The sequence below is a fragment of the Olleya aquimaris genome, from assembly GCF_003259525.1.
Taxonomy (GTDB): Bacteria; Bacteroidota; Bacteroidia; order Flavobacteriales; family Flavobacteriaceae; genus Olleya; species Olleya aquimaris.
The window spans coordinates 62,672-120,342 of record NZ_QLLO01000008.1 but is presented as its reverse complement, the minus strand read 5'-3'; the positions used below and the strand labels follow the sequence as shown (position 1 = coordinate 120,342).

At 33.0% G+C, this 57,671-nt stretch carries 59 protein-coding genes (1 of these 59 cut by a window edge); 35 read left to right on the top strand and 24 right to left on the bottom strand.

The features are described from left to right. Positions 1-40: 40 nt before the first annotated feature. The 6 genes from LY08_RS11430 to htpG form a co-directional block, all read right to left on the bottom strand. A complete protein-coding gene (locus LY08_RS11430) occupies positions 41-1,369 on the bottom strand; it encodes an LTA synthase family protein (protein WP_111660578.1) in 1,329 nt (442 codons plus the stop codon). A 61-nt stretch (positions 1,370-1,430) separates the two neighbouring features. Continuing rightward, on the bottom strand, positions 1,431-2,042 hold the full coding sequence (locus LY08_RS11425; protein ID WP_111660577.1) for a YkgJ family cysteine cluster protein: 612 nt from the start codon (positions 2,040-2,042) through the stop codon (positions 1,431-1,433). 113 nt (positions 2,043-2,155) lie between these two features. Beyond that, complete coding sequence (locus tag LY08_RS11420) at positions 2,156-2,743, bottom strand: hypothetical protein (protein WP_111660576.1); 588 nt, start codon at positions 2,741-2,743, stop codon at positions 2,156-2,158. 57 nt (positions 2,744-2,800) lie between these two features. Further along, a complete protein-coding gene (locus LY08_RS11415; protein WP_111660575.1) occupies positions 2,801-3,040 on the bottom strand; it encodes a hypothetical protein in 240 nt (79 codons plus the stop codon). Positions 3,041-3,096: 56 nt separating this feature from the next. Continuing rightward, positions 3,097-3,540, bottom strand: coding sequence for a hypothetical protein (locus LY08_RS11410; protein WP_111660574.1), 444 nt, complete (start codon positions 3,538-3,540; stop codon positions 3,097-3,099). Positions 3,541-3,745: 205 nt separating this feature from the next. Next, positions 3,746-5,656 (bottom strand): molecular chaperone HtpG, encoded by a 1,911-nt coding sequence (gene htpG, locus LY08_RS11405; RefSeq protein WP_111660573.1) that lies wholly within the window; start codon positions 5,654-5,656, stop codon positions 3,746-3,748. A 432-nt stretch (positions 5,657-6,088) separates the two neighbouring features. Between htpG and LY08_RS11400 the strand changes: the two genes are divergently transcribed. Next, complete coding sequence (locus LY08_RS11400; protein WP_111660572.1) at positions 6,089-7,099, top strand: 3-oxoacyl-ACP synthase III family protein; 1,011 nt, start codon at positions 6,089-6,091, stop codon at positions 7,097-7,099. 438 nt (positions 7,100-7,537) lie between these two features. Here LY08_RS11400 and LY08_RS11395 read toward each other — a convergent pair whose 3' ends face one another. Further along, a complete protein-coding gene (locus LY08_RS11395; RefSeq protein WP_111660597.1) occupies positions 7,538-10,015 on the bottom strand; it encodes an outer membrane beta-barrel family protein in 2,478 nt (825 codons plus the stop codon). A gap of 111 nt (positions 10,016-10,126) precedes the next feature. On the opposite strand from LY08_RS11395, the gene LY08_RS11390 reads away from it, so the two are divergent. Next, positions 10,127-10,489, top strand: a complete 363-nt coding sequence (locus LY08_RS11390; protein WP_111660571.1) for a CoA-binding protein — start codon at positions 10,127-10,129, stop codon at positions 10,487-10,489. Here the strand turns inward: LY08_RS11390 and LY08_RS11385 are convergent. Beyond that, the gene (locus LY08_RS11385) at positions 10,476-11,954 is read right to left on the bottom strand and encodes a sodium:solute symporter (protein ID WP_111660570.1); all 1,479 of its coding nucleotides are present in this window, start codon (positions 11,952-11,954) and stop codon (positions 10,476-10,478) included. The two genes, LY08_RS11390 and LY08_RS11385, sit on opposite strands and share 14 nt — an antisense overlap. A 144-nt stretch (positions 11,955-12,098) precedes the next feature. On the opposite strand from LY08_RS11385, the gene recR reads away from it, so the two are divergent. The 3 genes from recR (at position 12,099) to LY08_RS11370 (ending at position 15,232) form a co-directional block, all read left to right on the top strand. Next, positions 12,099-12,716, top strand: a complete 618-nt coding sequence (recR, locus tag LY08_RS11380; protein WP_111660569.1) for a recombination mediator RecR — start codon at positions 12,099-12,101, stop codon at positions 12,714-12,716. Between the two features lie 10 nt (positions 12,717-12,726). Continuing rightward, positions 12,727-13,824 carry a glycosyltransferase family 2 protein gene (locus tag LY08_RS11375; protein WP_111660568.1) on the top strand — a complete coding sequence of 366 codons (1,098 nt, stop codon included), beginning with the start codon at positions 12,727-12,729 and terminating at the stop codon, positions 13,822-13,824. Positions 13,825-13,918: 94 nt separating this feature from the next. Beyond that, positions 13,919-15,232 carry a dihydrolipoamide acetyltransferase family protein gene (locus tag LY08_RS11370; protein ID WP_111660567.1) on the top strand — a complete coding sequence of 438 codons (1,314 nt, stop codon included), beginning with the start codon at positions 13,919-13,921 and terminating at the stop codon, positions 15,230-15,232. A gap of 73 nt (positions 15,233-15,305) precedes the next feature. Here the strand turns inward: LY08_RS11370 and LY08_RS11365 are convergent, their stop codons facing one another. Next, positions 15,306-15,683, bottom strand: a complete 378-nt coding sequence (locus tag LY08_RS11365) for a DUF2200 domain-containing protein (RefSeq protein WP_111660566.1) — start codon at positions 15,681-15,683, stop codon at positions 15,306-15,308. Between the two features lie 53 nt (positions 15,684-15,736). Further along, a complete protein-coding gene (locus LY08_RS11360) occupies positions 15,737-16,375 on the bottom strand; it encodes a glutaredoxin family protein (RefSeq protein WP_111660565.1) in 639 nt (212 codons plus the stop codon). A 72-nt stretch (positions 16,376-16,447) separates the two neighbouring features. Here LY08_RS11360 and LY08_RS11355 point away from each other — a divergent pair, with 72 nt between their 5' ends. The 10 genes from LY08_RS11355 to LY08_RS11310 all read left to right on the top strand — a co-directional run bounded on the left by LY08_RS11355 (position 16,448) and on the right by LY08_RS11310 (position 23,593). Next, the gene (locus LY08_RS11355) at positions 16,448-17,224 is read left to right on the top strand and encodes a 3'-5' exonuclease (RefSeq protein WP_111660564.1); all 777 of its coding nucleotides are present in this window, start codon (positions 16,448-16,450) and stop codon (positions 17,222-17,224) included. Positions 17,225-17,341: 117 nt separating this feature from the next. Further along, positions 17,342-17,953 carry a fumarylacetoacetate hydrolase family protein gene (locus LY08_RS11350; RefSeq protein ID WP_111660563.1) on the top strand — a complete coding sequence of 204 codons (612 nt, stop codon included), beginning with the start codon at positions 17,342-17,344 and terminating at the stop codon, positions 17,951-17,953. Between the two features lie 3 nt (positions 17,954-17,956). Beyond that, positions 17,957-18,298, top strand: a complete 342-nt coding sequence (locus tag LY08_RS11345) for an Hpt domain-containing protein (RefSeq protein ID WP_111660562.1) — start codon at positions 17,957-17,959, stop codon at positions 18,296-18,298. Further along, positions 18,298-19,548, top strand: a complete 1,251-nt coding sequence (locus tag LY08_RS11340) for a competence/damage-inducible protein A (RefSeq protein WP_111660561.1) — start codon at positions 18,298-18,300, stop codon at positions 19,546-19,548. Before LY08_RS11345 ends, LY08_RS11340 begins: the two co-directional genes overlap by 1 nt. A gap of 81 nt (positions 19,549-19,629) precedes the next feature. After that, positions 19,630-19,866, top strand: a complete 237-nt coding sequence (rpmB, locus tag LY08_RS11335; RefSeq protein WP_111660560.1) for a 50S ribosomal protein L28 — start codon at positions 19,630-19,632, stop codon at positions 19,864-19,866. Between the two features lie 27 nt (positions 19,867-19,893). Then, positions 19,894-20,076 carry a 50S ribosomal protein L33 gene (gene rpmG, locus LY08_RS11330; RefSeq protein ID WP_092131049.1) on the top strand — a complete coding sequence of 61 codons (183 nt, stop codon included), beginning with the start codon at positions 19,894-19,896 and terminating at the stop codon, positions 20,074-20,076. 34 nt (positions 20,077-20,110) lie between these two features. Beyond that, entirely contained in the window at positions 20,111-20,263 is a 153-nt protein-coding gene (locus tag LY08_RS11325; RefSeq protein WP_111660559.1) for a DUF4295 domain-containing protein, read from the top strand. Positions 20,264-20,431: 168 nt separating this feature from the next. After that, positions 20,432-21,406 (top strand): signal recognition particle-docking protein FtsY, encoded by a 975-nt coding sequence (gene ftsY / locus LY08_RS11320; protein WP_111660558.1) that lies wholly within the window; start codon positions 20,432-20,434, stop codon positions 21,404-21,406. A 75-nt stretch (positions 21,407-21,481) separates the two neighbouring features. Further along, complete coding sequence (locus tag LY08_RS11315; RefSeq protein ID WP_111660557.1) at positions 21,482-21,910, top strand: SRPBCC family protein; 429 nt, start codon at positions 21,482-21,484, stop codon at positions 21,908-21,910. 33 nt (positions 21,911-21,943) lie between these two features. Next, positions 21,944-23,593 carry an amidase family protein gene (locus LY08_RS11310; protein WP_111660556.1) on the top strand — a complete coding sequence of 550 codons (1,650 nt, stop codon included), beginning with the start codon at positions 21,944-21,946 and terminating at the stop codon, positions 23,591-23,593. On the opposite strand, the gene LY08_RS11305 is transcribed toward LY08_RS11310, so the two are convergent. After that, complete coding sequence (locus tag LY08_RS11305) at positions 23,590-24,666, bottom strand: serine hydrolase domain-containing protein (RefSeq protein WP_111660555.1); 1,077 nt, start codon at positions 24,664-24,666, stop codon at positions 23,590-23,592. The two genes, LY08_RS11310 and LY08_RS11305, sit on opposite strands and share 4 nt — an antisense overlap. A gap of 129 nt (positions 24,667-24,795) precedes the next feature. Here LY08_RS11305 and rimO point away from each other — a divergent pair, with 129 nt between their 5' ends. Next, positions 24,796-26,100, top strand: coding sequence for a 30S ribosomal protein S12 methylthiotransferase RimO (rimO, locus tag LY08_RS11300; protein ID WP_111660554.1), 1,305 nt, complete (start codon positions 24,796-24,798; stop codon positions 26,098-26,100). Between the two features lie 17 nt (positions 26,101-26,117). On the opposite strand, the gene LY08_RS11295 is transcribed toward rimO, so the two are convergent. Beyond that, complete coding sequence (locus tag LY08_RS11295) at positions 26,118-26,753, bottom strand: transglutaminase-like domain-containing protein (RefSeq protein WP_111660553.1); 636 nt, start codon at positions 26,751-26,753, stop codon at positions 26,118-26,120. A gap of 190 nt (positions 26,754-26,943) precedes the next feature. Here LY08_RS11295 and LY08_RS11290 point away from each other — a divergent pair, with 190 nt between their 5' ends. Further along, a complete protein-coding gene (locus LY08_RS11290) occupies positions 26,944-27,438 on the top strand; it encodes a DUF4878 domain-containing protein (protein WP_111660552.1) in 495 nt (164 codons plus the stop codon). After that, entirely contained in the window at positions 27,439-28,095 is a 657-nt protein-coding gene (locus LY08_RS11285) for a YiiX/YebB-like N1pC/P60 family cysteine hydrolase (RefSeq protein ID WP_111660551.1), read from the top strand. A 2-nt stretch (positions 28,096-28,097) separates the two neighbouring features. Here the strand turns inward: LY08_RS11285 and LY08_RS11280 are convergent, their stop codons facing one another. After that, complete coding sequence (locus LY08_RS11280; protein WP_111660550.1) at positions 28,098-29,354, bottom strand: carboxypeptidase-like regulatory domain-containing protein; 1,257 nt, start codon at positions 29,352-29,354, stop codon at positions 28,098-28,100. Between the two features lie 132 nt (positions 29,355-29,486). Here LY08_RS11280 and bshC point away from each other — a divergent pair, with 132 nt between their 5' ends. From bshC to LY08_RS11255, 5 genes are all read left to right on the top strand, one after another. After that, entirely contained in the window at positions 29,487-31,088 is a 1,602-nt protein-coding gene (gene bshC, locus LY08_RS11275) for a bacillithiol biosynthesis cysteine-adding enzyme BshC (protein ID WP_111660549.1), read from the top strand. A 90-nt stretch (positions 31,089-31,178) separates the two neighbouring features. Then, a complete protein-coding gene (gene guaA, locus LY08_RS11270) occupies positions 31,179-32,714 on the top strand; it encodes a glutamine-hydrolyzing GMP synthase (RefSeq protein ID WP_111660548.1) in 1,536 nt (511 codons plus the stop codon). A gap of 109 nt (positions 32,715-32,823) precedes the next feature. Beyond that, positions 32,824-34,770 carry a LysM peptidoglycan-binding domain-containing protein gene (locus LY08_RS11265; RefSeq protein WP_111660547.1) on the top strand — a complete coding sequence of 649 codons (1,947 nt, stop codon included), beginning with the start codon at positions 32,824-32,826 and terminating at the stop codon, positions 34,768-34,770. Between the two features lie 38 nt (positions 34,771-34,808). After that, a complete protein-coding gene (locus LY08_RS11260; protein WP_111660546.1) occupies positions 34,809-35,351 on the top strand; it encodes a DUF922 domain-containing protein in 543 nt (180 codons plus the stop codon). Beyond that, on the top strand, positions 35,351-35,584 hold the full coding sequence (locus LY08_RS11255) for a DUF3820 family protein (RefSeq protein WP_262510027.1): 234 nt from the start codon (positions 35,351-35,353) through the stop codon (positions 35,582-35,584). The genes LY08_RS11260 and LY08_RS11255 overlap by 1 nt, the downstream gene beginning before the upstream one ends. Positions 35,585-35,639: 55 nt before the next feature. Here LY08_RS11255 and LY08_RS11250 read toward each other — a convergent pair whose 3' ends face one another. Next, the gene (locus LY08_RS11250) at positions 35,640-36,047 is read right to left on the bottom strand and encodes a nuclear transport factor 2 family protein (RefSeq protein ID WP_158526735.1); all 408 of its coding nucleotides are present in this window, start codon (positions 36,045-36,047) and stop codon (positions 35,640-35,642) included. 260 nt (positions 36,048-36,307) lie between these two features. On the opposite strand from LY08_RS11250, the gene LY08_RS11245 reads away from it, so the two are divergent. The 3 genes from LY08_RS11245 (at position 36,308) to LY08_RS11235 (ending at position 40,740) form a co-directional block, all read left to right on the top strand. Beyond that, positions 36,308-37,924, top strand: coding sequence for a CTP synthase (locus LY08_RS11245; protein WP_111660543.1), 1,617 nt, complete (start codon positions 36,308-36,310; stop codon positions 37,922-37,924). Positions 37,925-38,008: 84 nt separating this feature from the next. After that, positions 38,009-39,916, top strand: a complete 1,908-nt coding sequence (gene yidC / locus LY08_RS11240) for a membrane protein insertase YidC (RefSeq protein WP_111660542.1) — start codon at positions 38,009-38,011, stop codon at positions 39,914-39,916. Positions 39,917-40,053: 137 nt separating this feature from the next. Continuing rightward, complete coding sequence (locus LY08_RS11235) at positions 40,054-40,740, top strand: toxin-antitoxin system YwqK family antitoxin (protein ID WP_111660541.1); 687 nt, start codon at positions 40,054-40,056, stop codon at positions 40,738-40,740. 149 nt (positions 40,741-40,889) lie between these two features. Here LY08_RS11235 and LY08_RS11230 read toward each other — a convergent pair whose 3' ends face one another. Then, entirely contained in the window at positions 40,890-41,867 is a 978-nt protein-coding gene (locus LY08_RS11230) for a fasciclin domain-containing protein (RefSeq protein ID WP_111660540.1), read from the bottom strand. 179 nt (positions 41,868-42,046) lie between these two features. Between LY08_RS11230 and mnmA the strand changes: the two genes are divergently transcribed. From mnmA to LY08_RS11195, 7 genes are all read left to right on the top strand, one after another. Then, a complete protein-coding gene (gene mnmA / locus LY08_RS11225; protein WP_111660539.1) occupies positions 42,047-43,237 on the top strand; it encodes a tRNA 2-thiouridine(34) synthase MnmA in 1,191 nt (396 codons plus the stop codon). 25 nt (positions 43,238-43,262) lie between these two features. Continuing rightward, positions 43,263-44,894, top strand: a complete 1,632-nt coding sequence (locus LY08_RS11220) for a S8 family serine peptidase (protein ID WP_111660538.1) — start codon at positions 43,263-43,265, stop codon at positions 44,892-44,894. Positions 44,895-44,990: 96 nt separating this feature from the next. Further along, a complete protein-coding gene (locus LY08_RS11215) occupies positions 44,991-45,932 on the top strand; it encodes an NAD(P)H-dependent flavin oxidoreductase (protein ID WP_111660537.1) in 942 nt (313 codons plus the stop codon). A 57-nt stretch (positions 45,933-45,989) separates the two neighbouring features. Then, on the top strand, positions 45,990-47,366 hold the full coding sequence (locus LY08_RS11210) for an MATE family efflux transporter (protein WP_111660536.1): 1,377 nt from the start codon (positions 45,990-45,992) through the stop codon (positions 47,364-47,366). 62 nt (positions 47,367-47,428) lie between these two features. Further along, positions 47,429-47,782, top strand: a complete 354-nt coding sequence (locus LY08_RS11205; protein WP_111660535.1) for a four helix bundle protein — start codon at positions 47,429-47,431, stop codon at positions 47,780-47,782. A gap of 32 nt (positions 47,783-47,814) precedes the next feature. After that, complete coding sequence (locus tag LY08_RS11200; RefSeq protein WP_111660534.1) at positions 47,815-48,042, top strand: hypothetical protein; 228 nt, start codon at positions 47,815-47,817, stop codon at positions 48,040-48,042. Between the two features lie 4 nt (positions 48,043-48,046). Continuing rightward, the gene (locus tag LY08_RS11195) at positions 48,047-48,622 is read left to right on the top strand and encodes a phosphatase PAP2 family protein (protein WP_111660533.1); all 576 of its coding nucleotides are present in this window, start codon (positions 48,047-48,049) and stop codon (positions 48,620-48,622) included. 1 nt (position 48,623) lies between these two features. On the opposite strand, the gene LY08_RS11190 is transcribed toward LY08_RS11195, so the two are convergent. The 3 genes from LY08_RS11190 to LY08_RS11180 are packed head-to-tail and all read right to left on the bottom strand — an operon-like array spanning position 48,624 to position 51,587. Next, the gene (locus LY08_RS11190; RefSeq protein ID WP_111660532.1) at positions 48,624-50,258 is read right to left on the bottom strand and encodes an ArnT family glycosyltransferase; all 1,635 of its coding nucleotides are present in this window, start codon (positions 50,256-50,258) and stop codon (positions 48,624-48,626) included. Next, on the bottom strand, positions 50,251-50,874 hold the full coding sequence (locus LY08_RS11185; protein WP_111660531.1) for a lipid-A-disaccharide synthase N-terminal domain-containing protein: 624 nt from the start codon (positions 50,872-50,874) through the stop codon (positions 50,251-50,253). The genes LY08_RS11190 and LY08_RS11185 overlap by 8 nt, the downstream gene beginning before the upstream one ends. Beyond that, complete coding sequence (locus LY08_RS11180) at positions 50,874-51,587, bottom strand: glycosyltransferase family 2 protein (RefSeq protein WP_111660530.1); 714 nt, start codon at positions 51,585-51,587, stop codon at positions 50,874-50,876. Before LY08_RS11180 ends, LY08_RS11185 begins: the two co-directional genes overlap by 1 nt. Positions 51,588-51,681: 94 nt before the next feature. Between LY08_RS11180 and LY08_RS11175 the strand changes: the two genes are divergently transcribed. Next, positions 51,682-52,623, top strand: a complete 942-nt coding sequence (locus LY08_RS11175; RefSeq protein ID WP_111660529.1) for an NAD-dependent epimerase/dehydratase family protein — start codon at positions 51,682-51,684, stop codon at positions 52,621-52,623. 24 nt (positions 52,624-52,647) lie between these two features. On the opposite strand, the gene LY08_RS11170 is transcribed toward LY08_RS11175, so the two are convergent. From LY08_RS11170 to LY08_RS11145, 6 genes are all read right to left on the bottom strand, one after another. Beyond that, entirely contained in the window at positions 52,648-53,172 is a 525-nt protein-coding gene (locus LY08_RS11170; RefSeq protein WP_111660596.1) for a hypothetical protein, read from the bottom strand. Then, positions 53,132-53,653 (bottom strand): DUF2947 family protein, encoded by a 522-nt coding sequence (locus tag LY08_RS11165; RefSeq protein ID WP_111660528.1) that lies wholly within the window; start codon positions 53,651-53,653, stop codon positions 53,132-53,134. Before LY08_RS11165 ends, LY08_RS11170 begins: the two co-directional genes overlap by 41 nt. Before the next feature lie 157 nt (positions 53,654-53,810). Further along, positions 53,811-54,212, bottom strand: a complete 402-nt coding sequence (locus LY08_RS11160) for a hypothetical protein (RefSeq protein ID WP_111660527.1) — start codon at positions 54,210-54,212, stop codon at positions 53,811-53,813. A gap of 161 nt (positions 54,213-54,373) precedes the next feature. Beyond that, the gene (locus LY08_RS11155; protein ID WP_111660526.1) at positions 54,374-55,369 is read right to left on the bottom strand and encodes a hypothetical protein; all 996 of its coding nucleotides are present in this window, start codon (positions 55,367-55,369) and stop codon (positions 54,374-54,376) included. Positions 55,370-55,502: 133 nt separating this feature from the next. Next, positions 55,503-56,576, bottom strand: coding sequence for a methylmalonyl Co-A mutase-associated GTPase MeaB (meaB, locus tag LY08_RS11150; protein WP_394341195.1), 1,074 nt, complete (start codon positions 56,574-56,576; stop codon positions 55,503-55,505). 65 nt (positions 56,577-56,641) lie between these two features. Then, the gene (locus tag LY08_RS11145; RefSeq protein ID WP_111660524.1) at positions 56,642-57,202 is read right to left on the bottom strand and encodes a DUF2911 domain-containing protein; all 561 of its coding nucleotides are present in this window, start codon (positions 57,200-57,202) and stop codon (positions 56,642-56,644) included. A gap of 341 nt (positions 57,203-57,543) precedes the next feature. Between LY08_RS11145 and LY08_RS11140 the strand changes: the two genes are divergently transcribed. Next, positions 57,544-57,671: the 5' end (the start) of an RNA polymerase sigma factor gene (locus tag LY08_RS11140; RefSeq protein ID WP_111660523.1), read on the top strand. 430 nt of this gene lie beyond the right edge of the window; only the first 128 of its 558 coding nucleotides appear in the window; its start codon is at positions 57,544-57,546; the stop codon falls past the right edge of the window.

Below are 57,671 nucleotides of genomic sequence, written 5' to 3'. Positions count from 1 at the left end.
AACCATACTGTTTGGTGAGCGAAGTTGGCTTTTTAATGAGTTATTGTTTTTTAAAATACCAAAACGGAATGGTTTGATGCCAATTATACTTAATACTATCCTTGTGTTTATATGCTCTATAAATTCTTAAATTATGTTTTCCATCAGTTATAGAATCTAAGCTAATAACGGTTTCAAAACCATTTTGACTATTGTTGTGTTCTGTGAAAATAAACTCTAAATTTTTATATTCAATACTATCAATTTTAAACTTATACATTTCAGATAGCGTGCGCATGTATACGGTTTTTAGACTATCTTTTTTTCTAAAACTTAAAAAATCATCAGAAAACACAATGCCAGACTTATATCCTCTAATGTCTTTGTCTGGTTTTAATGCGTGATTGAAATTAAAAATCGCATCTTCTATAGTTTCGGAAAAAGCTATAAATACGGGTAAATAGCGGGTTTCAATGATTTTTGAAGGAATGGATGCATTTCTAATAAACATACCTTTTTCTGTTATGTTTTCATCATAATTAAATTTATTAGCAGTAAAGGTGTTAGAGGTGTCTGATGACGAAAAATAGTTTGATCTATTAAAACTAAAAGAAGTAATTCCAATAAGTATGAAATAAACTGGGACTAGTAATATACTTAGACGTTTTCCGAATCTATTATCAATAAAATTATGAACTAAAGGACGATACAAAAACGATAAGGTTAAATAACTAAACGCCCAATAAAACGGAAAGTAAATTTTGGCTAACCATTTATTCTTTTTTAAATAGCCTTGAGTTACAAAGTCTATAAACGTAAATAACATTCCAAAAAGCACAAAAAATAACAAGATAAGTCCTATTACAAAAAAGACGATAGGTCTGTCTTTATAATCGTTTAGTAAAAAATAGGAGATTGCGACTATAGCACCAAAAGTTACAAATATGGATAAGATGTAAAAAATAAGTAAAAATGAAATAGCAAAAAGCACGCTACAATAATCTTCTAAGCGTGAAATGTATTTGTCAAACGATCCTATTTTACGACGTAAATAACGGTCAAATTTTGGTCTGTAATTTAAGGCTTTGTAGTCTATATCTCCAGACACATACCGTAAACCTAAAGCGCCAATCCACAAACCTCTTAAAACCACGTGTAATAACAAGGTAAACATTAAAATGGTACAGGAGGTTAGTGCAATAAATAATAGAATAATTACTGCAATGTTTTTTTCGTTTTCAGCAATGTTTAAAAAGACTATTAAAGGTTCAAAAACTTGAGATAATCCGTAAATGGAAAACCCAGAAATAATTAATTCTAATTGCCAGCTTTCTTGTTGTAGTTTATCCAACCAAAGTTTAAAAGCTTTGGTTCTGTAATTATTTCTCATAAAAATAATGTGGTTGGTTGAAGTAAAGATAAATTAAATATTGAAACTTTATTTATTACACTTATGCAATATTAACCAATCCACTTGGGAAAGGTCTATATGCATAATAGTGCAGGACTTCTTCTATTGCTAATTTTAAAGCTTTATTTATTGGGACTATAACATTGCCCATTGTAAAATCTATTTGTGACAATTGCATGTAATAATCTGTAAACATTGGCACATTTAGACCTTGGTTTATTGCTACTTGAGTGTCTTGATATGATTGTTTTTGGTGGTCTTTAATAATTTTGCAAGTCACTAACCGTTTTTGTCCATATTTATCGTTTGATGCAGCATAGCCAAACAGTCTGCATATTAAACCACGGTATTTGTAATTATTACAGCGTCCTAAAGTACTATCTATAATATTTAACGGACTGTAAATATGGCAAATGGAAGTTGTGGTTTTAGTGTTTAATAGCATTAATGTGTCTTCTGCTTTTCCGTTTAAAAACAAATAGAAAGCGTAAGGTAAAAATTCTAAAGGTGAAGCTTCAATGCTTGGGTTAGTACAACAATTCCCGCAACCTGTTAAGCAATGTAAAGTAGTCTTTTCCTGAAACTGAGCAATCTCTGCATCTAATTTATCAAATAATGATTCCACCAATTTTACGCGACGTTCTATGGACATGACCTTTTTTGTTTAAGGTACGTTATATAAATGCCAATAACTGCTTAAACTGAGAATATAAAAAAACCACTTTTAAACAAAAGTGGCTTTGTGAAGTTAATTATATTATTGAGTTAATAAACTTTAAAACCTAATGCAATATAGGGTTGTCCAATATTGGCTACAGGTCCACCAGCACCATAAAACACAGAGCCTGAAAACACAACGTTACCTTGAGTAACTGGATATGGTACATCTGTAAAGTCCGATTTTCTTAAAATACGTCCTACAGTTTGATTAAGTGCAGTATAACCAGGTAAAATAGTACGTTTTACGGTAATATAGTCTCCAGCATTAACTACAACAGGAGTTATTAATTGGTAATCTAATCCACTTTGAGAAAAAGTGTGCGTCCCTAAATAGCTGCCACCACTAGTATTATTAATTACTTCCATGTCATAGCCTCCAGTATAGGTGCTTGGGTTTTGGTAGCCAATGGTACAAATTTCACCAGAAGCGTTAATTTGTAATTCGTATTCATGGGTTTCTAGATCCATCCACTCTGCTAAATCATCATACCCATTTGCAGTACTAAATGCGGTTGTAATGGCTGCATTAACATAGTTGCTGTCACAGACATTGTTGGTGTTATCATCATCGTTATCGCAGTTAAAATAGAGTAGAGAGAGTAATGTTAGTAAGGTGAATTTTAACGTTTTCATAGTTGTAGCTGTTGTTTGTTTAGGTTAAGGTACTAAAAAAAATAGATGCTGAGGTGTTTATTCAGGTTGTTTGTCCTCTTCTTCTACAACATCAGCATCTTCCCAAGGATCTGATTGATTTGAACTAGAAAAAGCAAATGCAGCTAGACCAATACCAAGTATTCCAACACTAGCTCCTGCCAATACTGATAATAATGCTGAGTTTGTCTTTGTATAAACAGACATAAAGGTTTTAAAAGCAAAATACACACCTGATCCTAAAATACCAATCGCTAAAATCCCTCTAAAAAGCCCCATGATTTGTGTGTTTTGTTTTATATAAAGTGATAACTAATAAATGATGTATAGCTAGTTTAGTTTTCTAAATCTAAATAGTATGCTTTAGCTGACTCTTCAATTTCCTCATCTATGTTACTGTCATATTTAAAGCTATGAATTCTCCATTGGTTTTCTGGTTTATAAAACTGAAATGTAAATCGGATGGGTTGCCTATCATATTTCACTAAATAACTCATTAATATAAAGCTATCCGAAAGCTTTTTTTCTACAATTAATTCATAACCATAATATTGTCCGACAAAATCCTCATTTAAAGCACTTAGTTGTTGTTTTAGTTTTGTTATGGCATCTGTAGCTCGTGCCATCCATTTATTAGTTGAGTAAAGATTATCAATTGCTTTAGAAGCACCATCATTTTTATATTCATTAAAAAAATTAGTAACTATTTCTTCTGGTTTATTTTGGCCAAAAGTTATCAGTGAAAAAGAAAATAAAATTAGTGTTACAAATGTTTTCATCGGTTTTTTTGTTTTTAATATGTTACTATGTTTAGATATGTAAGATAATCAATTGGATATAATTAGTCATCTAATGCAAGGTAGAAGAATTTTCTTTCAAATAAAATACGTAGTTCTACGTATTTTAAGTAATAAAAAAACCACCTACAAGAGGTGGTTTTTTAATTTCCGCGACAGCGAAAAATTATTTTGATTCTGAGATTTCTTATTTAATCATATCGTAGCTACGCTTAATAAATTCGCTTAACTCTTTTCCTTTTAATAAGCCTTGAGATAAACGTGCTAAGTCTAAACTTTGATTAATTAAACGCTCTTGTTTTTTTCTGGTTTTGGTGTTTAAAATCTCATGTACTAGCTCAGAGTTTGTATTAACCACTAAGTTGTACATTTCTGGCATACTGCCAAACATGTTCATGCCACCACCACCTGTAGCTTGCATCTCTTTCATACGACGCATAAACTCAGGTTGAGTAATCATAAATGGGGTTGCATTGCTATCCATAGCTTCTAATTGTACCATAAATTTTTCTGAAGGTACAACGTCTTTTAACAACTCGTCCAATGCTTTGGTTTGGTCTTCGTCTAATTTAGAAATTGCTGTGTCTTCCTTTTGGATTAACTTATCAATATGGTCTGCATCTACACGTGCAAAGCTAATTTTGTCTTTGGTAGTTTCTAGCTTTTGCATAAAGTGAGATACGATTGGGCTATCTAATAATAACACCTCGTAACCTTTGTCTTTAGCAGCTTCAATATAGCTGTGCTGCTCGTCTTTATTGCTTGCATATAAGATAACTAGTTTGTCATCTTTATCGGTTTGATTTGCTTTTATTTTGTTATATAATTCTTCGTACGTGTAATATTTATCATCCACTGTTGGGAATAAAGCAAATGCTTCAGCTTTTTCGAAGAATTTATCGTCGGATAGCATTCCGTATTCAATAACAATTTTTATGTCATTCCATTTAGCTTCAAAATCTTCACGATTATTATTAAACAACGATTTTAATTTATCGGCTACTTTACGCGAGATGTACGAGCTTATTTTTTTAACAGCTCCATCTGCTTGTAAATAACTACGTGAGACGTTTAATGGAATATCAGGACTGTCAATCACACCACGTAACATCGTTAAAAATTCAGGTACAATTCCTTCGACGTTATCTGTAACAAATACTTGGTTTTGATAGAGTTGAATTTTGTCTTTTTGCATCGCTAAATCCTGAGTCATCTTAGGGAAATACAAGATTCCTGTTAAGTTAAACGGATAGTCCACATTTAAATGAATGTGAAATAGCGGATCTTCAAATTGTGTTGGGTATAACTCGCGATAAAAAGACTTATAGTCTTCATCCTCTAAGTCTGTTGGTTGTTTGGTCCAAGCAGGATTAGGGTTGTTTATAATGTTATCTACGGTTATTTTTTTCTGTGGTTCTGTAGTGTCTTTACCGTCTTTATCTTTTGTTGTTTTAGGTGTGTGGTCTGGATCGTTAATTTCTTTTGTTCCAAACTTTATTGGTATTGGCATAAACTTGTTATACTTACGTAGCAAGCTGCTAATACGCGCCTCTTCTAAAAACTCTGTCGAGTCTTCTGCAATATGTAATATTATTTCTGTACCTCTGTCTGTTTTGTCATGAGGCTCTAAAGTAAATTCTGGAGAACCATCACAAGTCCAATGTGCAGCAGGCTGGTCTTTATGTGATTTGGTAATGATTTCTACTTTATCTGCAACCATAAAAGCCGAGTAGAACCCAAGACCAAAATGTCCTATAATACCAGAATCTTTAGCGCTATCTTTGTATTGGTCTAAAAACTCTTCAGCACCAGAAAAAGCGACTTGGTTGATGTATTTTTCAACCTCTTCTGCAGTCATCCCTAAACCTTGATCAATAATGTGAAGTTTTTTTCCTTCTTTATCAATTTTAACTTCAATGATAGGGTTTCCATAATCCGATTTAGTTTCGCCAATGCTAGCTAAATGCTTAAGTTTTAGCGTTGCATCGGTTGCATTACTAATTAGCTCACGTAAAAAGATTTCGTGATCGCTATACAAGAATTTTTTAATGAGTGGGAAAATGTTTTCTACTGAAACGTTAATATTTCCTTTTGCCATAATGTAATTGTTTTTTATTGTTTGTGTCACATAAAGCCAAGTTGAATTTTTTTCATTTTCTAACCCTAAAACGCTTTACCTGACAATAATTTAATACTGTTAAATTCTGTTTTACTAATAGTCAACAAAAATGCCAATTATGGTTAAGTGACAAACTGACACCTTAGTACAAATAGGTTGATATCTATTGTTTTTTACAAGTGCGTTAATTTTGTTATATTTGGATTAAGTTTATTATTATAAACGTTTAAATAATGCTTATTGATAATTTAAGCTAGAAAACACACTTTTTTTAAAGTGTGTTTTTTTTTACAACTAACTATTACATAAAATAGAATATCATTATTTATGAAATCCTTATTTTTGAAAGCTTTTAAATGCGGTATTAATTATTTACCTTTATTAAAGCGCTAATATTAAAACAATAAGTAAATGTACAATTCAAAAATTATAGGTTTAGGTAAATACGTTCCAGATAATGTGGTGACAAATGATGATTTATCCAAACTAATGGATACTAATGATGCCTGGATAACAGAACGAACTGGAATTAAAGAAAGACGTTGGGTTAAAGAAGGAAGTGGTGATACCACAGCGACTATGGGAGTAAAAGCTGCCAAACAAGCTATAGAACGCGCTGGAATAGATAAAGATGATATAGATTTTATCATTTTTGCAACCTTAAGTCCAGATATGTATTTTCCTGGTCCAGGTGTACAAGTACAACATGCTTTAGATATTAAAACGGTAGGTGCATTAGATGTACGTAACCAATGTTCTGGGTTTGTATATGCTATTTCTGTTGCAGATAATTTTATTAAAACTGGTATGTATAAAAATGTATTGGTTATTGGTAGCGAGCTGCATTCTCATGGATTAGATAAAACCACCAGAGGACGTGGTGTGTCTGTTATTTTTGGTGACGGAGCAGGAGCAGCAGTGTTAACCAGAGAAGAAGATACTACTAAAGGAATTTTATCCACACACTTACATAGCCAAGGTGAACATGCAGAAGAACTAGTTGTTAAAGCGCCTGGTATGGGAACCCGTTGGGTTACAGATATTATTTCTGAAAACGATCCAAATGACGAGAGTTACTTCCCATACATGAATGGACAATTTGTATTTAAAAATGCAGTTGTGCGTTTTAGTGAAGTCATTATGGAAGGTTTGGCTAAAAATAACCTAGGTAAAGATCAAATTGATATGTTAATTCCGCATCAAGCTAACTTACGAATCGCACAATTTATACAGAAAAAATTTGGGCTGAGTGACGACCAAGTATTTAATAATATCATGAAATACGGAAACACTACTGCAGCTTCTATACCTATTGCTTTAACCGAAGCTTGGGAAGAAGGAAAAATTAAAGCAGGAGATAATGTAGTATTAGCTGCTTTTGGAAGTGGTTTTACTTGGGGAAGTGTGATAATGAAGTGGTAACCTATTCCTGCGTAGGCTGGAATCTTATAATAAAAGTAAGATTTTAAATTGAATTTTATTAACATCAATAGATTGCCACGTCCTACGTCCTCGCAATGACAAAACACACAAAAGCCCAAAACAACCGTTTTGGGCTTTTAATAAACTAACCATTTAAACTAAACTTTATAAATTCGTTGGTTTTTTGTGAAGACTAATTCAAATAAAATAAAAAACGATTTATTGTTTGTTTAATAGTAAGACGCCTAAAAACAGATTTTATTACGCTGATTTTCAATATTTAACGAGAATTTAACACAGTAAAGGTGTTAAACAAAAAATTGTGTTAAACAAAAACCCAAAGTCGATCAGGCTTTGGGTTTTCTTATTTAGCAACCAAACATTTACACTAACCATCAACTGTATGGATGGTCACTAAATACCTTCTAGAAGTATTTTTTATATAAATCCTCCACTACCTGAAGATTCATTATCATCACGTTGTTTACGTTGTAAAGCTCTGTATTTTCCACCACCAAAACGGTAGGATAGTGCAATGTTCCAGGTATTGCTTTCCCAATTAAATTGACCCACAGAAGGGTAAGGTGTGTCTGACTCAAATTCAAAACGCATGGTGTTAAAAATATCGTTATAATTAAAGCTTATAGTAGCTTTGTTTTCTTCTAAGAAACTATATCGTATCCCTGTATTAACAAAATACATTGGTTTTCTTAAAAACTGAACACCTTGTTCTTCGCCTCTATACATAGCAAATACTGAAAAACTTAATTGTTTGGTAGCTTTAAAGTTGTTAAACATTCTAAAGTTCCAAACTAGGTTTTCTACTTCTGTAGTTTGCGTTTTTATGTCATTTACTGTTGCAGAATTTAAATCTGGATTATCAATAAACTCTGTGATACCTGTTTGAGATTGAGAATACAAGTCAAAACTAGTATTAAAATTCCACCATTTTGTAGGTCTGTAATTACTTGATAATTCTAAGCCAAAAGCAGAAGTATTGTCAAAATTATCGTAGGATAGTATTGAATTTCCTGCAGATATATCTGTTCTGTCAATATATACAAAGCGACTAATATTATCTTCAATAACTCTATAAAAAACACCTGCAGTTATGCTTCCTTTATTTAGTTGTCTTGTGTAATTTGCTTCAGCAGAATTAGTAAATTGTGGCTGTAGCTGTGTGTTACCAAAAGATGAAACTCTTGGTGTGCTCCATTCTCTAATTGGGTTAACTTGTTGTAATCCTGGTCTGTCTACACGTCTGCTTAAACTAACTTGATAAGAGTTTTTTTCTGAAGCTGTATAGGTTATAAACGCCGAAGGATAAACTTGAAAGTAATTGTTTGTAAAAGGGATAACTTCTGAAGTGCCATCTGCAAAACTATTAAAAGCAGTAGCCTCAACATCTACTTGTTCTGCTCTAGCACCTACTTGGTAACTCCACTTATCGTTAATGGTTTTTCCAAAGGTGATGTATGCCGAATAAATATCTCTTTTATAATCAAAAGCAGTGCTTGGTGTAGGTATGATATTTCCATTACTAGAAAACGTTTGTCCAGTAGAATTATACCCTAAATCGGTGTTAAATAATCTTGCTTCTGCACCAAATTCTAATTTAGTTTTTTCGTTGATGGGTTTGACGTAATCAATATTAATGGTTGTTTGTTCTCTTTTAGTGTCAACATTGTCTTGATAATCTTCAGGAAAAGTAAAATTGATATAGTTGAAATTTGCAATTTCATTTTGCGAAAAGTCGTTGTAATCAAATTCAATATCTAAAGTTTCGTCTTCATTATCAAATTCATGTTTATATACCAGATTATATTGGCCTGATGTGTTGTCTGAAATATTATCAAAAATTTGTGATTGTACATTTTGGTTTGGATAAAATAGAAATGTTTTTCCTTGACCTTTTCCATCATAAATATTTTGATTAGTAAAAAAGGACAGCGTGTTTTTTTCATCTAAATAATAATCGACACCAATTTTATATAAATGTGATTTGTTGTTGTTGAAAAATTGGAAATCTTGTGACGAATTATCGTTGAATTGGTTGATGAAACCAAAGTTATCATACTTACCTATATTATTACCATAGTTCCCATAAAAGTTGAATTTTCCATTCCTGTAATTTAGGTCTATAGAGCTGTTAAACTTAGCGTAAACTTCTTTTGTTAGGCCTAAGTTTAAGTTTCCGTTAAATCCTAATTGCGTGTTTTTATGAAGTTTGATATTTATAATCCCACTCATACCTTCTGGATTATATTTAGCCGAAGGGTTAGTAATTAACTCAATACTTTTAATAGAGGTCGAAGGGATTTGCTTTAATAATTGGGCAATGGGTACGTTAGATAGTTTACCATCTACCATAACACGTACATTTTCATTTCCGCGCAAGCTAATATTACCCGTTTGCTGATCGACATTTACAGAAGGGATATTATTCATAATATCACTAGCTGTAGGTCCTGCGGTTTGTAAATCTTTTCCAACGGTAATCACTTTTCTGTCTACTTTTTGTTGAATGGTTGAGGTTTCTGCTACAATAGTGACTTCATCTAAACTAGTAGAAGCTTCCTCAAGATTTATGGTTCCTAAATCTATTGTTCTATTGCTTTTAGAAATAACAATAGTTTTTGTTTGCGGTAAAAATCCTAAGTATTCTATGCTAACAATACTAGAGCCTGCAGGAATTTGATTCACTTCAAATTGTCCATTATCGTTTGTAATTCCTCCAGTAATCAGCTTATTGTTGGTGTCTTTAACAATAATATTTACATAAGGTAAGGGTTGGTTAAGTGTTGCGTCTAATACATTACCAGTAATAGTTCCAATTTTGGGCAATGCTTCAGTGCTGTCTTGTGCTTGTATGCTAAAGGCTACCAATAGCAGTACGATGGTGAGTAGTTTTTTCATGTTTGTTGATTGATTTTTTAATTTGATTGATGAAATGTGGTTATAATCTAAAGACGCTTTTTTTGTCAAGCTGTTACTGTATATTTACAAATTATAAAAATTTTAACATTTATGAGTAAGAAAACATTGGTGATAGGTGCCTCTACAAAACCAGATAGATATAGTAATATGGCTATTAGAAAACTGGTTAAATACAACCACGACACTGTTGCGTTTGGGATGAAATCTGGAGAAGTAGCAGGTGTACAAATAGATACTGAACTAGTGGATTATAAAGACATCGATACGGTTACCTTATATCTTAACCCAACTAGGCAACAAGAGTATTACAATTACATAGTAAGCTTAAACCCTAAGCGCGTAATTTTTAATCCAGGAACAGAAAACCCTGAGTTTTATACAATCTTAAAAGCACATAACATTGCTTATGAGATTGCTTGTACGTTGGTATTATTATCTATTAATCAGTTTTAGTTTTTCTGCTAATTACCCATAGACCAATACAGGTAATTAACCCATTTAATGGTAATATTTCCCAATGGAACGCGTATTTTCCAATAAAACTATCTGGGAAGTTGGCTGGCAACTCTGTAATAAAATAAGTAATAATTATGGAGGCTAATCCTATAACCCAAGCCCAGTTATCTTTAATTTGACGTTTGGTTAGTATTCCAAAAGCAAACAAGCCTAATAATGGTCCATAGGTGAAGGTGGCAAATTTAAACAAGTTGTTAACCACACTACCTTCTAATTCATTAAAAACAATAACCACAACAATTAACAATAAGGACACACCAATATGTACTTTTTTACGTAGTGGTTTTTGTTGGGCTTCAGGCAGTTTTTCAATGTTTAAAAAATCTATTGAAAAAGAAGTGGTTAAGGACGTTAATGCACTATCTGCACTACTGTAAGCAGCTGCTATTAATCCTATTAAAAAAGTAATTTGTAACCCTAGTCCCAAGCCTTGATTCATAGCTATTTCTGGGAATAATAAATCGGTTCTAACTTTTTCATCTACAACAGGAATGTTGACACCAAATTGTTCAGCATAGATAAATAAAAGTGCACCAAGAGATAAAAAGATAACATTAACAAACACTAATAAAACGGACATGCTAAACATGTTTTTCTTAGCATCTTGAGGATTTTTACAGGTTAGGTTTTTTTGCATCATATCTTGATCTAAACCTGTCATGGCTATGGTTATAAAGATTCCACCTATAAAATATTTCCAGAAGTAAACATTGCTGTTAACATCCTCAAAAAAGAAGAGTTTACTTTTAGCTTTAAACGCGTCCTGATTAAAAATGTCTGTCACAGACCAATCCAATTTATTGACAATTAAAACAATTGCAACTATTACAGATGTTAGCATGGCTAAAGTCTGTAAGGTATCCGTCCAAACTATGGTTTTAATTCCACCACGATTAGTATATAACCAGATTAATGCTATAGAAATTACAACCGTAATCCAAAACGGAACACCAAGTGTTTCAAACACAATATATTGCATGGCTAAAGCCACTAAGAACAACCTAAATGCAGCACCTGTAACACGCGATAATAAAAAGAAAAAAGCACCTGTTTTATAACTAACGGTTCCAAAACGTTGTTCTAAATATTGGTAAATAGAAGTTACGTTTAACCTGTAGTATAAGGGTAATAGGACTAGCAAAACCACCAAATACCCAACAAAAAAACCAAAAACTCCTTGCATATAGGCAAACTGCTGACCTTCTATCAAACCAGGAACAGAGATAAAGGTCACACCAGACAAAGAAGCGCCAATCATTCCAAATGCAACTACATACCAAGGCGACTGTTTTTTAGCCTTAAAAAATACGTCGTTAGAGTCGTCTTTACCAGTAAAATAAGAGATTAGTATAAGCACACCAAAGTAGGCAGCAATCAATAAAAGTATTTGTATTGAAGTCATAGAGTTAGTTTATGCAGCCAAAATACGAAAAATAGTATTCAGTGAGCAGTAATCAGTTAGCAGTGTTAACGGTCTAGCATTTGGGTAATTAGAAAACATTTTTTTTATTCGCAAATTAGTGTCTAAAGTAGTAATTTCGCAGATATGGAATTTTCATCAAAACTTCTTGAAAATGCAGTTAACGAAATCTCGCAATTACCAGGTATAGGTAAGCGTACTGCATTACGTTTGGCGTTACATTTGTTACGTCAACCCAAAGAGCATACGCACAATTTAAGTCACGCATTGCTTAATATGGTTAACGATTTAAAATTCTGTACGTCTTGCCATAATATTAGCGATAACGATTTATGTGATATTTGCACCAACCCGTTACGTAAAGACGATGTGATATGTGTTGTAGAAGATGTTAGAGATGTTATGGCTATTGAAAATACTGCATCACATAAAGGCTTGTACCATGTGTTGGGCGGAAAAATTTCGCCAATGGATGGCATTGGTCCACACGATTTAAATATTACTAGCTTAGTTCAAAAAGTGCAAACTGGACAAGTTAAAGAGCTGATTTTTGCACTAAGCCCAACCATGGAAGGGGATACAACTAACTTCTATATTTACAAGCAAATCAAAGATTTTGAAGTGCAAACTTCTACCATAGCTAAAGGGATTTCTGTAGGTGACGAGCTAGAATATGCAGACGAAATTACCTTAGGGCGAAGTATTTTAAACAGAATTCCGTTTGAGTCTTCACTAAAACTATAAGTGGTTTAAAATGAAGCTGTCCATTATTATATTAAACTACAACGTACGCTACTTTTTAGAGTTGTGTTTGCAAAGCGTGGAAGCTGCCATTACAAATCTAGAGGCAGAAATTATTGTGGTGGACAACAACTCGCACGATGATAGTTGTCAAATGGTTAAGCAAAAATTCCCTAATGTAATACTTATAGAAAACAAAGATAATTTAGGCTTTTCTAAAGGCAATAACATAGGCGTACAACATGCAAAAGGCGAGTATTTATGTATCCTAAATCCAGATACAGTTGTCCCTGAAGACTGCTTTGAGGAGTTATTTGAATTTTCAAAAATTAAAAACGATTTAGGTTTATTTGCTTGCAAATTAATTGATGGTACAGGTGTTTTTCTACCAGAAAGTAAACGTCATATACCAACACCAACTGTTGCCATTAAAAAAATATTAGGTTTTGATACTTCGTATTATGCTTCGAAAATAAAAGAAAATTCTACTGGAATTGTACCTGTTTTAGTGGGTGCGTTTATGATGGTAAAACGTGATGTTTACAATCAAGTTGGAGGATTTGATGAAGATTATTTTATGTATGGAGAAGACATAGATTTGTCCTACAAAGTGCAGCAAGCAGGTTTTGATAATATGTACTATGGACCAGTTCAGGTCATTCATTTTAAAGGCGAAAGCACATTAAAAGATGCTAACTACGCCAAACGGTTTTATGGAGCCATGCAGATTTTTTACAAAAAACATTTTAAACGCAATCTTATATTTGATGCTTTAGTATGGCTAGGTATTAAGTTAGTGAAGCACTCTAAAAATAACGCTTTCGCGGAAAGTAAGCCAGTAAAAAACTATGTATTAGTGTCAGATAGAAACTATACAGAATTAGAAAATATAATTTCAAGGTCTATAAAGATGGTTTCAGAAATATCTGATTTTGAATCCAATACACGGGTTGTTTTAGATGCTAATTATTTAAGCTTTAAAACTATTATTGAAACCCTATCAAATTCAGAAAAAAATAAAAATATAAGCTACAGAATTATTCCAAAAAACTCTAATTTTATGCTTGGAAGTGATTCGTCAAAAAGTAGAGGCGAAGTCCTTCACTTTTAAAAGCTTGCAAATTGATAAATAATAATCAGTAAAATGTTCTATTTTTTATTAATTTTGCAATTCAATACAACAAAAAGACTATTAGATTATTAATATGGCAAGATTTGAACTTAAATTACCAAAAATGGGAGAAAGCGTTGCGGAAGCAACCATTACCTCTTGGTTAAAAGAAGTTGGAGATACAATTGAAATGGATGAAGCAGTGTTAGAAATTGCAACAGACAAAGTAGATAGTGAGGTCCCAAGTGAAGTAGATGGCGTTTTAGTAGAAAAACTATTTAACGTGGATGATGTGGTACAAGTTGGTCAAACCATAGCTGTTATTGAAACAGAAGGTGAGAATGATGTTACAACAGAAGCTCCAAAAGTAGAGGCTACTCCAGAAGCAACTCCAGTTGCAGTACTGGAGGTTGCAAAAACAGTAGAAGCTGCACAGGACACTGCTGCGCCAATTACATCTAACGGAGATCGCTTTTATTCGCCTTTAGTAAAAAACATGGCGAAAGCCGAAGGGATTTCGCAATCAGAATTAGATGCTATTCCTGGAACTGGGAAAGATAATCGTGTGACTAAAAACGACATGATTGCTTATCTAGAAAATAGAGGTAAACAACCTGCAAAAGCTGAAACTAAACCAACCTCTGCACCAGTTGCAACAAAGCAAGAGGCTAAAACAGAAGTGCCTGTACAAGCAGCAGCAGGAGATGAGATTATAGAAATGACCAGAATGGGCAAATTAATTGCACATCATATGGTAGAATCTGTACAAACCAGTGCACACGTTCAAAGTTTTATTGAAGCCGATGTGACTAACATTTGGAATTGGAGAAAGAAAGTAAAAGATGGATTTATGAAACGTGAAGGCGAAAACTTAACCTTTACACCAATCTTTATGGAAGCTATTGCAAAGTCATTACGTGACTATCCAATGATGAATATTTCTGTACAAGGCGATAAAATTATTAAAAAGAAAAACATCAACCTTGGTATGGCAGCAGCTTTACCAGATGGTAACTTAATAGTTCCAGTTATAAAAAATGCAGACCAACTAAATTTGGTTGGTATGACAAAGCAAGTTAATGACTTAGCTGGTCGTGCAAGAGATGGTAAATTAGCACCAGACGACATACAAGGTGGTACATACACAGTAACAAACGTAGGTACTTTTGGAAGTATTATGGGTACGCCAATAATTAACCAACCACAAGTTGGTATTTTAGCTTTAGGTGCCATACGTAAAGTGCCAGCAGTTATCGAAACACCAGATGGAGATTTTATAGGCATCCGTTATAAAATGTTCTTGTCACACAGTTACGACCATAGAGTAGTTAATGGTGCTTTAGGTGGACAATTTGTAAAAGCTGTTAAAGATTATTTAGAAGCTTGGGATGTGAATCGTGAGATTTAGATAACTTCCTGCGTAGGCAGGAATCTTATATAAAAATTAAAAAAGCACAATTTTAAAATTGTGCTTTTTAGTTTTATTTTTTTTCTGAACGTAAAATTTTCTCCATTTTACGACCTCTTGCTAATTCATCTATTAGTTTTTCCATGCGTCTACATTGTTTGTATACTTCAAATTCATCATCTATTTCTTCAATTCTATATCCACAGATAACTCCTTTAATCAAGTGTGCATTAGGGTGTATCTTTGCTTTTTTAAAAAATGTTCTGTATGTTGCTTTTTCTTCAATCAGTGTTTGTAAAGAGTTTTGGTCAAAACCAGTAAACCATCTAAGTACTTGGTCAAGTTCTTCTTTGGTTCTGCCATTTTTTTCTAATCTATTTAGGTATAGTGGGTAAATTGTAGCGAATATCATATTGGCTACTTGTTCGTTTTTTTCAGCTGTAACTTTCATGTTATTTAATCAATCGTTAATTATGTTTTATAAAAATCCTATGCCACTTAAAGTTAATTAAACCCATCCCTCAACGCTTGAATAAAATCTTCCAAACTTTTAATATCGTTATACAATTGGTCTTCAATTTTTAAAATTGGGATGTGGTTAAAGTCGCTTTTAGGCTTAATGGTTTTAAGCTCTTTAATAATCTTGTTATAATTGGTGGTGTCTTGGTCCAAATTATACTCGGTGTAACTTATCTTGTTTTTAGTTAATATATGTTTGGCATCTGGGCAAATACTACAATCGTCTTTGGTGTAAAGCGTGACTGTTTTATTTTTTAATTCTCGGTCTAGTTTAAAATCAATAATTTCAAAATCTTTATCAACTTTAAGACTGTAAGACACTTCGTTAACTACCAAAATATAAGTGTAATTACCAGGTTTGTCATTTAGTTTAACCATGGTCAAGACTTTCTTTTTGCTATTTCCAGGAATGGTTTGTAAAATAGGTCGCTCGCTACTACGTCTAAAGTCGTTAGTATCTACTTTTAAAAACACATCGTAGGAGATAGAGTCGGTATTTTCTATAAATAACTCGTAGCGCTTACCTTTAACAACTTCTTGTAACTTAACATATTTATGATCGTTTTGAGAAACAGTAGTAATGGATAGTAAAGCAAAAAATAATAGGGTAAAGTTTCTAATCATTTTAAAAGTATTACAAAGTAAAAGTAACAGATTACATTTATATTTGCATAAATCATTCCAATAAATTCATTTATGACGTTAAACCTAACAAAACCCATTTGCTTCTTCGATTTAGAAACTACAGGAGTTAATATTACTAACGATAGAGTAGTAGAAATTTCTATATTAAAGGTGTTTCCTAACGGAAATAAGGAGAGCAAAACGTGGTTGGTTAATCCAGAAATGCCTATTCCGCCTGTAGTCTCTGCAATACATGGAATTACAGACGACAAAGTAGCTAATGAGCCTACCTTTAAGGAATTAGCACAAGAGATTAATACAATGATTAAAGATGCTGATTTGGCAGGATTTAATTCTAACCGGTTTGATATTCCGCTTTTAGCGGAAGAAATGCTGCGTGCAGGAATAGATTTTGACATGAAAGGTCGTGTAGCTGTAGATGTGCAAACTATTTTTCATAAAATGGAACAACGTACACTAAGTGCTGCCTATAAATTTTATTGCGATAAAAGTTTAGAAAATGCGCATACAGCTGAAGCAGATACCTTAGCTACCTACGAAGTTTTAAAAGCACAAGTCCAGCGTTATGACGAGTTGGAAAATGACACCAAATTTTTAGCCGAATTTAGCTCACGTAAAAAGTTTGCCGATTTTGCTGGGTTTATCAGTTACAATAAAACAGGTCAAGAGGTGTTTTCTTTTGGAAAGCATAAAGGTAAATTAGTTACAGAAGTATTAGATCAAGAACCAGGATATTTTGGGTGGTTGCTTGGCGCAGACTTCCCGTTATATACAAAAAAGGTGTTAACAGCAATTAAGTTAAGAGCGTTTAATAATAAGCTGTATTAATTTATAAGTGAAAAGTTTTAAAGTAAATAAATACTATTTTAAAAAGAAATAATCAATACGAGTAAGCGTCTTGTTTCAAAAAGCAAAGCGATCTTTATTCTTTAGTCTTAAAAAAATATGAAACTAATCTGCATAGGTCGCAACTACACAGACCATATTAAAGAACTAGAAAACGAAAAACCTACAGATCCTGTGGTGTTTATTAAGTCAGATAATGCTATTTTATTAAAAAAGCAACCTTTTTTTATACCAGACTTTTCTAACGACGTACATCATGAGGTAGAGGTTTTGGTAAAAATTAGTAAACTGGGTAAGCACATCGATAAAAAATTTGCACACAAATATTACAATCAGATTGGGTTAGGCATAGATTTTACTGCTCGCGATTTACAAAAGCAATTAAAAGACAAAGGGTTACCATGGGAAAAAGCAAAATCTTTTGATGGAGCTGCAGTGATAGGTACATGGTTAAATAAAGAAGAATTTTCTGACGTTAATAACATCAATTTTAGGTTAGAAAAAAATGGAAGTGTGGTTCAAACCGCAAATACAAGCTTAATGTTGTGGAAAATAGACGAATTAATCGAATATGTGTCAAAATATTTTACTTTAAAGATTGGAGATGTTATATTTACGGGAACACCTGCTGGAGTTGGCAAGGTTGTTGCTAACGATAAATTAAACGGATTTATTGAAAATAAACAATTATTTTCAATAACAGTAAAATAGTACATGGAACAACATTATAAATTACACAGATTACAAGAATTAGCAGATAACGATCAAGAATTTATCCTAGCTTTGGCTTCCACATTTATTGAAGAAGTGCCAAGCGATGCTAAAGTGCTTAAAATAGCTGTAGAAAACAAAAACTACTTGCTAACTTATCAAACTGCCCATAAAATGAAACCTACAGTTGATATGTTTGAACTAGGCATCTTAGACGATTTAATAGAGGTGCAAGATTGGGGAAAATTCGAGCAAACAGATAAAGACATCACAGAAAAATTAAATATAGTTTTAGATGCTGTAGATAAAGCAACTAAAGAAATTATTCAAGATTTTAATTTGTAATGCAAGCCGAAATAATTACTATTGGTGACGAAATTTTAATCGGACAGATAGTAGATACTAATTCCGCTTTTATTGGGAAAATGCTAAATACCATTGGTGTGTCTGTTTACCAAATTACTTCCATTCAAGACGACAAAGACCATTTACTTAAAGCCTTTGCTGAAGCAGAACACAACGCAGACATCATAATTGTTACAGGTGGTTTAGGACCAACCAAAGACGATATTACCAAGCATACCTTAGCTTATTATTTTAATGACACGCTTGTGCAAGACAATCAGGTTTTAGATCACGTCGAGCAGTTGTTTAAAAAATATATCAATCAACCTATTTCAGATATTAATCGAAAACAAGCGTTAGTGCCTTCAAAAGCAAAAGTGCTTATGAATTGTTTTGGAACCGCTCCAGGCATGTGGTTAGAAAAAGGTAATAAAACATTTATATCACTTCCAGGTGTACCTTACGAGATGAAAGCACTTATGGAAAACGAAGTGCTTCCTAAATTATCCCAAAAGTATAAGCGTCCTTTTATTCTTCATAAAACCATTTTAACGTATGGATTGGGTGAAAGTGCTATTGCAGAGCGTCTAGAAGCTATAGAAGATAATCTACCAAAACACATCAAATTAGCGTATTTGCCTAGTTTAGGACGTGTCAGATTACGTTTGTCAGGTAAATCAGATAACGAAGACACTTTAGCACAAGACATTCAACAACAAGTCGATAATATTTTACCGCTAATTAAAGATATTTTTGTTGGATTTCAAGAGTCTAATGAAGGTCTAGAACAAATTATAGCCAATCAACTAACCAAGATTGGTCAAACTTTAGGATTAGCCGAAAGCTGTACTGGCGGAAAGTTAGCCGAACAATTTACAGCTCATTCTGGTGCGTCTACTTTTTTTAAAGGAGCTATTGTTAGTTATGCCACCCAAACTAAAATAGATGTTTTGGGTGTGTCAGAAGATTTAATTAAACAGCATTCTGTAGTTAGTGTTCCAGTAGCTAAAGCTATGGCAACTAATGTAAGAGAAAAATTAAAATCAGATATCGCAGTCGCTACAACTGGTAACGCTGGACCAACCAAAGGTGATAGTGATGCAGAAGTAGGAACAGTTTTTATAGCAATAGCCACAAAAAACGGAGTAGTAGCGCACGAATTTAACATGGGGAATCATCGCGAACGCGTTATAAATAAAACCGTAAATAAAGCGTTAGAGTTGCTTCAAAAAGAAATTTTTGAAAATTAATTATTTAGTTATTGTCAGATAGTAAATTATTAGTATATTTGCACCTCGATTTTTAGTAACATAATTTAAAGTTATAAAGTAATGTCAAGAGTTTGTGAACTTACAGGAAAAAAGGCAATGGTTGGTAACAACGTGTCTCACGCAATGAATAAGACAAAGCGTAGATTTGATGCTAATTTAATTAAAAAACGTTTTTATATTCCTGAAGAAGATAAGTGGGTAACTTTAAAAATATCTACATCAGCATTAAAAACTATCAATAAAATCGGTATCTCTGCTGCATTAAAAAAAGCAAGAGCTAACGGATTTGTAAAATAATTGCCCAACAGGTAAAGAATTATAATTATGGCAAAGAAAGGTAATAGAGTACAAGTAATATTAGAATGCACAGAGCATAAAGAGTCTGGTAAACCAGGAACATCTCGTTATATTACAACTAAAAACAAAAAGAACACTCCGGACAGAATGGAAATTAAAAAATTTAATCCAATCTTAAAGAGAATGACCGTTCATAAAGAAATTAAATAATATTCTTTAAGTAAAGAATAAAAAAGTATTAGACATGGCAAAGAAATCAGTAGCATCATTACAAACAGGATCTAAAAGATTAACAAAAGCAATTAAAATGGTAAAGTCTCCAAAAACAGGAGCTTACATGTTTGTTGAATCAATCATGTCACCAGAATTAGTAAAAGATTTTATGAAAGACAACTAGTCTTACATCTAAACTCAACATACAAAAGCTACTTTCTATTTGAAAGTGGCTTTTTTGTTTTTAAAATATTGCGTTTCTTTACCAAGTAAAACTATGACAATGTAGCAGTCTATTAAATTAGGCGCTAAAATTGTAATAGTCTAATCAAACAAATCAATTAAAAAACACATGAGTTTTTTTAAAAAAATATTCTCCTCAGATAAAAAGGAAACCTTGGATAAAGGTTTAGAAAAATCAAGCACCAGTTTTTTAGGCAAGCTTAGTAAAGCAGTTGCAGGAAAATCTAAGGTTGATGACGATGTTTTAGATAACCTAGAAGAGGTTTTAGTCTCTAGTGATGTTGGTGTTAATACGACTTTAAAAGTGATTGAACGTATCGAAGCACGCGTAGCTAAAGATAAATATTTAGGGACAGACGAGCTTAATAAAATTCTTCGTGAAGAAATTGCAGGTTTACTGTCAGAAACTAATTCTGGAGAAGACACCGAGTATACCATTCCTGAATTACCAAAACAAGACAATGGAAACAAAACACCTTACGTCCTAATGGTAGTAGGTGTAAATGGTGTTGGTAAAACAACTACTATTGGTAAGTTAGCCTACCAATTTAAAAAGAAAGGCTTAAAAGTGGTATTAGGTGCAGCAGATACGTTTAGGGCTGCAGCAATAGACCAATTACAAGTGTGGGCCGATCGTGTAGATGTGCCTATGGTACGTCAGGACATGGGAAGTGATCCAGCGTCTGTTGCTTATGACGCCTTACAATCTGGTGTCTCACAAGATGCAGATGTTATTATCATTGATACAGCTGGTCGTTTGCATAATAAGGTTAATTTAATGAACGAGTTAACTAAAGTAAAACGTGTCATGCAAAAAGTTGTTGGTGATGCACCACACGATGTGTTATTAGTATTAGATGGTAGTACAGGTCAAAATGCTTTTGAGCAAGCTAAACAGTTTACAGCTGCTACAGAAGTGACTAGTTTAGCAGTCACTAAATTAGATGGTACTGCAAAAGGTGGTGTGGTGATTGGTATAAGTGACCAGTTTCAAATTCCTGTAAAATATATTGGAGTAGGAGAAGGTATTGAAGATCTTCAAGTCTTTAATAAATTTGAGTTTGTGGATTCTTTCTTTAAGTAGAATCTGTCATTGCGAGGAGGGACGACGAAGAAATCTGAAAATGTCCTATTAAATTTTTTCATAAATTTAATCCTTATGGCACATAATATATTACATGATTTAGTTATCAAAGTAGCTCCAAAACAAGTGTTTGATGCAGTGACACAACCTGAACACTTAAATAATTGGTGGACATTAAAATCGTCTGGACAACCTGAATTAGGTGCAGAATACAATCTAAACTTTACAGATAAATACAACTGGTATTGTAAGGTTTCAGAAGTAACACCAAACAAATCTTTCTATTTAAAAATGACACAATCCGATCCAGATTGGATGCCAACTACTTTTGGTTTTAACCTTAAAAATCATGACAATGTTACGTTAGTCGAGTTTTCGCATAACGACTGGCAGTCCAACAGTCATCACTTTAGACATACTTCGTTTTGTTGGGCTTTACTGCTAAAAGGCTTAAAAAATTATTTAGAAAACGATATCATCCTTCCTTTTGAAGCTAGAGGTTAAATTCCTTTTTGTATTTTTATTAAAAAATACAACATGAGAGTTTTAACATTTCTATGCCTACTACTAATTACCTTTGGGTGTAAAGAGGCAACAACCACTAAAGAAAAAAAAGACAACACAGATATTAGTGATATCTCTACCAAAGATTTTAGAGAATTTAAAGTGTTGGACTCTAAATACTTATCCAATGCTCAGATTTGGAGGGACTTAAACACTCAACTAGAAGATTTCTCGGAAAAAGAATATAACGCTTTAAAACCTTTGGTTTTAGAACAAGATATACCTACGTTACAACAACATATATCAGATGGAAAATTGTCTTATGAGAGTTTATCCAAATTTTATTTATACAGAATTAGAGCATTTGACAGAGAAAATGAGTTGTCTCTAAATTCAGTAATAGCTATCAATCCAAATATAATTACTGAAGCGAAAGCAAAAGATGATGCTTTACGTACTATGGATATTGCATTAGAAGATTTAAAGTATTCTGTTTTTGGAATGCCAATCTTACTAAAAGATAATATTAACGCTTCCGGTATGCCAACAACTGCAGGAGCAGTTGCTCTTCAAAACAACAATGCTAAAGACGCTTTTATAGTCACAAAACTTAAAGAACAAGGTGCATTAATTTTAGGAAAAGCTAACTTAAGCGAATGGGCTTATTTTTTCTGTGGAGATTGTCCAAGTGGTTATAGTGCAATTGGTGGTCAGACCTTAAATCCTTATGGTCGTAAAACCATCGATACTGGTGGTTCTAGCTCTGGAAGTGGAGTGGCTGTTGCAGCCAATTTTTGTGTCGCAGCAGTAGGTAGTGAAACCTCTGGATCTATATTATCTCCTGCGAGTCAAAACTCGGTTGTAGGATTAAAACCAGAAGTAGGTTTAGTAAGTCGTAGTGGTATTATCCCAATTTCGTCTACTTTAGATACTGCAGGTCCAATTGCTAAAAACGTGACTGATACAGCTATTTTATTGGGAGCCATGTATGGTTACGATCCTGAGGATTCAAAATCTTTTGAAACTGTCAATAAAAATTGGACACCAAGAGACTTTTCTAGATTTGAAGGACAATCATTAAAAAATAAAACATTCGGAGCATTTAAACCCTTGCTAAAAGACTCGTTGTATTTGGAAGCTATTTCGGTTTTAAAAGTGCAAGGTGCAGAAATAGTAGAGTTTGAACCTGAAGACTATAAACTTCTTGATTTTTTAAGACTTTTAAATTTAGATATGAAAAAGGATTTGTCTGACTATTTTTCTAAATATGCAGATCCAAGTTTAAACTTAAAATCGGTGGACGATGTCATAGCTTTTAATATAAAAGACTCTGCAAACGTGATGCCTTATGGGCAAAAGCTATTTAGAGGAGTTGTAGCAGATAGTGCGACTGAAGAAGAATTCAATACCATAAAAAATACATTAAAAAACAATGGGACTATGTATTTTGACATCGTTATGAAACGACATAATCTTGATGCTTTTCTATCTATAAATAATTATCATGCAGGTTTTGCTGCTGTAGCAGAAAACCCAGCAATTACAGTACCAATGGGTTACACAAAAGATGGAGTGCCAAAAGGGTTAACCTTTATAAGTAAAGACGAAAAAATGATTTTAGACTTTGCTTATTTGTATGAGCAAGCCTCAAAAAAACGACAAGCACCAAAAGATTATAATTAGTCTAAAACAGCATTTAGTTTTTCCCATAACGTATTATCATAGGTCGAGAGTCCAAAACTATCTTCATCTGCTGCGTCTCCCATCCTAATAATCACTAAATCTTTGCTTGGGACTATATAAATTTTCTGGTCGTTTTTGCCTAATGCGCAATACATATCGTCGGGTGCGTTTGGTATTAGTTCTCCTGAAAACTCAAATTGTGTTTGTGGTAAATGAAAACTAGATTTGCCATTTAACCACCACATATATCCATAAGCTTCATTAATATTTTGTGAGGTATTAGTAGCTTCATTAATAAAATTTTGAGATACAATTTGTGTGTCTTCCCATAATCCACCTTCAGAAATTAGTAAACCAAATCGTGCCATACTTCTTGAATTACTCCAATACACGCTTAAATCTCCAACAGGAATCCAACTACCAGACATGCCAATTTTATCTCTTAACTGTTCATTAAAATAACTGCTCCAAGTCTGATTACTTACTGTTGCGACTATATCTTGCAATTTAACATACACATTATGGTAAGCCCATCGTGTGCCAGCATCTGCTATATATTGAAGGTTTTCTGGTTCAACCGAGTCGCCCAAGGTGTCATCCAACCCAGAATCCATAGACAACAAGTTTTTACAGGTAATTAATTGTTCTTGTTCTAAAGTCACGCTAGTCCAACCAGTTCCTAAATAATCAGACACTTTAGTATCAATATTAAGTAATCCTTGGTCTTGCGCAATTCCTGTGACTGCTGTAGTTAATGTTTTTCCTGCACTTGCCCAATACCAGGGAGCTGTGTCTGAGTGTCCATTAAAATACTGTTCAAAAGCTATTTTTCCTTTGTGTAACACAATAAATGACTTGGTGTTGGAGGCTTCTAAAAATGATGTTAATTCATTTAAAGCAGTTGTATTCCAATTTAAATCTTCTGGTGAGGTGGTTTCCCAAGTATCAGAATTTAGAGGTGGAAAATAAGTCGCTTCAGGCGTTGGGTTAATGGTATCTGAGTCGGTATTGTTAGTCGTACAATTAAACAGTGTCACAATTAAAAGACAAAGCACAAAGTGAATCGTTTTCATAGTATTGGTTTTTCTTTTGGACTATTAAATATATAAAAGGTTTAAACTATAGTCTTCTTAATCTTAAATCTTAATTCTTCAATCGTAAATCATAAATCATTATGTATCTTTGCAGTCCAAAATTAAGGTATGAGAACAAAGTCACTTAAGCAAAACAAAATCAACGTAATAACATTAGGTTGTAGTAAAAATGTTTACGATAGCGAAGTCCTGATGGGACAATTAAAAGCTAACGGAAAAGAAGTGGTGCATGAAGAAGAAGGTAATGTCGTGGTTATTAACACTTGTGGTTTTATTAATAATGCCAAAGAAGAAAGTGTGAACACGATTTTAGAGTACATGCAAAAAAAGGAAGATGGAGAAGTGGATAAAGTATTTGTAACAGGTTGTTTATCCGAAAGATATAAGCCAGATTTACAAAAGGAAATCCCAAATGTCGATCAATATTTTGGGACTACAGAATTACCAGGTTTATTAAAAGCTTTAGGTGCAGATTACAAACATGAGCTTATTGGTGAGCGTTTGACAACTACTCCAAAAAATTACGCCTATTTAAAAATTGCTGAAGGTTGTGACAGACCGTGTAGTTTTTGTGCAATTCCTATTATGCGTGGAAAACACAAGTCTACACCAATAGAAAATTTAGTAACAGAAGCTGAAAAGTTAGCAGCAAATGGAGTAAAAGAACTTATTTTAATTGCACAAGATTTAACCTATTACGGTTTAGATTTATATAAAAAACGAAACCTTGCCGAATTACTTGAAAACTTAGTAAAAGTGGAAGGTATCGAGTGGATTAGATTACACTACGCTTTCCCAACAGGATTCCCTATGGATGTGTTGGATATTATGAAGCGAGAGCCTAAAATTTGTAATTATTTAGATATACCGTTACAACATATTAGTGACGACTTATTAAAAAGCATGCGTCGTGGTACTACTAAGGAAAAAACCACAAAACTAATTCATCAGTTTAGAGCGATAGTCCCAGAAATGACTATCAGAACCACTTTAATTGTAGGTTATCCAGGCGAAACCGAAGCACATTTTGAAGAGTTAAAACAATGGGTTAAAGACATGCGTTTTGAGCGTTTAGGGTGTTTTACATATTCTCACGAAGAAAACACTCACGCTTACAACTTAGAAGACGATGTGCCACAAGAGGTTAAACAAGAGCGTGCCAACCAGATTATGGAAATCCAATCTCAGATTTCTTGGGAGCTAAATCAGGAAAAAATAGGTCAAATCTTTAATGTTGTGATTGACCGTAAAGAGGGTAACTATTTTGTAGGTAGAACCGAGTTTGATAGTCCTGACGTCGATAACGAAGTATTGATTGATGCAACAGAAACGTATTTAAAAACAGGAGAATATTACAATATTAAAATCACAGAAGCTGAAGATTTTGATTTGTATGGTGAGGTGGTTAAGTAGCAGAATTGCGTAATTTTTTACAATTTAAATTCTGTTATACTTTCATTTGTATCAAAAATATGAGGGTAATGTGCTTTTAAATTAGTTTTCATAAAATCTATTGGTACATCTTCAAAATGCCCATAGTCATCAATGTATTCCATAAACCGAGTACCTTTAGTATTGTATTGTTGTAAAAAGGAATTGTTTTCGCCATCAAAATCTAGTGGTTCAACATTAAATTTTTCGCATAAGGACTTATTAAATACTGGAGACATTTTTAACCATTTATTATTAAGATAGACATTTACCATTCCGTGAGGTGTTAATTCATTTGAACTAAATTTTTCTGTTAATTTCTCAACAGCTAAATGGTTTTTAACTTTTCCTAAATGTAATCTTGCTGGAAAATTTAAAGCCCTTAGGCAAGCGATTAAAATTATAGATTTCTCGACACAATTGCCTGTTTGCTTCTTAGCAATATAACTTGATCTGTAGTTGCTTTCTAAAAAACTTATGTTGTAAGGGTCATATTTCCAATTATCTCTTACTTTGGTATACAATCCTATAACTTTCATTTTATCAGATAAACGATCAGTTTTAAATTCGGAAATTATGTTTTGGATAGAATCATTTTCGAAGTCAAAATAATATGTTGGTTTAAGATATGTCATTAATTAATTTATGTTTCTAATTATTCACTTTTTACTATCTCTATTACTGTTCGAAGTTAGCTTAAATTAATAATAAATTCAAATTGCTAAGTCTAGATCAATTTTTCATTAATACAAACTTCCAACCACAAAAACAATTTGAGTATTAAGCCTAAAAAAGTATATTTACAAAAACTTAACAAATCATAAAATGAAAAAATCAATTTTAAAAACATTTCTAGTCTCTTGTTTCCTTGTGTTAACTGCTTGTGGTGGTGGTGGACCAGAAATTGCAACCATTAACTTTTTAGAGAGCATGTATTCTGGCGACTTTGAAACTGCTAAACAATATGCGACAACTGACACTAAATCTATGTTAACTATGCTAGAATCTTTTGGTGCTAAAGACCAATTTGCAGACAAAATGAAAGAGTCAGAAATGGAATTTGAAGTCATAGAGACTAAAATTGATGGTGATACAGCTGTTTGTAAAGTAAAAATGTCAAGTAGTGAAGATGAAAAGGATCAAGATATGCCAATTAGCCTAGTTAAAAAAGATGGCGAATGGTTGGTAGACATGAACAAAGAGTCTATGAATAAAGAAGGTATGAATGATCTTGATAAAGAAACAGGTAATCCAGATACTGATTATGATGATGAAGATTATGAAGACGAGGATGATTATGAAGAGGATGACGTAGAGTAAATGATAAAAACAACTATTAAAATACTACTATTTATAGGTGTCATTTTTTTAGGATATAAATTTTTAAAAGACGATTCAAACAGATCTTATGAATCGTCTTTTTTGTATAAACTATCCTCTAAAGAAAAGGCTAAGCTTCAAAATGGAGACATTATCCTTCGACGTGGTTATGGTTTAGTCAGTACCATGATTTTAAAAATGATGGACGAAGATTATGACGTGACACATCTAGGTATTATCATAAATCAAAACGACACGTTAAAAGTAGCACATGCCTTATCTAGTAGTGTGTCTAATCAAGATGGGTTACGCTTACAAGCGTTAGATTCGTTTGTACATAACTCGCACGACCAGACTATTTTAGTCACTAGACTAAAAAACATAGATAGTATTAATCAACAAAAAATAGTGCGTCAAATAGCGTATTACAAACAAAAAAATCTACCGTTTGACCACAGTTTTAATTATAAAGATAGTACAGAGCATTACTGCTCTGAGCTTATTTGGCGTATATATGAGCATAATCTCAATATCTTAAAGGTTTCGGATACGCTAAGTGACGAGTATAAGTACAACTCGCTTAAAACCTTTTATGACACTAATTATTTTGATGTCATTATAAATCATCAAAAAAAAGGTAAGTCCAGTTTAGACTAGTGTTATACCTTCTTCAAATTTTTACTAATCTTTTTAATAGCGCTTTCTATAGATTTTTCTGGTTCTATAATATTGTATTCTCCCCAAAAATTTGGATCGGAAAATCCCGAGGCTTGATCTTGTAAAATACTAGTAGGTCTTAAACGTTTGGTGTCTTTATTGGTCAAAAGGTTTTCGTCTATATTCCAATCGGTAATAGCCATTTCACTTTGTAAGGTATATTTACTATTAAACAAACGGTTTTTCCAATTGACTTTAAACGTTAGTAAAATATTACTGTAACCAAAATACCATTTACCGTTTTTAGTTTTGTAATTAACACGATAAGAGGCTTCTGTTGGATAGACTTTAGCCTGTCTAGGTTTTTTTCTAACAAACAGTTTAGAGGCTTCTTCACGGTTTTCAACATTTAAACTATACACAGCACTTGTTAATGCATAAGTGTTGGCATCAATGTATAATTTACCAGAATACATAGGACTAAATACGTTATTGTTTTGTTTAAAATTAACCACATAAACAAGTCTATTGTCTATCTGTGTGGAGCGATCAAAACTAAAATTGTAATCATCCATGTTGTCATCGGTAAAAATAAACTTTGGATACTTAATCACATCTGTATACAAGCTACTAAATGGACCACCTTGTAATTTTAATGCAATGGTGTCCAGTCTAGAATAATCGGTATTTTTTCTAGCTTTTATTAGTGTAATTCCATCGTTTCGGTTAGACGTGTAAGACTGCTTGTTAATAGTCACAACTGCTTCAGATAAAGAGGCGTTTTTGTTTCTTTTTTTAATGGTTTCTCTGTAAAAACCTGTCATAAATACATTTTCAGAAAAATAGTTTTCACCTTTTAAAGACAAGGTTTTGCTAACTAAAGTTCTGGCGTCTTTTGGTACCACTAAATCAATTTCAGCAAGAACTGTTGCAGCTTGCTCTAGATAAATTTTTGTATCTATAGTTTTAAATTCTGATAATGGAACATCTAATTTTTTATAACCTAAGTAGGAGATAGAAACAGAATTATCTAATAAATCTTCGGGAACTTTAAGTATAAATTCACCTTCGTTATTGGTTATGGTACTTATATTAGAGTTATTTACTGTAAGATCTGCCAACGCTAAAGCTTTAGACGTGTCTTTGTCTAATATTTTACCTTTAAATTCTTGTGTATTTTGTGCGTAACTAAATACGCCACAAATTAGAAATAAAAGTGTTAAAAATGTGTTTTTCTGTGTAAAAAATAAACGTTTCATAGCTTTATTTTATAAAGGGATTAACACATAAATTTAATCATAAATTGTCAGATTGTTGTAAGGATTTATGTTAATTTTAAGACAAACTATAGGCTAAACTGCCTTATATTTACATCAGATTTAATTGTAACTATGCCAACAGACTGTATACCTTTTAAAGATACTGGATACTTTTCTAAAATAATAATAGACTACCTTAACCAAAAGACTGAACTACAGTCGTTTTATGGTAGGTTTCCTGTATTAGAAAATTTTAAGGCTCAAATACAAGATAAGCAAAACAACTATTCTTCTAAAAATAGATCTGTTTTAGTCAAAGTTTTACAAGAGCAATACAAGTCCTTAGAGGCTTCTCAAGCAACGTTGTCTAACATTAATTTGATAGGTAAAGACACAACCTTTACAGTAACTACAGGACACCAGCTTAACTTGTTTACTGGTCCATTATACTTTTTACATAAAATAGTATCTACAATTAATCTGACCAAACAATTACAAGACACTTATCCAAACTATAATTTTGTACCTGTATATTGGATGGCTTCAGAGGATCATGATTTTGAAGAAATCAATTATTTTAATTTCAGAGGAAAAAAAATACAGTGGAACAAACAAGTTAGTGGGATTGTTGGTGATATTGAAACAGAAAGCTTAAAAGACGTTTTTGAAATAGTTTCAAAAGAACTTGGTGTTGGTAAACATGCAAACCAATTAAAGGAGTTGTTTGAAAACGCCTACTTAAAACACCAAACTCTAGCAGAAGCGACACAATATTTAGCCAATGAGTTGTTTAAAGACTATGGTTTAGTAGTCTTAGATCCTAACCATAAAGCGTTAAAAGAATTATTTGTTCCGTATTTAGAAAAAGAAGTCTTAGAGCAAGTGTCTTTTAAGGCTGTTCAAGATACTAATCAACACATTAGTCATTTGTCCAGCGATTATAAAATACAGGTTAATCCAAGAGAAATAAACTTATTTTATATCTCAAAAAACCTTCGTGAACGTATTGTTTTTGAGGATGAAAGGTATAAAGTACTTAATACTAAAGTTAGCTGGAGCAAAGCTGAAATACTAAAAGAAATTAATCAGTTCCCAGAACGATTTAGTCCTAATGTAATCTTACGTCCACTTTACCAAGAGGTTATTTTACCAAATCTATGTTATATTGGTGGAGGAGGCGAGCTAGCGTATTGGTTTCAATTAAAATCTAATTTTGAAGCTAATCAAGTTCCTTTTCCAATTTTACTTTTACGTAATTCTGTGTTGATTCAAACAGAACAACAAGCTAAAAAACTTAAAAAACTAAACATTACTAACAAAGACATCTTTTTAAAACGTGATGCGTTTATTAATAAAAAAGTGCGTCAAATATCTAATATAGATATTGATTTTTCAGAGCAAATCAATCATTTAAAAAAGCAATTTAAAGATTTGTATGCCTTAGCAGAGCAGACTGATAAATCGTTTATTGGTGCAGTAGCAGCTCAAGAAAAAAAACAAATTAACGGATTACAACATTTAGAAAAACGCTTATTAACTGCTCAAAAGCGTAAGCTTAAAGATCAGGTAGAACGTATGACAGACTTGCAAAATCAGTTATTTCCGTATGGAAGTTTGCAAGAAAGAAATACTAATTTTTCTGAATTATATTTAGAGTTTGGTCAACAATTAATACCAGAATTAATTAAACATTTAGAGCCACTTAGAGGCGAGTTTACAATAATTACTATTTAATTTAATTCTGTCAATTTAGTTGTTAAAAAGAATTAAAAAAAATCGCAAATAGTAATTCGTAAATCTAAATTCTATATACTATTTTTGCGCATGCAACACGACAAAGTACTTATTTTAGATTTCGGATCGCAATACACTCAACTTATTGCGCGTAGAGTTAGAGAGCTTAACATCTATTCAGAGATTCATCCATTTAATAAACCACCAAAAGATTTAGACCAATACAAGGCAGTTATATTGTCTGGTAGCCCAATGTCGGTTAGGTCAAAAGATGCTTTTCATCCTGATTTATCAGAAATTAGAGGTAAAAAGCCTATGCTAGCAGTATGTTATGGTGCTCAATATTTAGCCCATTTTTCTGGAGGTGAAGTCGCAGAATCAAATACAAGAGAATACGGTCGTGCAAAACTAAGTTTTGTAGAAGACAGCGACACCTTTTTAGAAGGCATCCATGAAGGAAGTCAAGTTTGGATGAGTCATAGCGATACCATTAAAATTTTACCAAAAAACGGAGTCTTATTAGCAAGCACGCACGATGTGCAAAATGCAGCCTATAAAATAGAAGGCGAAACCACGTATGCTATCCAGTTTCATCCTGAAGTGTATCACAGTACAGATGGTAAACAATTGCTAGAAAATTTCTTAGTCAAAATTGCAAATGTTAATCCAGATTGGACACCAAATGCATTTGTACAAGAAACGGTTGACGATTTAAAAGAAAAATTAGGCAACGATAAAGTAGTCCTTGGATTATCAGGTGGTGTAGACAGTTCTGTAGCTGCCATGTTATTGCATAAAGCCATCGGAAAAAACTTATATTGCATATTCGTAAACAACGGATTATTACGTAAAAACGAATTTACAGACGTCCTTGAGCAATACAAAGGTATGGGCTTAAACGTTAAGGGTGTAGATGCTTCGGCACGCTTTTTGGATGCACTAGCAGGAAAGAGCGATCCAGAAGACAAACGTAAAGCAATAGGTCGTGTGTTTATAGAGGTGTTTGATGACGAGGCGCATAGAATTGAGGATGTAAAATGGTTAGCACAAGGTACCATTTACCCAGATGTAATAGAAAGCGTAAGCGCAACAGGAGGACCAAGTGCAACAATAAAAAGTCATCATAATGTAGGTGGATTACCAGACTTTATGAAACTTAAAATAGTAGAGCCTTTAAAGGCGTTGTTTAAAGACGAAGTTAGACGTGTAGGTGCTTCTATGGACATGGATAAAACCCTTTTAGGTCGTCATCCATTTCCAGGTCCTGGTTTAGCCATCAGGATATTAGGAGACATCACAGCAGAAAAAGTACGCATCCTTCAAGAAGTAGATGCTGTGTTTATAAACGGTTTACGTGACGCAGGATTGTACGACAAGGTATGGCAAGCAGGCGCCATTTTACTACCAGTAAATAGCGTAGGCGTTATGGGAGATGAGCGTACGTACGAAAAATGTGTAGCATTAAGAGCAGTAGAAAGCACCGATGGTATGACAGCAGATTGGGTAAATTTACCCTATGAGTTTTTACAAAAAACAAGTAACGATATAATAAACAAAGTAAAAGGCGTTAATAGAGTAGTGTACGACATTAGTAGTAAACCACCAGCAACCATAGAGTGGGAGTAAAATAATAAGGGCGTTACCACAAGGGTCGGGCTTTCACTACTCGCTCTCTGCGAGGAGCTCAAACAAACCGTTCAATCCCTAACGCAACTTTAGAACGTATAAATAACATATGAAAAAAATAATATACATCCTTAGTGTAATAGTTTTATTGGGTTGTGCTTCCGCAAAAGCGCAAGACTATAAAACTCACAAAGTTAAAGTTGGCGAGACTATAGAGCAAATTGCTGCTAAATACAACGTTTCAAAATCTCAGATATATGCATTAAATCCAGATGCCAGAAAAGAGATTACACCTAACTCTGTACTTATTATCCCAAAAGCAACAACAGTTGCTGCTACACCAACAGTTAACGAAGTAAAAACTTTAGACGGTTTTAAAACTCATAAAGTAAAACGTAAAGAGACCTTGTATAGCTTATCCAAAAAGTACAATGTGTCTCAAGAAGATATTAAAAAACACAATCCAGAATTGTATGCCAATAACTTACGTAAAGGCGATAAAATAAAAATTCCGCAATACACCATAACCAAAGAGGTAGTTGCTGCAAAACCAACAACTAAAACCTATACAGTAAAACCAAAAGAAGGTAAATGGCGTATCGCATATCAATATGGAATAACAGTTCAGGATCTTGAAGATTTAAATCCAAATATGGCAGAAGTCCTACAACCAGGTGACGTAATTAATGTACCAAATTTAGAGAAGGAAGACGTTAAACAAATAGACGAGCAATACAGTTATTACACCGTTTTACCAGCAGAAGGGTTTTACAGATTAAAACTTAAAACAGGATTAACCCAAGAGCAATTAGAGCAATTAAATCCTGGGTTAGAAACTACTGGTTTAAAAGAAGGTATGGTGTTAAAAATCCCGTTTAATGCTACATTAACTGGTCAAAATCAAAACGTAGAAGGCGGTTTGGTTACTGGAGATACACTAGTATCTTCAGATTTATCTAACAGAATAACAGATAGAAGCACTAAGCATATTGCTATTATGTTGCCTTTTAAGTTGAATAAAATTGACTCAGACTCAATATACGACACAAAAAAATTGATTAAAAGTGACCCTTATATCAGTACTTCGTTAGATTTTTATTCAGGGGTTAAAATTGCATTAGACAGCTTAGCTTCTTTGGGTATCAATTTAAAAGTGGATGTGTACGATACAGAAAACAGAGAAAGTAGAGTAGCGTCTTTATTACGTTCTAATTCTTTTGATGATGTAGATGTGGTTATTGGACCTGTGATGCCAAAACTATTTAATACAGCTGCAGCTGCTTTAAAAAGTAAAAATATTCCGTTAGTATCTCCAATTACTAAAACAGTAAATTTAGGCGACAACGTGTTTCAATCTAGACCAGCAGAAAAACTATTACAAGAAAAAATTATCAATTATTTTAAAGCAGATAGCACGTCACACTTTATAATTGTCTCAGACATGAAAAATAAAGCAACTGCAGATCTACTTAAAAAAACTTTTCCTAGAGCCTCTTTGGTCATGTCAAGAAAAGTAAGCAAAACAGGAGAGGACGCTTACTATATTTTAGACCAAGACATAGTTAATGTGTTAAAACCAGGTAAAAACGTTGTGTTTTTAGAGACTGCTAACGCTGGATTTGTGTCTAATGTGTCTAGCATATTAAATTCAAAAATTAATGCAATAACTTCAGTTGTTTTAGCAACAACAGACAAAACCAGAGCTTTTGAAGATGATGAGGTTAGAAACACCCATTTATCTAATTTAAGTTTTACCTATGCGTCAATAAATAAATCGTTTAGCGAGGACGAAAGCAATAGCTTTAATAAGCGCTACATGGATTTATATAAAGAGTCTCCAAATCCTTATGCTGTAAGAGGATTTGATTTAACTATGGATGTAGTGTTGCGTTTAGTGACCTCAGAAGACTTATACCTATCAGTTATCGAGTCGCCTCTAACCAGTTATGTAGAAAATAAATTTGCCTACAAAAAGAAATTATTTGGAGGTTATTATAACGATACTGTGTACTTAGTCAAGTATCAAGATTTAAAAATTGTTGAAGTAAAACAATAAAAATCAGTATCTTAACGTTGTTTTAGGAGCTTTTAATTATGCTAAAGTATATAGTCATATTCGCTGGATGTTTTTTGTTGCAAAGTGATGCAATGGAAGAATTGTCATGGAGCGAACATTACAGACTAACCTGGAACGATTTTAAAGGGCAACCCAATCTAGATACAGATGCAGTAGCAGTAACTGCTTCTGGTATTACTTTTAGCTATTCCATTAAACAAAGCAATAAAAAAGTAGTAGGCTTTAAAACATTAGTTAAAGCTTTCTTTTATCCAGAACACTCGTGGTGTAAAGCGGATCAAGTGGATGCTCATGTATTAGGACACGAGCAATTGCATTTTGATATAACCGAGTTGCATGCTAGACTATTTAGACAACGTATAGCTAAATTAAAACCGCATGACAACTTAGCGCAAACTCTTCAAGAATTACATAAAACTATAGAAGACGATCTAGCTAATATGCAACAGACTTATGATGCAGAAAGTAATTTTTCAATAGATGAAGTAGGTCAACAAAAATGGAAAGATAGTATCGCTTTTAGACTAAAAGCGACAGAAAAATTTAAATCCAGAGGATAGTGCAACTACAACCTGATAGGGACTTTTTAGTCCAATTGGCGCACACCAAAATGCCTTACGGAAAATACAAAGACCGATTTTTAATAGACTTACCAGAGTATTATGTGGTGTGGTATCACAATAAAGGCTTCCCAAAAGGAAAATTAGGTGATATGCTAGAGACCGTATACACGCTTAAAGTTAATGGTTTGGAAGAATTAATTAGGACCATTAAAAAGCAATACCCTAAATAAGGGATACTTATCAAGTGTCTCAAATAATTATCATAATAAAGCTTTATAACTATTATTAATTAGGAATAGCCATAGTTTGACTAGCTATAAGATAACATGATCCATTGATTTCAGCATAAGTTCTTAAAAAATGATAGGTCGTTGGACTAGGACCTCGATCTATAATGGTATAACCACTTACAATAGCTGTTTTTTCATAAATAACAACTTTAACATCTTTAGAATTTCGGGATTTTGTTTCTGTATTGTTAGTATCAATATATCTTTTAATCCTTTCTAACACAACTTCTTTATTATCAATGGTATTAGCATGATTATGGATCCAAATAAATTGATCTGCCAATAAAGAGTCAATAAAATCTAAATCTAATTCTAACTGAGCTTTTTCCCATGAAGCATCTAACTCTTTAATATGCTCAATGTTCAAACAATTTTCTTCAGTACAACCGGATAAAAAAACCATAGTTAGAGTAAGTATAAAAAATCTAATGACTATAATTTTTCTCGGATTGCAAAGTTTGTTAAAAAACATAAGAATTAATATTAAAACAAGTTAAGAACACTCAAACTATATTTGAATTCAAGCTAATTTATATGAAAAAAACGATATTATCAAGGTTATTAGTCGTTTATATAGACACAACAGATAACCAAAAATAAACCTTTAAACAAGCCTTGATTTCAACTAAAAATCATAAATTTGCAAGCGTTTAACAACGCAACATGACACCAGAAACTAAGTACATATTTGTAACAGGAGGCGTAACCTCGTCACTAGGAAAAGGAATCATTGCAGCCTCTTTGGCTAAGCTACTTCAAGCACAAGGTTACAGGACCACTATCCAAAAATTAGACCCTTACATTAACGTAGATCCAGGAACCTTAAATCCGTATGAGCATGGCGAATGTTATGTCACTGACGATGGTGCAGAAACCGACTTAGACTTAGGGCATTACGAGCGTTTTTTAAATGTACCAACCAGTCAAGCTAACAATGTAACCACTGGACGTATCTACCAAAGCGTGATTAATCGTGAGCGTAAAGGCGAGTTTTTAGGTAAAACCGTTCAGGTAATTCCACACATTACAGACGAAATAAAAAACAGAATTCAAATTCTTGGTAATTCTGGAGACTATGATATAGTTATCACAGAAATTGGTGGAACTGTAGGTGATATCGAGTCGTTACCATACATTGAAGCAGTAAGACAATTAAAATGGGATTTAGGAGATAATAATGCATTAGTCATACATTTAACTTTAATTCCTTACCTCACTGCTGCAGGAGAATTAAAAACAAAACCAACCCAACATAGCGTTAAAACTTTAATGGAAAGTGGTGTACAAGCAGATATTTTAGTGTGTCGTACAGAGCACGAACTACCAAGCGATTTAAAGCGTAAGCTAGCACTATTTTGTAATGTGCGCGAGGAAGCGATCATCCAGTCTATTGATGCCTCAACCATTTATGATGTGCCAAATTTAATGTTAGAAGAACAATTGGATAAAGTGGTGTTAAAAAAGCTAGCATTACACAGTGATGTGCCAGATTTAACACGTTGGAATCAGTTTTTAAAACGTCATAAAAATCCAAAATCAGAAATCACTATAGGATTAATTGGTAAGTATGTCGAGTTGCAAGATTCTTATAAATCTATATTAGAATCATTTATTCATGCTGGAGCAGAAAATGAAGTTAAAGTTAATGTAGAGTCTGTCCATTCAGAATATTTAAATGAAGATAATATCAAAATGAAATTATCCCATTTAGACGGAGTGTTAGTAGCACCAGGCTTTGGAGAACGTGGTATTGAGGGAAAAATAGATGCTATTAGATTTGTACGTGAAAATAACATTCCTTTTTTAGGGATTTGTTTAGGAATGCAAATGGCTGTTATTGAGTTTTGTCGTAACGTATTAGGTCTTGAAGATGCAAATTCTACAGAGATGAACCCAAAAACCAAACATCCAGTAATAGATATTATGGAGGATCAAAAATCTATTACAGAAATGGGTGGAACCATGCGTTTAGGAGCTTGGGATTGTCACATAGAAAAAGACTCTATTGCCTATAAAGTGTATCAATCACAAGATATAAAAGAGCGTCATAGACACAGATACGAGTTTAACAGTAACTATAAAGACCAGATTGAAGCTGCAGGCTTAAAAGCAACAGGTTATAATCCAGAAACCAAACTTGTAGAAATTATTGAAAATCCAGCACATCCTTGGTTTGTTGGTGTACAATATCATCCAGAATATAAAAGTACAGTTGCCAATCCACACCCTTTATTTGTGGCTTTTGTAAAGGCAAGTTTAAAACACAGTAATAAAAAATAAGTGTCAATTTGACACCAATTTAAAAGTGGTCGTATATTTGACTAATTAATTATTCCTTTAAAAAAGTAAGAGGAACCAAATAATATGGAAGAAAAAAAGCTAGACACAAACTCGATAATAGGATTTGTTTTAATCTTTGGTATTTTATTATTTATGATGTGGCAAAATAAGCCAACTCCTGAAGAATTAAAAGCTCAAGAAGCAGAAAAGCAAGCACAAATTGAAGCTCAAAAAAAAGCGGAAGCCGAAAAATTACCTGAAACTAAAGTCACTACAGCTTTAGATTATTCTAAGCCAAAAGATTCAAATGCAGTGGCTGAGCTACAATCTAAAATTGGTGATTTTGCTTATTCTGCTGCTTCATCAACGTTTTCTGAAGATGAGGTAACTGTTGAAAATGAAGTGTTAAAACTAAAATTTCATACCAAAGGTGGTCATTTATCAGAGGTTAAATTAAAGCAATTTGTCGATTTTGATTCTATTCCAATTCATCTGGTAAAAAATGGAAATGCGGTTTTTAACATCAACTTTCAAACTACAGATAATCGTACGTTAAATACTAAAGATTTATACTTTCAGCCAACAGTTACTAAAAGTGGAGACTATACCATAGTATCAATGAAACTTAAGACTGCAGAAGATAAATATTTAGAATACAAATACATAATTAAACCTAATGAGTATATGATAGATTTTACTATCCAATCTCAAGGTTTAGAAAGTGCAATTAATACGTCTAATCCTATTCATTTAGATTGGACACAAAAAGCTTACAGACACGATCAAAGCATCAGTTACGAGAATAGATATACGCGTTTAACTTACCAAATGGATGGTGGAGATGTAGATAAACTCTCTCAAATGGGTGACGATGACGAGATAGAAGAGAATGTAGATTGGCTGTCCTACAGACAACACTTTTTTAGTTCAATTTTAGTTACAGATAAGCCTTTTAAAGAAGTTGCCATCACGTCTAAAAACTTGGTAGAAGATGAAGCTAAAGACTCCATTTTTACTAAGCAGTTTTCAACCAAAACAGCGTTGGCGTTAAATGGTGCCAAAATCAACAATAACTTAAAGTTGTATTATGGACCAACAGATAGCGAAATTTTAAAACAATACGACAATAATTTAGTAGAAAGTATCCCATTTGGATGGGGAATTTTCGGCTGGATAAACAAGTTTTTATTTATTCCTTTGTTTAATGGATTAAGCTCGTTTTTACCTTACGGTATTGCCATTATTGTAATGACTGTTTTAATAAAATTAGCAATGAGTTTTGTGCAATACAAGCAGTATTTGTCGCAAATGAAGCTAAAAGTTTTAAAGCCAGAATTGGATGCAATTAGAGAAAAGTATAAAGACAATAAATTAAAAGCACAACAAGAAACTATGGCGTTGCAAAATAAAGCAGGAGCAAGTCCTTTAGCAGGATGTTTACCAGCTTTAATCCAGATGCCAGTGTTTTACGCCTTATTTATGTTTTTCCCTACTGCTTTTGCTTTAAGACAGAAAAAGTTTTTATGGGCAGATGATTTATCGTCATACGATGTGGTTGCAGAATTACCGTTTAACATTCCGTTATATGGTGATCACGTAAGTTTGTTTCCAATACTTGCAGCAATAGCTATTTTCTTTTATATGAAGTTAACCACTGGTCAAAACCAGATGTCGGCTCCTAAACAAGAAGGAATGCCAGATATGGCTAAAATGATGAAGTACATGATTTATTTTGCACCAATCATGATGCTTATTTTCTTTAACCAATATGCTTCAGGTTTAAGTTTATATTACTTTATTTCTAACTTAATTAGTATCGGAATTTTATTAGTAATCAAAAACTTTATTTTAGATGAAGAGAAGATTCATGCTAATATTCAAGTACAAAAAGCGAAGCCTAAAAAAGAAAATAAGTTCCAAAAACGAATGAAAGAGATGATGGAACAAGCAGAAAAGCAAAAACAAATGCAACAAAAAAATAAAAGAAAATAAACTCTTTTAATTTATAGTTAAATGAAGCTGTCTACTTTAATTTTAGTTTGGCAGCTTTTTTGTTATAACAAATACAATTAAATAACGTTAAGCCATCAGGCAGGATTTCCGCGAAAGCGATATAATACTATTTTATAATGAAAAAAATACACCTAGCGCTACTATTTATATTTGTCACTAGTGGGTTATTGGCACAGGATATTAACCAGTTTGACGCTAATGGACAACGTCATGGTAAATGGAAAAAGAATTTTGAAAACACCAAAGTGGTAAGGTATGAAGGCGAATTTGATCATGGAAAAGAAATAGGTACTTTCAAATTTTATAAAAATATTGATGGTAAAGCTGTGCTAACTGCAACTAAAGTTTTTAATAAAGATACTAATGAAGCCTATGTCACTTTTTTAGCTAGTACCGGAAAAAAAATTAGCGAAGGTAAGATGCTAGGAAGGGATTATATTGGTAAATGGGTGATTTATCATAAAAATGCTGATCAAGTCATGACGGAGGAGTATTATAACGATAAAGGCAAATTAGAAGGCGAACGAAAAGTTTATTATTTAAGCGGTCAGGTAGCAGAAAAAGCTTACTATAAAAATGGTTTGTTAGATGGAGAATCTACTTGGTACACAGAAAATGGAAACCTTATTAAAATAATTACTTACAAAGCAGATAAATTTCATGGTGCCTATAAAACATACAATAAAGAAGGACTTATAGCTACAGAAGGACAGTATAGAGATGATGTAAAATGCTGTGTGTGGAAAAGGTATAAGGATGGTGTGTTGGTAGAAGAGAAAGATTTAGATAAAAAAAGACAGTAAATAACTAAAATAGCACATATTAAAAAACGCCTTGAGAAATCAAGGCGCTTTTTGTTAATCTAGATTAATGTGTCTATTAATCAAAGGGAAAGCAATTGTTTAACATTAATCTAAATCATGATTAAAAAACTAACTAATATAAATTCTTCTTATGGTCTGATAACTCTATCTACCACATGTACTACTCCATTAACAGCTTGAATATCGACTAAAGACGTTACGATATTAATAACTCTATTTAAAGGATCTGTTATAGTAAAGTTACTTGTATCTACATCTATTGTACCACCTAAAGTAGTAACTGGTCCTGTCATTAATCCACTAGATTGTACATTTCCAGATACAATATGTATATTTAATACTGCTTCTACTGTTGCAGGATCAATATCTCCTAGTTCTGTCATACCGCTTGGATCTAATTCCAATAATAATGCATCAAATGCATCGTTTGTTGGAGTAAATACTGTTAGTGGTCCTGATTGAGCATCAGCTAAAGTTGACACAAACATTGGTGATGGCGTTTGAGAGTCAGCAGATCCTAAAGCAGTAACTAAATCTTCTAGAGCAGGATTTGTGGTTGCAAATGTTGCTAAGGTTGGCAAATCAATTACAGCATCAACAACGTGTACAATACCATTAGAAGTTGAAATATCAGCAATATCAACATCAGCGTACCCATTAAAAGTTACGCCAGACGTACCATCCCAGTATAGACTTAAGTTTGTGTTGTTTGGTCCAGAAGCTAAAGTGGTAGTATATCCTGCAGATCCAGCTAAATCTGTTGATAAAATGTTTGCTCCATCTATAACATGATTTAGTAAAATTTGTGTCAATACATCGTTTGGTACATCAGATAAAGATGCAAATCCTTTAGCTGCTAAAAATGCAGTGAAGGCATCATTAGTTGGTGCTAAAACAGTTCTGCTTCCGTCAGCAGATAATGCGTCTACAAGTCCTGCTTGTACAACAGCTTCTACTAGAATACTTAAACTAGGTGTAGCTTGAGCAGTAGCTACAATATTTAATTGTTGTGGCATTGGTTGTTGTGTCGCGTCGTCATCGTCGCTACAAGACCATAATACAAAGGTCGCTAAAAATAAAAGTGATAATTTTTGGATTGTTTTCATAATAATACTTTTTATAAGTTTGTTTAACAAATTTATTGAAAGATTAAACAAAGTATTATAAGGAATTGTTAATTTTTTTTAATTAACTGTTTGTTAACACATTAAGTTCTGTTTTCAATTGCCTATAATTATGTTTTAATTTTTAAGAAAGACTTATCTTTGTGCTCTATTTTAAAAACATGAAAAAAAGAGTCATTGTAGGATTGTCAGGAGGAGTAGATTCTAGCGTTGCTGCTTATTTATTAAAAGAGCAAGGTTATGAAGTTATTGGATTATTTATGAAAAATTGGCACGACGATTCTGTAACCATATCAGACGAATGTCCTTGGCTTGATGATAGTAATGATGCTATGTTAGTCGCAAATAAACTAGGAATTCCGTTTCAAACAGTAGATTTAAGCGAGCAGTATAAAGAGCGTATCGTAGATTATATGTTTGACGAATATGAAAAAGGACGTACACCTAATCCTGATGTACTTTGTAATAGAGAAATCAAGTTTGATGTATTTATGAAAATTGCATTAGACCTTGGTGCAGATTATGTTGCAACAGGACATTACTGCAGAAAAAACACCATAATAAAAGATGGACAAGAGATTCATCAATTACTAGCTGGAAAAGATACAAATAAAGACCAGTCTTATTTTTTATGTCAATTATCACAACAACAATTAGCTAAAGCATTGTTTCCAGTGGGTGAATTGCTAAAACCAGAAGTTAGAGCAATTGCTAAACAACAAGACTTAACCACTGCAGAAAAAAAAGACTCTCAAGGGTTATGCTTTATTGGAAAAGTAAGATTACCAGAATTTTTACAACAACAACTAAAACCTAAAGAAGGAGTTATTGTAGAAATACCTAAAGACCTACCGTTTTACAATGAAACACCTCCTGGTTTTGTTTCTAAATTAGAAGAATTACAATACAATTCCAGAAAACCAATTTATTCTGTTAAGCAAGGTAAAGTTATGGGTAAACATCAAGGAGCTCATTACTTTACTAAAGGACAACGTAAAGGTTTAGCAGTTGGCGGAACAGTAGAACCTTTATTTGTTATTGATACAGACGTTAAAGAAAACGTGATTTATACGGGTCAAGGTGCAGCGCATCCAGGATTGTACAAAAACACGTTGTTTGTGTCTAATGACGAGTTACATTGGGTTAGAGAAGATTTAGCTTTACAAACAGGAGAAAATTTATCTGTTTTAGCACGAATTAGATATCGTCAAGTACTCCAAAATGCAACATTATATAAAGTTGAAGATGGTTTATATGTACAGTTTGAACAACCTCAATCTGCTATTACCGAAGGGCAATTTGTAGCTTGGTATTTAGATGAAGAATTAGTAGGTTCTGGTGTAATTTCTTAACTTGCAGTAGCAAAAGGTTACTGTCATGAAAAAGCTGCTCCTAGTATTTATATTCATCTATTCTTCAATAGGTTTATCACAAGAACATGCTTGGGTATATCTAACAGATAAGCCTAACAGTAGTTCGGCTTTAGCTAATCCTAATTCAATTTTAACACAAAAGGCTCTAGACCGTAAAGCAGCACACAATGTTGCTGTAGATTTTAGAGATGTTCCGGTGGACGAAAGTTACATTACTGCTATAAAATCGCAACCTGGTGTGTCCGTTATGGCTAAATCTAAATGGTTTAATGCGTTGCATGTTGTAGGCGATCCAGCAGATATCAATGCATTAAGTACAGTTACTGTAAATGGTAATATAATTGTCAGTTCTATCGATTTTGCAGACGATAATCTAAATACCAGAACCAGTCAAAATCAAGATAAACATGAGGTAGAAGCCAGTTTAACTACGTTTAATTATGGTAGTGCTGCCAACCAAATTGAAATGATTAATGGTGACGATTTGCACCAACATCCAGACAGCTATACAGGAACAGGTATGACAATTGCTGTCCTAGATGCAGGATTCCCAGATGTGGATACCATGAATGGGTTTCAGCGTTTAAGAGATGCTGGTGGAATTTTAGGTGGTTATGATTTTGTTGATAGAACAAGTGATGTGTATATCTACCAAGGAAATTCTCATGGGACTTGGGTACTTAGTGATATGGCAGGTTTTATTCAAGATCAATTTGTCGGAACTGCTCCTGATGCAAACTATTATTTATTCAGAACAGAAAACGCAGCATCAGAAACACCTTTAGAGGAAAGCTTATGGGTAGAAGCTGCAGAACGTGCAGATAGTTTAGGTGTTGATGTTATTAACTCGTCTTTAGGCTACACAACGTATGATAACCCAAATTATAGCTATACACCAGCAGATATGGATGGTAATACTGCTTACATTACCAAAGGAGCAAACATCGCTTTCGAAAAAGGTATTTTAGTAGTAAATTCTGCAGGAAATTCTGGTGGAGGAAGCTGGCAAATTGTTGGCGCTCCAGCTGATGCAGCAGGTGTGTTTAGTGTTGGTGCAGTAAAACCAGATGGGACGTATGCATCTTTCAGTTCTCAAGGAAATAGTACGCAACCCACTCAAAAACCAGACGTGGTGGCTCAAGGTCAAGCTAGTTACGTAATCCTGAATAATGATACAATTACTACCTTAAATGGTACCTCGTTTAGCGCACCAATATTGGCTGGTGGCATCGTGTGTTTATGGCAAGCGTTACCAACTTTGTCTAATGCTGAAATTATGCAATTGGTCAGAGAATCAGCGTCGCAATACAACGCACCAGATAATTTATTAGGTTACGGAATACCAGATTTGTCCATTGCTTTGGCACAAGGTTTATCCATAGTCGAGTTTCAAAATCAAAATACAACTTTAAAAATATATCCTAATCCAGTTAAAAATCAATTAACTTTTGAAATCCCTAGCCAATATGAACAAGCTTCGGTTAAAATTTACGATATCTTAGGAAAAAAAGTCATTGAAACCACAGTCACTTCAATGCAACAAAACATTAATACTGCTACTTTAGCTAAAGGTGTGTATTTAGTAAAAATTGAAGCAAACGACTTATCATTAACCAAAAAAATTATTAAAAATTAAGTGTGATTGTCGCCTCAAGCGTAGTCAATGTGCTTTCAAACAATAAAACAAAACCAATGTCACACGGAGCTTGTCGAAGTGTCTTAATAATAAAATATGCCAAATAAAATTACCCAACTCTTCAATATTAAATACCCAATTATTCAAGCAGGAATGATTTGGAATAGCGGATGGAGACTTGCATCTGCTGCAAGTAATTCTGGAATTTTAGGATTAATAGGTGCAGGTAGTATGTATCCAGATGTGTTACGCGAGCACATCCAAAAATGTAAACAGGCAACCAACAAACCCTTTGGTGTTAATGTCCCAATGTTGTATCCAAACATTGAAGAGATTATGAACATTATTGTAGAAGAAGGTGTAAAAATTGTGTTTACTTCTGCAGGAAACCCTAAAACATGGACCAAATGGTTACAAGAGAAAGGAATTACAGTAGTGCATGTGGTTAGTAGTGTTAAGTTTGCTTTAAAAGCACAAGATGCAGGCGTGGATGCTGTAGTAGCTGAAGGTTTTGAAGCTGGAGGACACAATGGTCGTGACGAAACTACAACACTAACCTTAATACCTATGGTACGCGAGCAGTTACAAACCCCATTAATTGCTGCTGGAGGTATTGCAACAGGAAAAGCTATGTTAGCGTGTATGGTTTTAGGTGCAGATGGCGTACAAGTGGGAAGTAGATTTGTAGCCAGTACAGAAAGTAGCGCACATCAAGCCTTTAAACAAGTAGTTGTGGATGCAAAAGAGGGCGATACACAATTAACCTTAAAAGAATTAGCGCCAGTTAGACTCATAAAAAATAAGTTTTATCAACAAGTTGAAGACTTGTATAAAACAGGACCAACACCAGAACAACTTAAAGAATTATTAGGTCGTGCACGCGCCAAAAAAGGGATGTTTGAAGGTGATTTGGAGGAAGGTGAATTAGAAATTGGTCAAATTGCAGGATTAATTCATGACATTAAACCTGTTGCAGAGATTGTAAAGGATATGGTGGAGGAGTTTGAGGAGGCTAAGAATGGAGTGATTAATCTTTAATACATTTAATGGTAATTTTCCATTAAAAAATCTACTCAAAACTACTACTTTTGCCAAATGGTTTTATCCCAATACACAAAAGAGTTTAAATACAATTGGCAACTTGCAGCTCCTGTTATGCTTGGTATGTTGGGACATACTTTTGTAAGTTTTGTGGACAATATTATGGTTGGGCAATTAGGTACAGCAGAGCTAGCTGCTGTGTCTTTAGGGAATAGTTTTATGTTTATTGCTATGTCCATTGGTATTGGTTTTAGTACTGCAATCACACCTTTAGTGGCAGAAGCAGATGGCGCAGACGATTTTGCTAAAGGCAAATCGGCTTTTAAACACGGACTGTTTTTATGTACTGTTTTAGGTGTGTTATTATTTTTACTCGTCTTTTTTGCTAAACCATTAATGTACTTAATGAAGCAACCGGTTGAGGTGGTCCAATTAGCAATTCCGTATTTAGATTTAGTAGCGTTTTCGTTAATACCTTTAATTGTTTTTCAAGGGTTTAAACAATTTAGTGATGGATTGTCATTAACCAAATATCCTATGTATGCTACAATTGTAGCTAACCTAGTTAATGTTGGATTAAACTACTTGTTAATCTTTGGTAAGTTTGGTTTCCCAGAATTAGGTATTGTTGGCGCAGCTTACGGGACTTTAGCTTCTCGTTTTATAATGGTCGCTTATTTGTGGTGGTTGCTTAAAGGTCGCGAAAAATCTAAAGCCTATGTTACCAACATCAAATTTTTTGTATTAAATAAATTAATGTTAAACAAAATAATAGGTCTTGGAATGCCAAGTGCTATGCAAATGTTTTTTGAGGTTGCTATTTTTACAGCTGCTATTTGGTTAAGTGGTTTATTAGGTAAAAATCCTCAAGCAGCTAATCAAATTGCATTAAATTTAAGCTCAATGACCTTTATGGTCGCAATGGGATTAAGTGTTGCTTCCATGATTAGAGTAGGAAATCAAAAAGGACTACAGCAGTATTTTGAGTTACGCAGAATAGCAGTATCGTTGTTTTTAATGGGCTTTGTGTTTGCTGTTATTTTTGCGTCGTTATTCTTAATATTTAATCAGTTTTTACCACGAATTTATGTCGATTTTGACGATGTTATCAACTTTACAGACAATATGGAAGTGGTCACCATTGCGTCTCAATTATTAATTGCAGCTGCTATTTTTCAAATAAGTGATAGCTTACAAGTTATAGTTTTGGGTGCTTTACGTGGATTGCAAGATGTTAAAATACCTACGGTTATAACCTTTATTTCTTATTGGTTAATTGGGTTTCCAGTCAGTTGGTATTTAGGTAAAGAAGATGCTTATGGCAGCTTTGGTATTTGGCTAGGATTATTAGCAGGATTGTCATCTGCAGCAATTTTATTATTTATAAGGTTTAATTATCTCACAAAAAAGCTCATAAATGAAAGTGCCTAAAGTTTGGAGTGCCTAAAGTATTTAAAATTGAAAGTGTCAAAAGTTTATAAACAGATAAAATTATGACGAATAAGGAGTTTGCTGAAGTTTTAGAAAAAAGAACCATTGCATTTGCCATTCAAATTCTAAAATTTTCAAGTAGCTTACCTAGTACAACAGAATCTTTAGTTCTAAGACATCAGCTTTCAAAATCTGGTACTAGTATAGGCGCTAATTATAGAGAAGCCAATAGAAGTAGAAGTCCAAAGGATTTTAAAAATAAAATCAGTATAAGTTTAGCAGAAGCTAGTGAAACAGATTATTGGCTGGAGATTATTGAAGAAATGAACTTGGTTAACAATCCAAATATTTCTAAAATGAGAATAGAAGCCAAAGAACTTTTAGCTATTTTTACATCCATAGTAAGTAAACTTTAAATACTTTTTAACTTTAGACACTTATAACTTAAATGGAACTACCAAAATACATACTAGGCGATAATACAGATTTTCCAAACGCAATTTTTGTTATTCATACAGAGTTTCCTAGATTTATAATCAATTTAGAAGATGATGACGTAGAATGGTTTGAAGATTTTGACCAGCATGACGAAAAAGAGCTAGAAATGGAAATGGAAAATTTAATTAAAGAAGCTACTGCATTTTATGATAGGGAAGTAGCTAGATACGAAGAATAATTACATGTTAGACCAATTAGTACAATACGATAAAGAACTCTTTTTATTTTTAAACAATTTAGGATCTACCACTTGGGATGGTTTTTGGTTATTTTATACCGATAAAATTCACTGGGTTCCTCTATATGCTGTCCTAGCAGTGTTAATGTACAAACGTTTAAATACTAAAATGTTTGTTTTAACCTTAGTGGTTATTGCTTTAATGATTTTGTTTACAGACCAAATCACTAACTTATTTAAAAATGTTATTGTAAAACGTCATAGACCGTGTCATGAAGACGAGTTAGTACAAGCCATGCGATTGCTTAAATCTTGGTGTGGTGGTCAATATGGATATTTTTCTGGACACTCTAGTAATAGTATGGCTGTTGCCATATTCTCTGGATTAATGCTAAGATATAAATACAAGTATTTAATTTTTATCCTAATAGTTTGGGCTATGGCAATGGGTTATAGTAGAGTGTACATTGGTGTACATTATCCTTTAGATATTTTAACAGGAATGATCTTTGGTGGGTTATCTGGATGGATGTTTTACAAGTTAGACAAGTACCTGCAATCTAGATTTCAGTTAAAATAAGTTATTTCTTTTTAAACAAATAATAGTTGCTAATCAGCCTCTCTTTATACTGTTTACTACCTGGTTCACTTTCGTTTAAGTCGTAAGTATCTAGTTTTTCAATGTTGTAATTTTCAATCAATACCGCTTGATCTTCTGGACTAATTCCGTTTGCTAAAACACCAAATTCAGTCTCTAACGGAAATTTGTAAGTAGTCTCTCCAATCTTTATTTGCGGAATCTTTTCACCATACTGCCAAATGGTTTCTGGTGGCACATAATTAAACGCATACACTTTTAGGTCACGTTGTTTGTTATCTTTTAATAATGTTGAAACTGGGTTAAAGTTTTCACTTGTAAATCCTTTAAAAACAGGTAATCCAAACAAAAAAAGAGCTCCAAAAAAAGTAATGGTTAACAAAAACACGTGTTTTATTTCTTTTTTAATTAATTGAAGAAGAATTGCCAGTCCTAAAGCAAAAACGACTACAGAAAATAAAATGAACGGTAATAACACCTCATGTAATTCTGCTTTAAATTGAAAGTACAACATCAAAGGTGCAACCAAACCAATTAAAGCAATCAATCCAAAATTGAAATACACAGGAATCGTCTCGCGTTTATCTTTTAGTGTTTTAAATTTTCTGATTAAATACTCGATATAAAAACCAATATTTAAGGCTAACGGAATTAAAACAGGCATCAAATAACGTGACTTTTTCTCTGGAATAATTGATAATAAAATTACAGCAAAAATAGTCCACAAAAACGTGAATTTATAAGCTTTATAATGTATGGCTCTACGCTTTAAATAAGGATACAATAAACTAATAAATGCAGGAATAGTCCACAAACCACTTTGTGTAAAAAAGCTCCAATAGTAATAAAATGGTCTTACGTTATAGCTAGTCCAGTTCCCTGTTTCTCTACTTGTAATGGCTGTAAACGTTTCTGGATCTTGTAAACGTACATACAAATACCACCAACCACCAACAACAATTCCCAAAATTAAAATAACAACAATTGGTGCTACTTTTGCTTTAATATTTTGGTATTTAAAGCTAAAACCATAGGCTAATAAAAACGGTAGAAGCAATGCGTAAAAACTTACAGGTCCTTTGCTTAAAATAGAGCAGCCAATAGCAACACCAGCAATAATAACGTGTTTCCAATGGATATTTTTGGACTTAAACAACTTGTATAAATGGTATATCGCAACCATCATAAAACCATGAGTAAAAATATCCCAAGGTGCTTCAATAGTAATCCCAATTACGTAAAACGAGGTTATTAAAATTAAAGTATTAATAATACTATGTGCTCTGCTTTTTAATACCGATTTTGATAATTTAAAGCAATATGCTGCCAAAACCATAATCATAAGTATAGCTGGTAAACGCATTCCAAATACACTATTTACGCCAAATACTAAACCAGAAATTGCTGTCAACCAAGTTGGTAAAGGTGGTTTTTCGTAACGTGCTTCACCATTCATGGTAGTTAATAACCAGTTGTTATCCTGAATCATTTCTCTTGCAGTAATAAAATTACGCGCTTCCATTATAGTAACTTGGATAGTCTCCAGGTTTGGTAATAGCATAATGGCTATAATCAAACAAATAATAAGTAGCGGATATTTTTTAAACGATTTAGGCATTCTGCTGTTTTAAGATTAACAAATTGCGGATATAAATAATGGCTCCTAACGAGTGTCCAACAAGCAACACATAATCCACTCTAAAAATAGCGTAGGTCAATATTAGCAACGACCCAACTAAGCTTAATGCCCAAAACCCAAAGGGTAATGAGGATTTTTTATGTTTTTCAGAATACATCCATTGGTACACAAAGCGTAAGGTAAATACAATTTGAGAGATAATTCCTAGTACTAATAACCATAACGGAATAGCTTCGTTTTTAAACAACCTAACCGTATCAATTTCATTATTGTTAAAGTAAAAAATCGTAATAAAAACAGGCATAAATAACAAAATCCATCGCATAACTGCAGGACATGTTTTCCATTGGTTTTGTAGCTGTAAATTTCTAATATAAATGTAATAGGTTAAGCCTTGACCTAACATAATTGCAAAATCATCACGCAAATACCCATAAATAAATAACAAAAAAGAAGCCACTAAACTAAGTGTCCAAAATAAGGTTGGTGTAATAACGCGCTTCTGTTTTTCGCTAGTTAACCACTGGATAATTAAGCGAGAAGAAAATAAAATTTGCGCCAGAAATCCAATACTAAGTACAATCCAATTACTCATTATTTTGTTTTGGCTACGTCGTAGTTAATATACTTTTTTTTCATCCACAGATAGGCAAAACAATCTAACAAAGGACCTAATAATCTGTTCCACAATCCAAATTTAGCTTCGCCAGCAACACGCGGAAAATGTTGTACAGGTATCTGCTTTATTTTACCGTTTTGTAATAAAATCATAGAAGGTAAAAATCGGTGAAGTCCTTTAAACATTGGGATGCGTTTAGCATAGTCTGTTTTAATTACTTTTAATGGACAACCTGTATCGTCCATTCCGTCTTTGGTAAATGCACGTCTAATTCCGTTTGCAATTTTAGACGACATATTTTTAACAAAACTATCCTTACGGTTAGCGCGTACACCAGTTACTAAATCATATTCGCCAATATGTTCTAACAGTAAATTAAAATCTTCTGGTGCAGTTTGTAAGTCAGAGTCTATATAGCCTACCAACTCGGTTTGCGTATAATCAAAACCTGCTTTAATAGCAGCACTCAACCCTCTATTGTCCTTAAATAAAATGTAATCAAACGCATCATTTCTGTCGCAAATGGTTTCAATTAATGCTTGACTATTGTCTTTGGACCCATCGTTTACAAATAACACTTTAGTCGTTTTAGTCGCTATTTTGGTATAAGCCAAAAGCTCTTTTTCAACTCTAAGTAAATTATCCTCTTCATTATAAACAGGAACAACAATGGTAAATTGGTAGTTCATAAACCTCTTTTAATGCTACAAATGTATTGTTTTTTATAGAATTGAAATTACTATCGAAAAAAAATCTGTTTCTTTGTATTACAGAATAGCACTTATGAAAATATTAGTTACTGGAGCAGTAGGTTTTATAGGCTCTCACACTTGCGAGCGATTACACAAATTAGGTCACGAGGTTGTTGGTTTAGACAATTTTAACGACTATTATAGCTTGACGCTGAAAACCTTAAACGAAAAAGCATTATTAGAAAAAGGAATAACAGTGATAAAATCTGATTTAAGAGATCCAGATTTTGCTGAAGCTTTGCCAAAAGACATCAACTACATTTTTCATTTTGCTGCACAACCAGGTATTTCTGCAACTTCTACCTTTGAAGACTATTTTACCAATAATATTATAGCTACCAAAAACCTAATTGACTATGCTTTGCAATGCAAAGACTTAAAGTTATTTGTAAATATTGGAACATCATCTATTTACGGTCTAGAAGCAACGTTTCCAGAAAGTGTAGCACCAAAACCAGCATCGCATTATGGTGTGACTAAATTAACAGCAGAGCAGTTAGTATTGCAAAAAAGTAGAGAGCAAGTCTTTAAAAGTTGCTCGTTACGTTTGTATTCTGTAATTGGACCAAGAGAACGTCCAGAAAAAATGTACACCAAGTTAATAGCGTGTGCCTTTAATGGAGAGGCTTTCCCATTGTATGAAGGTAGTGCCTCACACTTACGTAGTTTTACCTATGTTGGAGACATCGTCGATGGAATAGTTAGCGTGATAGGTAACGACACCAAAGTAGATGGCGAAATTATTAACCTTGGTACAGAAGTAGAGCACACCACACAAGAAGGTATTGAAGCGGTTGAGCAAGTGATTGGGCAATCCATTACAATAAACCATGTTAAAGCTAGAGTAGGTGACCAATTACGTACTAAAGCTAATATTGATAAAGCCAGAAAGCTATTAAACTATAATCCACAAACTACCTTATTAGAAGGTGTTAAAGCGCAAGTAGACTGGTATAAGGCTAATTTTTTGTAGAGGGTTAGATTTAGTGATTGTTTGTTAAATACTGGGATGTGCAACGATTTTATTAAGTAACTCTTTCTCATAAGACGTTTGGAAACCAATGTAAGTTATTTCTTTAATTTTTACTTTTTCATTTCCAATCCATTCAGAATCTTCATTCAGAAGTTTTAATTCCACTTCATTTTTTGATAGATTTTCAATTTTACCTACGAAGTACGAATCATCATCAGATTCATTAAATATCGCAATCAATTTTTCGTTTTTTAATTCCGTTAAGCATTCGAACATATTGTTCATTTTTTCGAGTGGCAATTTGTTTAAGAAATCTGAAGAATTATCGTTCTTAATTTCGTTTAATTCTTTTTCGTCCCATTCTCGATACTTATCTATTTCATAGTTTCGAATAATAGCGAATCCATCAAATACTTTAGTTTCTTCATTGAAGCAAGTAAAAATGAATATGTCATCGTTAGATTTTAAACAAATTCCAGAATAAACTTCGTCTCGATTTGGTGCCAAATCAACGTGAATAGGAATTCTTTTTTTGATTGTTTCTGTCATTTCCATCAGATATTTTAGTCCAAATATTTGCTACTTCAAAATGTCGATAAAACATTACCCAATTCGTTTTTTCCGAAATCAGAGTTACATCATCTGAACTCGGATATAAAAAATCAGTCCAATATTTTATAAATATTTTTTTCGTTGTTTTAAGCGTAATATTCCGATGCCAAGTTATTATTATTTCTTCGTCCCATTTTTCCAGAGTCAATTCGAGTTGGTTTCTAAATCGTTCAATTTTCTCATCACTCTCTGCATTCGCACTTATCCAATCCGTTTGAGTAAATTTTTCTCTTAAATTATATTCCTGTTCGTAATAGTCGATGACCTTATTCAGTCTTTTCGATTCTATTTTAGAAACTGGTTGGATTTTTTTCTTTTCAGATTCAGAAATATTAGGGCAACGAGTTTTTTCAAATCTCCAGCCTAATTCAAACTCGTTTAAAGGAACTATTTCTTTATCGTCTACTACTATGTTCAATGGTTGGTCTTATAGTTTTGTAATGTTTTTGTTTATGATTAATTGTGTGGTTAAGCAACTAATTTAGCAAATAAAAACCGATTAGAAATCCGAGAGGATTGTTGTAAGTAGGTGAGTGCGCGATTAATATTATACGGTGTTGTGCTTAAGATTTTATTTAATTTTCAAAATTATATTCCACAGATACCAATTCAATTGAATTAACCATTCCAATGTCAAAAGAATCTTCTTCGTCAAAATTAATAGTACAATCCGAATTCGCTCCAATTAAATAACAAGGTGAAGAATCTGTCGCAATATTTGAACTTATAATCCCATCAGCATTAATTGTTATTTTATGAAATCCATTTATTGCAAAATCATTCGGATTTGAGAATTTTATTTCATAACGTAATCTTGATGTATTATTTCCCGTATCAGGCGTAAATTCAAACAATATAACCTCATAAGTTACATTTTCTAATTCAGTTTCTTCTGGTGTAAACATATCATCATCATTTGGACAACCAAGTAGAAGAAGAAACATTGGTAATAATAAAATAAATTTTTTAAGATTCATATTTTCGTTTTTTTAATAAACCACAACGGTATTGTTAATGGTTAGTTGCGTTTTTTAGCAACTAATTTAGCAAATAAAATCCGATTAGAAAGTCCGCGAGTATTGGTATGTAGGTGAGAACTAGTAATGGATTATAAATGGCGTTGTGTGCAGTTTTTATTTCAGCGCAAGAATTTAAAACTCAATTTATTTCCGTCAATTATTAAAATTCCATCCTTTTCAGTTTCTGCAACTTCAAAAGTAAGTACTTGCTTTCCGTTCTCTAACTGTTGATTGAATTGAGGATAAAACTTAAAATCAAAAGTATAAATTGGTTTCATTTTTCCATTCTCAATTTCAGCAATGTAAGTTCCATTATCATCATTGTATATATGCAGTAATTTGCTTTTAGCAACAAAAGAAGTTGGAATGTAAAAATCCATTGTATCTAATACTTTTTCAATTCCTTTTTGATTTTCACTTCCAAAACGTCTTTTAAAATCCCATTCCGATTTTTCAAGTTTTCTTGGGTCAGAAATTTTGTTGACACTTGCAAACCCAATCATATGTCCCATATAATTAGTAACAAAATATTCAGTTCCGATTTTGTTTACAACGATTGGGCAAGTAGATGAACCTTCGTATAATTCGTTTGTCTTTTTGTCTTGAAAAAAAACAGTTCCTCCCCATTCTCCTCGACAAGTTGAATAAACATTAAATTGCTCATCTTCATAAGTTTTAAAGGCTCTTGTTTCTGTTGGTTGAAAATCTGTAACATATTTACCTAAAACAAAATTTTCTTCATCAAATTGCGCTCTTTGTAGAAATAGGCTATCATTTTCTATTCTGATATTATAGTAAATCATATTCTGTATTCCTTCTGTAACGAATACATCCTCAACAAAATTTCCATTTTTGTTAAGTACAACCATTTTCTTTAAAGACTTTGATGTGTTTTCTCGATTTGTTTCAAACATACAGAAATACTTATCATTAAAATAAGTTACTTTTCTTAAGTCTCCAATTATTGAAAAATCAAAAGTGTCTTTACTTATTTTAAATTCCGAATTTTCATTTAAGCTTTCTGTTCTATTAATTGCCAATGTTTTTTCATTTCGTTTTTTTTCGCAAGCTAAAATTAAGATAGAGATTAATAGAGTCAGAAGTATGTTTTTCATTTAGTTGCGATGTTTGTTTCAAATGGTTGCCAACTTATATGATATGAAAACGTTTTAATACTTCGACAAGCTAAGTACAAGTGTTTTATATCAGTCGTTAAACGAAGTTAGCTTAAAAATATAATAAATCCAATTAACCTAATCCCAGCAAATACTCAGCAGCAGCAAATGGTGTGGTTTGGTTAGTTTCGATAAGCTCCAGTTGTTTTTTAAGCTCAGATTTAATGTTTTCATTATTAAAAAAATCTGCTTTTAGACGGTTTTCTATAGTTTGAATTAGCCAAAACTTGTTTTGCTCTTGACGTTTACTATAAAAATAATTATTAGCAACGGTAATTTCTAAATAGTCCTTTATAATATGGTAAATGTCATCAATACCTTTGTTGTTAATAGCACTGCACATAGTGACTTTGGGTTGCCAACCAGTTGCTTTTTCTGGGTATAAATGCAACGCTCTGTTAAATTCTACTTTAGCGAGTTTGACTGCTTTTAGGTTGTCACCATCTGCTTTATTAATAGCTATAGCATCTGCCATTTCTATGATACCACGTTTAATACCTTGTAACTCGTCTCCAGCTCCAGCTAATTTTAATAGTAAAAAGAAATCGACCATACTATGTACAGCAGTTTCACTTTGTCCAACACCTACCGTTTCTATAATAATTGTATCAAAACCAGCAGCTTCACAAAGGATAATGGATTCGCGTGTTTTTCTAGCCACACCACCTAAAGAGTCTCCAGAAGCAGATGGACGTATATAAGCATTGTTGTTTTTAACCAAATCTTCCATTCTGGTTTTATCGCCTAAAATGCTTCCTTTGGTCAAACTACTACTTGGGTCTACAGCTAAGACTGCTACTTTTTTACCAATGCTAGTTAGATAGGTTCCAAACGCTTCAATAAAGGTGCTTTTACCTACACCAGGTACACCAGTAATACCAATTCTAACCGATTGATTAGCATGTGGTAAACAGGCTTTAATAATGGCATGGGCTTGCTCTGTATGTTTTGGGTGTTTGCTTTCTACTAAGGTAATGGCTTGACTTAAAGCAGTAATATTGCCTTGTAAAATAGCATCTACAAGGTCTTTGGTAGTACGTTGCAATTTGCGTTTGGCTTTAATTTTTGAAATAGCCTCATCACTAGTCGTTTCTGATACAGAAACACCTTCATTTTCTGATAATGCTGATTTCTTGTTTTTTGCCACAAATACATACATTTAGTCCGTGTAAAAGGACTGATTACTGCCTACTAAACACTGTTTACTAACTATTAGTTTTTCAATGGGACTTCTATCTTAATATCATCCCAAGCCATAGTCATTTTTAAATCGTCTGTCGAGTTGTCAAACGCTATAGTAAATTGTTCGACAGATTTATCCAATGTAATTGCTGGTACTTCTACTTCAACCACATCAAAATTAGGATCCCAATTGGGTTCCATTTTTTCGTTAACTCCCCAATCATACTGTTTGGAATTAAACATGACTTTCCAGTTATCTTCCATCGGAACCGTCCACAGGGTATATTTTCCTTTTGGTAATAACATCCCTTTTATAGATAAGTCCTCATTGGTTTCAAACGTGGTTGCTTCATTTGCTCCTGTACGCCAAACTTTATTAAATGGTACTAAAGCGCCAAAAATATCACGATCTCTTTTTGAGGGTCTGTTGTAAAACACCTCTAACTCTAAATGACCCACTTCAAACTTAACTGTTTTTTTGGGACTTAAGGGTTGATTAAACAATCCGCCTTCTGTTGTAAAATTATATATGAATAAGCCAGTAACTACTAACAGTAGTACAACCATGACCCATTTTAAGAATGTATTCATTTAAAAAAAATATCTATTATTAGTTTAACAAAATTAACTGAAAATTTAGTACTTACAGAAACATAACGCTTAAATTATTTATAAATATTGTACTAACTTGAAAAAAAATTCAACTTTTTTGCAACACTACTTTTTTTGTGTCGTCTTTAGATTGAATTCGTGTTAGTTTTATTTATTAAAGCGAAAAGTTAGACATTGATTTTAGATGAAGGCTTTTTTGCAATTCATAGTAGAACTACGAAGTATTAAAAAGGCAACATATAAAATCAAAATGATGACTTTGTAGCCAATAATATAAGACTAATACGAATTCAAAAGAACACTAACCAAAAAACCAACAAGTGAAAGTCGTTACGTTAGATAACATAGAGTTGTGCAAACAAAACAACCGAAAAGCACAATTGCAGGTGTATAACCAATATTGTGATGCCATGTACCATGTGGCTTTACGGTTTGTCCATCACACTGC

Coding starts and splice junctions, on each gene's coding strand:
- LY08_RS11430 (WP_111660578.1), bottom strand. CDS start 1,369: ATGAGAAATAATTACAGAACCAAAGCTTTTAAACTTTGGTTGGATAAA.
- LY08_RS11425 (WP_111660577.1), bottom strand. CDS start 2,042: ATGTCCATAGAACGTCGCGTAAAATTGGTGGAATCATTATTTGATAAA.
- LY08_RS11420 (WP_111660576.1), bottom strand. CDS start 2,743: ATGAAAACGTTAAAATTCACCTTACTAACATTACTCTCTCTACTCTAT.
- LY08_RS11415 (WP_111660575.1), bottom strand. CDS start 3,040: ATGGGGCTTTTTAGAGGGATTTTAGCGATTGGTATTTTAGGATCAGGT.
- LY08_RS11410 (WP_111660574.1), bottom strand. CDS start 3,540: ATGAAAACATTTGTAACACTAATTTTATTTTCTTTTTCACTGATAACT.
- htpG (WP_111660573.1), bottom strand. CDS start 5,656: ATGGCAAAAGGAAATATTAACGTTTCAGTAGAAAACATTTTCCCACTC.
- LY08_RS11400 (WP_111660572.1), top strand. CDS start 6,089: ATGTACAATTCAAAAATTATAGGTTTAGGTAAATACGTTCCAGATAAT.
- LY08_RS11395 (WP_111660597.1), bottom strand. CDS start 10,015: ATGAAAAAACTACTCACCATCGTACTGCTATTGGTAGCCTTTAGCATA.
- LY08_RS11390 (WP_111660571.1), top strand. CDS start 10,127: ATGAGTAAGAAAACATTGGTGATAGGTGCCTCTACAAAACCAGATAGA.
- LY08_RS11385 (WP_111660570.1), bottom strand. CDS start 11,954: ATGACTTCAATACAAATACTTTTATTGATTGCTGCCTACTTTGGTGTG.
- recR (WP_111660569.1), top strand. CDS start 12,099: ATGGAATTTTCATCAAAACTTCTTGAAAATGCAGTTAACGAAATCTCG.
- LY08_RS11375 (WP_111660568.1), top strand. CDS start 12,727: ATGAAGCTGTCCATTATTATATTAAACTACAACGTACGCTACTTTTTA.
- LY08_RS11370 (WP_111660567.1), top strand. CDS start 13,919: ATGGCAAGATTTGAACTTAAATTACCAAAAATGGGAGAAAGCGTTGCG.
- LY08_RS11365 (WP_111660566.1), bottom strand. CDS start 15,683: ATGAAAGTTACAGCTGAAAAAAACGAACAAGTAGCCAATATGATATTC.
- LY08_RS11360 (WP_111660565.1), bottom strand. CDS start 16,375: ATGATTAGAAACTTTACCCTATTATTTTTTGCTTTACTATCCATTACT.
- LY08_RS11355 (WP_111660564.1), top strand. CDS start 16,448: ATGACGTTAAACCTAACAAAACCCATTTGCTTCTTCGATTTAGAAACT.
- LY08_RS11350 (WP_111660563.1), top strand. CDS start 17,342: ATGAAACTAATCTGCATAGGTCGCAACTACACAGACCATATTAAAGAA.
- LY08_RS11345 (WP_111660562.1), top strand. CDS start 17,957: ATGGAACAACATTATAAATTACACAGATTACAAGAATTAGCAGATAAC.
- LY08_RS11340 (WP_111660561.1), top strand. CDS start 18,298: ATGCAAGCCGAAATAATTACTATTGGTGACGAAATTTTAATCGGACAG.
- rpmB (WP_111660560.1), top strand. CDS start 19,630: ATGTCAAGAGTTTGTGAACTTACAGGAAAAAAGGCAATGGTTGGTAAC.
- rpmG (WP_092131049.1), top strand. CDS start 19,894: ATGGCAAAGAAAGGTAATAGAGTACAAGTAATATTAGAATGCACAGAG.
- LY08_RS11325 (WP_111660559.1), top strand. CDS start 20,111: ATGGCAAAGAAATCAGTAGCATCATTACAAACAGGATCTAAAAGATTA.
- ftsY (WP_111660558.1), top strand. CDS start 20,432: ATGAGTTTTTTTAAAAAAATATTCTCCTCAGATAAAAAGGAAACCTTG.
- LY08_RS11315 (WP_111660557.1), top strand. CDS start 21,482: ATGGCACATAATATATTACATGATTTAGTTATCAAAGTAGCTCCAAAA.
- LY08_RS11310 (WP_111660556.1), top strand. CDS start 21,944: ATGAGAGTTTTAACATTTCTATGCCTACTACTAATTACCTTTGGGTGT.
- LY08_RS11305 (WP_111660555.1), bottom strand. CDS start 24,666: ATGAAAACGATTCACTTTGTGCTTTGTCTTTTAATTGTGACACTGTTT.
- rimO (WP_111660554.1), top strand. CDS start 24,796: ATGAGAACAAAGTCACTTAAGCAAAACAAAATCAACGTAATAACATTA.
- LY08_RS11295 (WP_111660553.1), bottom strand. CDS start 26,753: ATGACATATCTTAAACCAACATATTATTTTGACTTCGAAAATGATTCT.
- LY08_RS11290 (WP_111660552.1), top strand. CDS start 26,944: ATGAAAAAATCAATTTTAAAAACATTTCTAGTCTCTTGTTTCCTTGTG.
- LY08_RS11285 (WP_111660551.1), top strand. CDS start 27,439: ATGATAAAAACAACTATTAAAATACTACTATTTATAGGTGTCATTTTT.
- LY08_RS11280 (WP_111660550.1), bottom strand. CDS start 29,354: ATGAAACGTTTATTTTTTACACAGAAAAACACATTTTTAACACTTTTA.
- bshC (WP_111660549.1), top strand. CDS start 29,487: ATGCCAACAGACTGTATACCTTTTAAAGATACTGGATACTTTTCTAAA.
- guaA (WP_111660548.1), top strand. CDS start 31,179: ATGCAACACGACAAAGTACTTATTTTAGATTTCGGATCGCAATACACT.
- LY08_RS11265 (WP_111660547.1), top strand. CDS start 32,824: ATGAAAAAAATAATATACATCCTTAGTGTAATAGTTTTATTGGGTTGT.
- LY08_RS11260 (WP_111660546.1), top strand. CDS start 34,809: ATGCTAAAGTATATAGTCATATTCGCTGGATGTTTTTTGTTGCAAAGT.
- LY08_RS11250 (WP_158526735.1), bottom strand. CDS start 36,047: ATGGTTTTTTTATCCGGTTGTACTGAAGAAAATTGTTTGAACATTGAG.
- LY08_RS11245 (WP_111660543.1), top strand. CDS start 36,308: ATGACACCAGAAACTAAGTACATATTTGTAACAGGAGGCGTAACCTCG.
- yidC (WP_111660542.1), top strand. CDS start 38,009: ATGGAAGAAAAAAAGCTAGACACAAACTCGATAATAGGATTTGTTTTA.
- LY08_RS11235 (WP_111660541.1), top strand. CDS start 40,054: ATGAAAAAAATACACCTAGCGCTACTATTTATATTTGTCACTAGTGGG.
- LY08_RS11230 (WP_111660540.1), bottom strand. CDS start 41,867: ATGAAAACAATCCAAAAATTATCACTTTTATTTTTAGCGACCTTTGTA.
- mnmA (WP_111660539.1), top strand. CDS start 42,047: ATGAAAAAAAGAGTCATTGTAGGATTGTCAGGAGGAGTAGATTCTAGC.
- LY08_RS11220 (WP_111660538.1), top strand. CDS start 43,263: ATGAAAAAGCTGCTCCTAGTATTTATATTCATCTATTCTTCAATAGGT.
- LY08_RS11215 (WP_111660537.1), top strand. CDS start 44,991: ATGCCAAATAAAATTACCCAACTCTTCAATATTAAATACCCAATTATT.
- LY08_RS11210 (WP_111660536.1), top strand. CDS start 45,990: ATGGTTTTATCCCAATACACAAAAGAGTTTAAATACAATTGGCAACTT.
- LY08_RS11205 (WP_111660535.1), top strand. CDS start 47,429: ATGACGAATAAGGAGTTTGCTGAAGTTTTAGAAAAAAGAACCATTGCA.
- LY08_RS11200 (WP_111660534.1), top strand. CDS start 47,815: ATGGAACTACCAAAATACATACTAGGCGATAATACAGATTTTCCAAAC.
- LY08_RS11195 (WP_111660533.1), top strand. CDS start 48,047: ATGTTAGACCAATTAGTACAATACGATAAAGAACTCTTTTTATTTTTA.
- LY08_RS11190 (WP_111660532.1), bottom strand. CDS start 50,258: ATGCCTAAATCGTTTAAAAAATATCCGCTACTTATTATTTGTTTGATT.
- LY08_RS11185 (WP_111660531.1), bottom strand. CDS start 50,874: ATGAGTAATTGGATTGTACTTAGTATTGGATTTCTGGCGCAAATTTTA.
- LY08_RS11180 (WP_111660530.1), bottom strand. CDS start 51,587: ATGAACTACCAATTTACCATTGTTGTTCCTGTTTATAATGAAGAGGAT.
- LY08_RS11175 (WP_111660529.1), top strand. CDS start 51,682: ATGAAAATATTAGTTACTGGAGCAGTAGGTTTTATAGGCTCTCACACT.
- LY08_RS11170 (WP_111660596.1), bottom strand. CDS start 53,172: ATGACAGAAACAATCAAAAAAAGAATTCCTATTCACGTTGATTTGGCA.
- LY08_RS11160 (WP_111660527.1), bottom strand. CDS start 54,212: ATGAATCTTAAAAAATTTATTTTATTATTACCAATGTTTCTTCTTCTA.
- LY08_RS11155 (WP_111660526.1), bottom strand. CDS start 55,369: ATGAAAAACATACTTCTGACTCTATTAATCTCTATCTTAATTTTAGCT.
- LY08_RS11145 (WP_111660524.1), bottom strand. CDS start 57,202: ATGAATACATTCTTAAAATGGGTCATGGTTGTACTACTGTTAGTAGTT.